The sequence below is a fragment of the Arcicella aurantiaca genome, assembly GCF_003148625.1.
GTDB classification, from domain to species: Bacteria; Bacteroidota; Bacteroidia; order Cytophagales; family Spirosomataceae; genus Arcicella; species Arcicella aurantiaca.
The window spans coordinates 9,873-67,543 of the sequence record NZ_QGGO01000011.1 but is presented as its reverse complement, the minus strand read 5'-3'; the positions used below and the strand labels follow the sequence as shown (position 1 = coordinate 67,543).

The 57,671-nt window shown below is 33.7% G+C and carries 54 protein-coding genes, 3 tRNA genes and 1 pseudogene (1 of these 58 only partly in view); 35 read left to right on the top strand and 23 right to left on the bottom strand.

What is annotated here, in order from left to right; genetic code table 11:
• Both LV89_RS11820 and LV89_RS25955 read left to right on the top strand, forming a co-directional pair.
• Positions 1 to 821, top strand: the 3' portion of a protein-coding gene (locus tag LV89_RS11820; protein ID WP_109743105.1) for a YitT family protein. Its footprint begins 157 nt before the window's first position; only the last 821 of its 978 coding nucleotides appear in the window; its start codon lies off the left edge, out of view; the stop codon is at positions 819 to 821.
• Positions 822 to 978: 157 nt separating this feature from the next.
• Positions 979 to 1,095, top strand: a pseudogene (locus LV89_RS25955) (pentapeptide repeat-containing protein); the annotation flags it as partial.
• A 24-nt stretch (positions 1,096 to 1,119) separates the two neighbouring features.
• On the opposite strand, the gene tamL reads toward LV89_RS25955, so the two are convergent.
• The gene (gene tamL, locus LV89_RS11810) at positions 1,120 to 3,615 is read right to left on the bottom strand and encodes a translocation and assembly module lipoprotein TamL (protein WP_109743104.1); all 2,496 of its coding nucleotides are present in this window, start codon (positions 3,613 to 3,615) and stop codon (positions 1,120 to 1,122) included.
• A gap of 17 nt (positions 3,616 to 3,632) precedes the next feature.
• Here tamL and LV89_RS11805 point away from each other — a divergent pair, with 17 nt between their 5' ends.
• Positions 3,633 to 4,370 carry a TrmH family RNA methyltransferase gene (locus LV89_RS11805; protein ID WP_109743103.1) on the top strand — a complete coding sequence of 246 codons (738 nt, stop codon included), beginning with the start codon at positions 3,633 to 3,635 and terminating at the stop codon, positions 4,368 to 4,370.
• 123 nt (positions 4,371 to 4,493) lie between these two features.
• On the opposite strand, the gene LV89_RS11800 is transcribed toward LV89_RS11805, so the two are convergent.
• The 7 genes from LV89_RS11800 to LV89_RS11770 form a co-directional block, all read right to left on the bottom strand.
• The gene (locus tag LV89_RS11800) at positions 4,494 to 5,300 is read right to left on the bottom strand and encodes a DUF4595 domain-containing protein (protein WP_109743102.1); all 807 of its coding nucleotides are present in this window, start codon (positions 5,298 to 5,300) and stop codon (positions 4,494 to 4,496) included.
• A gap of 29 nt (positions 5,301 to 5,329) precedes the next feature.
• Entirely contained in the window at positions 5,330 to 5,662 is a 333-nt protein-coding gene (locus LV89_RS11795) for a hypothetical protein (protein ID WP_109743101.1), read from the bottom strand.
• A 58-nt stretch (positions 5,663 to 5,720) separates the two neighbouring features.
• Positions 5,721 to 6,272 carry a hypothetical protein gene (locus LV89_RS11790; RefSeq protein ID WP_146199150.1) on the bottom strand — a complete coding sequence of 184 codons (552 nt, stop codon included), beginning with the start codon at positions 6,270 to 6,272 and terminating at the stop codon, positions 5,721 to 5,723.
• 35 nt (positions 6,273 to 6,307) lie between these two features.
• Positions 6,308 to 7,591, bottom strand: coding sequence for an SGBP N-terminal domain-containing protein (locus tag LV89_RS11785; RefSeq protein ID WP_109743099.1), 1,284 nt, complete (start codon positions 7,589 to 7,591; stop codon positions 6,308 to 6,310).
• 156 nt (positions 7,592 to 7,747) lie between these two features.
• Positions 7,748 to 8,488, bottom strand: coding sequence for a queuosine precursor transporter (locus tag LV89_RS11780; RefSeq protein WP_109743098.1), 741 nt, complete (start codon positions 8,486 to 8,488; stop codon positions 7,748 to 7,750).
• Between the two features lie 104 nt (positions 8,489 to 8,592).
• Entirely contained in the window at positions 8,593 to 9,804 is a 1,212-nt protein-coding gene (locus tag LV89_RS11775) for a pyridoxal phosphate-dependent aminotransferase (RefSeq protein ID WP_109743097.1), read from the bottom strand.
• Between the two features lie 156 nt (positions 9,805 to 9,960).
• Positions 9,961 to 10,722 carry a hypothetical protein gene (locus tag LV89_RS11770; protein WP_146199149.1) on the bottom strand — a complete coding sequence of 254 codons (762 nt, stop codon included), beginning with the start codon at positions 10,720 to 10,722 and terminating at the stop codon, positions 9,961 to 9,963.
• A 296-nt stretch (positions 10,723 to 11,018) separates the two neighbouring features.
• On the opposite strand from LV89_RS11770, the gene LV89_RS11765 reads away from it, so the two are divergent.
• The 3 genes from LV89_RS11765 to LV89_RS11755 all read left to right on the top strand — a co-directional run bounded on the left by LV89_RS11765 (position 11,019) and on the right by LV89_RS11755 (position 11,350).
• Positions 11,019 to 11,105 (top strand) — tRNA-Ser (locus LV89_RS11765).
• Positions 11,106 to 11,159: 54 nt separating this feature from the next.
• Positions 11,160 to 11,233: transfer RNA gene (locus LV89_RS11760), tRNA-Pro, on the top strand.
• A 43-nt stretch (positions 11,234 to 11,276) separates the two neighbouring features.
• Positions 11,277 to 11,350 (top strand) — tRNA-Arg (locus tag LV89_RS11755).
• 190 nt (positions 11,351 to 11,540) lie between these two features.
• Here LV89_RS11755 and LV89_RS11750 read toward each other — a convergent pair.
• Positions 11,541 to 12,329, bottom strand: coding sequence for a DUF4249 domain-containing protein (locus tag LV89_RS11750; protein WP_158279574.1), 789 nt, complete (start codon positions 12,327 to 12,329; stop codon positions 11,541 to 11,543).
• A 10-nt stretch (positions 12,330 to 12,339) separates the two neighbouring features.
• Complete coding sequence (locus LV89_RS11745; protein WP_109743094.1) at positions 12,340 to 14,640, bottom strand: TonB-dependent receptor; 2,301 nt, start codon at positions 14,638 to 14,640, stop codon at positions 12,340 to 12,342.
• A 191-nt stretch (positions 14,641 to 14,831) separates the two neighbouring features.
• Between LV89_RS11745 and LV89_RS11740 the strand changes: the two genes are divergently transcribed.
• From LV89_RS11740 to LV89_RS11700, 9 genes are all read left to right on the top strand, one after another.
• Positions 14,832 to 15,782 (top strand): helix-turn-helix domain-containing protein, encoded by a 951-nt coding sequence (locus LV89_RS11740; RefSeq protein WP_109743093.1) that lies wholly within the window; start codon positions 14,832 to 14,834, stop codon positions 15,780 to 15,782.
• 381 nt (positions 15,783 to 16,163) lie between these two features.
• Complete coding sequence (locus LV89_RS11735) at positions 16,164 to 17,882, top strand: hypothetical protein (RefSeq protein WP_109743092.1); 1,719 nt, start codon at positions 16,164 to 16,166, stop codon at positions 17,880 to 17,882.
• 44 nt (positions 17,883 to 17,926) lie between these two features.
• Entirely contained in the window at positions 17,927 to 19,267 is a 1,341-nt protein-coding gene (locus tag LV89_RS11730; protein WP_146199148.1) for an O-antigen ligase family protein, read from the top strand.
• Positions 19,268 to 19,274: 7 nt separating this feature from the next.
• A complete protein-coding gene (locus tag LV89_RS11725; RefSeq protein WP_109743090.1) occupies positions 19,275 to 20,420 on the top strand; it encodes a glycosyltransferase family 4 protein in 1,146 nt (381 codons plus the stop codon).
• Positions 20,421 to 20,423: 3 nt separating this feature from the next.
• Positions 20,424 to 21,467 carry an acyltransferase family protein gene (locus LV89_RS11720; protein WP_109743089.1) on the top strand — a complete coding sequence of 348 codons (1,044 nt, stop codon included), beginning with the start codon at positions 20,424 to 20,426 and terminating at the stop codon, positions 21,465 to 21,467.
• Complete coding sequence (locus tag LV89_RS11715) at positions 21,464 to 22,609, top strand: glycosyltransferase (protein WP_109743088.1); 1,146 nt, start codon at positions 21,464 to 21,466, stop codon at positions 22,607 to 22,609. The genes LV89_RS11720 and LV89_RS11715 overlap by 4 nt, the downstream gene beginning before the upstream one ends.
• A gap of 22 nt (positions 22,610 to 22,631) precedes the next feature.
• Positions 22,632 to 23,537, top strand: a complete 906-nt coding sequence (locus LV89_RS11710) for a glycosyltransferase family 2 protein (RefSeq protein WP_109743087.1) — start codon at positions 22,632 to 22,634, stop codon at positions 23,535 to 23,537.
• The gene (locus LV89_RS11705; RefSeq protein WP_109743086.1) at positions 23,534 to 24,088 is read left to right on the top strand and encodes a WcaF family extracellular polysaccharide biosynthesis acetyltransferase; all 555 of its coding nucleotides are present in this window, start codon (positions 23,534 to 23,536) and stop codon (positions 24,086 to 24,088) included. Before LV89_RS11710 ends, LV89_RS11705 begins: the two co-directional genes overlap by 4 nt.
• Positions 24,089 to 24,205: 117 nt before the next feature.
• Positions 24,206 to 25,375, top strand: a complete 1,170-nt coding sequence (locus tag LV89_RS11700; protein ID WP_109743085.1) for a glycosyltransferase family 4 protein — start codon at positions 24,206 to 24,208, stop codon at positions 25,373 to 25,375.
• A gap of 209 nt (positions 25,376 to 25,584) precedes the next feature.
• On the opposite strand, the gene LV89_RS11695 is transcribed toward LV89_RS11700, so the two are convergent.
• The 6 genes from LV89_RS11695 to LV89_RS11670 all read right to left on the bottom strand — a co-directional run bounded on the left by LV89_RS11695 (position 25,585) and on the right by LV89_RS11670 (position 32,318).
• Entirely contained in the window at positions 25,585 to 26,745 is a 1,161-nt protein-coding gene (locus LV89_RS11695; RefSeq protein WP_109743084.1) for a PP2C family serine/threonine-protein phosphatase, read from the bottom strand.
• Positions 26,746 to 26,912: 167 nt separating this feature from the next.
• Positions 26,913 to 28,160, bottom strand: a complete 1,248-nt coding sequence (locus LV89_RS11690) for a glycosyltransferase family 4 protein (RefSeq protein ID WP_109743083.1) — start codon at positions 28,158 to 28,160, stop codon at positions 26,913 to 26,915.
• 22 nt (positions 28,161 to 28,182) lie between these two features.
• The gene (locus tag LV89_RS11685) at positions 28,183 to 29,214 is read right to left on the bottom strand and encodes a glycosyltransferase family 9 protein (RefSeq protein ID WP_109743082.1); all 1,032 of its coding nucleotides are present in this window, start codon (positions 29,212 to 29,214) and stop codon (positions 28,183 to 28,185) included.
• Positions 29,215 to 29,253: 39 nt separating this feature from the next.
• On the bottom strand, positions 29,254 to 30,231 hold the full coding sequence (locus tag LV89_RS11680; RefSeq protein ID WP_109743081.1) for a glycosyl transferase: 978 nt from the start codon (positions 30,229 to 30,231) through the stop codon (positions 29,254 to 29,256).
• Between the two features lie 36 nt (positions 30,232 to 30,267).
• Complete coding sequence (locus LV89_RS11675; protein WP_109743080.1) at positions 30,268 to 31,422, bottom strand: glycosyltransferase family 4 protein; 1,155 nt, start codon at positions 31,420 to 31,422, stop codon at positions 30,268 to 30,270.
• Positions 31,423 to 31,493: 71 nt separating this feature from the next.
• Positions 31,494 to 32,318, bottom strand: coding sequence for a glycosyltransferase family 2 protein (locus LV89_RS11670; protein ID WP_109743079.1), 825 nt, complete (start codon positions 32,316 to 32,318; stop codon positions 31,494 to 31,496).
• A 178-nt stretch (positions 32,319 to 32,496) separates the two neighbouring features.
• Here LV89_RS11670 and sucC point away from each other — a divergent pair, with 178 nt between their 5' ends.
• A complete protein-coding gene (gene sucC / locus LV89_RS11665; protein WP_109743078.1) occupies positions 32,497 to 33,693 on the top strand; it encodes an ADP-forming succinate--CoA ligase subunit beta in 1,197 nt (398 codons plus the stop codon).
• Between the two features lie 202 nt (positions 33,694 to 33,895).
• Here sucC and LV89_RS11660 read toward each other — a convergent pair whose 3' ends face one another.
• Positions 33,896 to 34,747 carry a M48 family metallopeptidase gene (locus LV89_RS11660; protein WP_109743188.1) on the bottom strand — a complete coding sequence of 284 codons (852 nt, stop codon included), beginning with the start codon at positions 34,745 to 34,747 and terminating at the stop codon, positions 33,896 to 33,898.
• Positions 34,748 to 34,967: 220 nt separating this feature from the next.
• Between LV89_RS11660 and LV89_RS11655 the strand changes: the two genes are divergently transcribed.
• From LV89_RS11655 to LV89_RS11595, 13 genes are all read left to right on the top strand, one after another.
• Positions 34,968 to 35,579: a fumarylacetoacetate hydrolase family protein gene (locus LV89_RS11655; protein ID WP_109743077.1), complete on the top strand. Its 612-nt coding sequence runs from the start codon at positions 34,968 to 34,970 to the stop codon at positions 35,577 to 35,579.
• Between the two features lie 35 nt (positions 35,580 to 35,614).
• Positions 35,615 to 36,055, top strand: coding sequence for an aspartyl protease family protein (locus LV89_RS11650; protein WP_109743076.1), 441 nt, complete (start codon positions 35,615 to 35,617; stop codon positions 36,053 to 36,055).
• Between the two features lie 10 nt (positions 36,056 to 36,065).
• Entirely contained in the window at positions 36,066 to 38,081 is a 2,016-nt protein-coding gene (locus tag LV89_RS11645; RefSeq protein ID WP_146199147.1) for a M23 family metallopeptidase, read from the top strand.
• Complete coding sequence (bcp, locus tag LV89_RS11640) at positions 38,014 to 38,463, top strand: thioredoxin-dependent thiol peroxidase (protein WP_109743074.1); 450 nt, start codon at positions 38,014 to 38,016, stop codon at positions 38,461 to 38,463. Before LV89_RS11645 ends, bcp begins: the two co-directional genes overlap by 68 nt.
• 91 nt (positions 38,464 to 38,554) lie before the next feature.
• Complete coding sequence (locus LV89_RS11635; RefSeq protein ID WP_109743073.1) at positions 38,555 to 39,412, top strand: transketolase; 858 nt, start codon at positions 38,555 to 38,557, stop codon at positions 39,410 to 39,412.
• Positions 39,413 to 39,498: 86 nt separating this feature from the next.
• Positions 39,499 to 40,458, top strand: a complete 960-nt coding sequence (locus LV89_RS11630; RefSeq protein WP_109743072.1) for a transketolase family protein — start codon at positions 39,499 to 39,501, stop codon at positions 40,456 to 40,458.
• Positions 40,459 to 40,634: 176 nt separating this feature from the next.
• Positions 40,635 to 41,195, top strand: coding sequence for an RNA polymerase sigma factor (locus LV89_RS11625; RefSeq protein WP_109743071.1), 561 nt, complete (start codon positions 40,635 to 40,637; stop codon positions 41,193 to 41,195).
• Positions 41,196 to 41,291: 96 nt separating this feature from the next.
• On the top strand, positions 41,292 to 41,729 hold the full coding sequence (locus LV89_RS11620; protein WP_109743070.1) for a hypothetical protein: 438 nt from the start codon (positions 41,292 to 41,294) through the stop codon (positions 41,727 to 41,729).
• Positions 41,730 to 41,748: 19 nt separating this feature from the next.
• Entirely contained in the window at positions 41,749 to 42,204 is a 456-nt protein-coding gene (locus tag LV89_RS11615) for a hypothetical protein (protein WP_109743069.1), read from the top strand.
• Positions 42,205 to 42,336: 132 nt separating this feature from the next.
• The gene (locus LV89_RS11610) at positions 42,337 to 42,912 is read left to right on the top strand and encodes an RNA polymerase sigma factor (protein WP_109743068.1); all 576 of its coding nucleotides are present in this window, start codon (positions 42,337 to 42,339) and stop codon (positions 42,910 to 42,912) included.
• Between the two features lies 1 nt (position 42,913).
• On the top strand, positions 42,914 to 43,201 hold the full coding sequence (locus tag LV89_RS11605; protein ID WP_109743067.1) for a hypothetical protein: 288 nt from the start codon (positions 42,914 to 42,916) through the stop codon (positions 43,199 to 43,201).
• A gap of 20 nt (positions 43,202 to 43,221) precedes the next feature.
• Entirely contained in the window at positions 43,222 to 43,683 is a 462-nt protein-coding gene (locus LV89_RS11600; protein WP_109743066.1) for a Spy/CpxP family protein refolding chaperone, read from the top strand.
• 241 nt (positions 43,684 to 43,924) lie between these two features.
• Complete coding sequence (locus LV89_RS11595) at positions 43,925 to 44,521, top strand: Crp/Fnr family transcriptional regulator (protein WP_158279572.1); 597 nt, start codon at positions 43,925 to 43,927, stop codon at positions 44,519 to 44,521.
• A gap of 301 nt (positions 44,522 to 44,822) precedes the next feature.
• On the opposite strand, the gene LV89_RS11590 is transcribed toward LV89_RS11595, so the two are convergent.
• The gene (locus LV89_RS11590) at positions 44,823 to 45,572 is read right to left on the bottom strand and encodes a DeoR/GlpR family DNA-binding transcription regulator (protein WP_109743064.1); all 750 of its coding nucleotides are present in this window, start codon (positions 45,570 to 45,572) and stop codon (positions 44,823 to 44,825) included.
• Between the two features lie 116 nt (positions 45,573 to 45,688).
• Here LV89_RS11590 and LV89_RS11585 point away from each other — a divergent pair, with 116 nt between their 5' ends.
• The 5 genes from LV89_RS11585 (at position 45,689) to LV89_RS11565 (ending at position 49,935) form a co-directional block, all read left to right on the top strand.
• Entirely contained in the window at positions 45,689 to 46,078 is a 390-nt protein-coding gene (locus LV89_RS11585) for a VOC family protein (protein ID WP_109743063.1), read from the top strand.
• A gap of 9 nt (positions 46,079 to 46,087) precedes the next feature.
• Positions 46,088 to 46,612: a 5' nucleotidase, NT5C type gene (locus LV89_RS11580; protein WP_109743062.1), complete on the top strand. Its 525-nt coding sequence runs from the start codon at positions 46,088 to 46,090 to the stop codon at positions 46,610 to 46,612.
• Between the two features lie 11 nt (positions 46,613 to 46,623).
• Positions 46,624 to 47,772, top strand: coding sequence for an MFS transporter (locus LV89_RS11575; RefSeq protein WP_158279571.1), 1,149 nt, complete (start codon positions 46,624 to 46,626; stop codon positions 47,770 to 47,772).
• 39 nt (positions 47,773 to 47,811) lie between these two features.
• Positions 47,812 to 48,471 carry a phosphoribosylanthranilate isomerase gene (locus LV89_RS11570; protein WP_109743060.1) on the top strand — a complete coding sequence of 220 codons (660 nt, stop codon included), beginning with the start codon at positions 47,812 to 47,814 and terminating at the stop codon, positions 48,469 to 48,471.
• 450 nt (positions 48,472 to 48,921) lie between these two features.
• Positions 48,922 to 49,935 carry a GntR family transcriptional regulator gene (locus LV89_RS11565; protein WP_109743059.1) on the top strand — a complete coding sequence of 338 codons (1,014 nt, stop codon included), beginning with the start codon at positions 48,922 to 48,924 and terminating at the stop codon, positions 49,933 to 49,935.
• On the opposite strand, the gene LV89_RS11560 is transcribed toward LV89_RS11565, so the two are convergent.
• From LV89_RS11560 to LV89_RS11545, 4 genes are all read right to left on the bottom strand, one after another.
• Positions 49,927 to 50,361 (bottom strand): hypothetical protein, encoded by a 435-nt coding sequence (locus LV89_RS11560; protein ID WP_109743058.1) that lies wholly within the window; start codon positions 50,359 to 50,361, stop codon positions 49,927 to 49,929. The two genes, LV89_RS11565 and LV89_RS11560, sit on opposite strands and share 9 nt — an antisense overlap.
• On the bottom strand, positions 50,358 to 54,137 hold the full coding sequence (locus tag LV89_RS11555) for a hydantoinase B/oxoprolinase family protein (RefSeq protein WP_109743057.1): 3,780 nt from the start codon (positions 54,135 to 54,137) through the stop codon (positions 50,358 to 50,360). The genes LV89_RS11560 and LV89_RS11555 overlap by 4 nt, the downstream gene beginning before the upstream one ends.
• Positions 54,138 to 54,225: 88 nt before the next feature.
• Complete coding sequence (locus LV89_RS11550) at positions 54,226 to 54,675, bottom strand: GNAT family N-acetyltransferase (RefSeq protein WP_109743056.1); 450 nt, start codon at positions 54,673 to 54,675, stop codon at positions 54,226 to 54,228.
• Positions 54,676 to 54,806: 131 nt separating this feature from the next.
• Positions 54,807 to 55,823: an RluA family pseudouridine synthase gene (locus LV89_RS11545; protein WP_109743055.1), complete on the bottom strand. Its 1,017-nt coding sequence runs from the start codon at positions 55,821 to 55,823 to the stop codon at positions 54,807 to 54,809.
• A 56-nt stretch (positions 55,824 to 55,879) separates the two neighbouring features.
• Between LV89_RS11545 and LV89_RS11540 the strand changes: the two genes are divergently transcribed.
• Positions 55,880 to 56,764 carry a 1-aminocyclopropane-1-carboxylate deaminase/D-cysteine desulfhydrase gene (locus LV89_RS11540; protein ID WP_109743054.1) on the top strand — a complete coding sequence of 295 codons (885 nt, stop codon included), beginning with the start codon at positions 55,880 to 55,882 and terminating at the stop codon, positions 56,762 to 56,764.
• Here the strand turns inward: LV89_RS11540 and LV89_RS11535 are convergent.
• Complete coding sequence (locus LV89_RS11535) at positions 56,761 to 57,627, bottom strand: bestrophin family protein (RefSeq protein ID WP_109743053.1); 867 nt, start codon at positions 57,625 to 57,627, stop codon at positions 56,761 to 56,763. The two genes, LV89_RS11540 and LV89_RS11535, sit on opposite strands and share 4 nt — an antisense overlap.
• Positions 57,628 to 57,671 lie beyond the last annotated feature (44 nt).

Below are 57,671 nucleotides of genomic sequence, written 5' to 3'. Positions count from 1 at the left end.
TCACGGCTGGTGTTTTTTCGGCTGCTTTTGGCTTCAAAGGTTTTTTATTGACCAATCATTTTATTGACGGAGGAGCAACAGGGATTTCACTCCTTATTTCAGCGATTACGTCCATTCCATTAGCTATTTTATTGGTTGTGGTAAATATCCCATTTATACTTTTGGGGTATCGAATTATGGGTAAATCTTTTGCTTTAAAAACAGCTTTGGCAATCTCAGGATTGGCTTTAGTTGTGGCAACAATTTCTTTTCCTAATATCACAAACGACAATCTTTTAGTGGCTCTTTTTGGTGGTTTTTTCTTGGGTGCGGGTATTGGTTTGTCGGTTCGAGGAGGTGCGGTTATAGATGGAACGGAGGTTTTAGCAATTTTTCTAAGTCGTAAATTTGGCACAACTATGGGCGATATTATCATTATGATTAATGTCCTGATTTTTGGAACTGCCGCCTATTTTCTATCTGTTGAAATTGCTCTTTATTCGATGGTAACTTATTTATCAGCTTCCAAAACACTTGATTTTGTTATCGAAGGAATTGAAGAATACACAGGCGTAACGATTGTATCGCCTCTGAACGAAGAAATTAGAGACATCATTATCAATAAATTAGGACATGGCGTAACTATGTACAACGGCAAAGGAGGATATGGCAAAATGGGAGAATCAAAGAATATTGAAATTATTTACACCGTAGTTACTCGTCTTGAACTCAATAAACTTAACGAAGCCATCAAAAATATCGACCCAGAAGCATTTGTAGTCATGAGCAGTATTAAAGACACCAAAGGCGGAATGATTAAAAAACGCCCGTTAGACCATTGAGGTGGGATTGGTTATTGGTGGATTGGTTATTGGTTATTGGTTAATTGGGGATTGGAAATTTGTCACTAACTCACAATTCACTAATTCACAATTCACTAATTCACTAATTCACTAATTCACAATTCACTAATTCACAATTCACTAATTCACTAATTCACAATTCACTAACTCACAATTCACTAACTCACAATTCACTAACTCACAATTCACTAATTCACAATTCACTAATTCACAATTCACTAATTCACAATTCACTAATTCACTAATTCACTAATTCACTAAATCACAATTATCAAAATCAAAACGGATAACCAATTCCGAAGTTTAGGGCTAAAGAATTAGAATAACCATCGGATAATGTATTGGCTCTAAAATTAGATTTATCTCTGAACAAAACCCAACGGTTTCCTTCTTCTTGCGAAGGGTCGATTACTTTCACTGCCCAGTCTAAACGAAGCACGAAGAACGATAAATCGACCCTCACGCCAAAGCCCGTACCAACGGCAATTTCTTTATAAAATCTGTCAAATTGGAAATCACTTCCCGTTAAACCCTCTGTATTTTGTCCTTGAAAACGCCATACATTTCCCGCATCTACAAAAAATGCCCCGTTAATATTATAATCTCCTAAGAAACGAATAATCTTAAAACGATATTCTGCACTTGTTTCTAATAAAATACTACCAGGTTGGTCTAAATTTCGGAATGAATAGGCAGAACCCGGTCCCAAAGTTCTTGGTCGCCATGCTCTGATACTACTTGGACCACCCACAAAAAAGTTTTTCTCATAAGGTAAATTTCGTCCTTCACCATAAGCATAAGCAATTCCTGTATTGATTTTGTAGGCAAAACTTGCGTTTTTACTTCCTCCAATCGACAAGTATCTGCGATAATCCGCATTGAATCTCACGAATTTAAAGAACTGTAAACTGTCTCCAAACATACTTGATATAAATCCAATTTTACCAGAAGGGAAAAAGTTAAGTGTCGTTCCTCCTGACTCCATCAACAAACGCAAATAATTACCTTTCTTTATTTGCCCATAAGGGTCATCCGTGTATGTATATGAAGCACTAATCGTTGAAACGAAAGAACGGTTAAAGCTTTGTCCTAAGTTATTTCCCTGTGCTTTCAAGGTATCTAAATAGTCTAAGAAAGCTTTCGTTTGGTTGTTAGTAAAAATTAAGTTTAAATCCACCAATGAAACCTGCCAAAACTTCTTGGGAGAAGGTCTCCAAACATACGTTCCATTAATTTTAAAATTCAATCGGCTATATTCTTGTCGGGCAGTAAATTCAGCCCCTACCCCTAATCGAGTTTGAGGTGTAAAAGAATTCAATTTCTGAGCTAAAAAATTGGGTGCTAATATTTTTGGAACGATAAGAGAGGTATTTAACCCTAATTCTAAATTTCGACTCACAACATCAGTATCGAAAAAGCCTGTTTGAGCTTCAAACCCAAAACGTAAATTAGTTTCTAATGAACTCGCACTTCCTTGAATATTTCGAACTTTGAAAATGGTATTGAAAAAAGGTCCAAAAACTAAACGAAACACACTTCCGCCCGTCTCAGCCGTAAACTGATATTTGTCTAAAGGACGGGTATAAATAGTAGCATCCAATAAGCCACGAGTCGTATCAAAATTTATTCTGGTAAATTGAAATTGGTCGAGTCCATAAAGATTTTTTTCCGTTTGTAAACGGTTATTTAACTTGTATAACTGATTGGGGCGAATATCAATTTTAGAATCTAACAACTTGGTAGAGAATCGTTTATTCACAAAAATATATTGAATATTTCTGTTGTAAATGGTATCAACTTTGGGCGTGGTTATGGTAGGAGACGAACCATCAGAAATAAAAGTTACTTTGTTGATTGGATATGCTTTGCGATAATTGGGGTTTTGTGGTGGTCTTGAAGGATTAGGAATATAGGTTATCGCTGCAATTCCTTTGGTAATAGCCGTATCAAGGTCATTTACTCGGATTGAGATAAAATCTTTAGAGAAATTATAGTATCCGTTATTTTTAAGGAGATTTTCAATGCGTACTTTTTCATCGTTATAATCCTCCAAAGTCAATCGCTCTCCTACTTTCAAACGACTTTCATGTTGATTTGCCCGTAATATTTCACGAATAGTTCTGTCTTGAACCACCAATGAATCCACTTGTTTTAATGGATAAAAAGTACCTTCATCTACCAAATAAGTAACATCAATTCCACGACGATTAAAAATGGTTGAGTCTTTTTTATAACTCACTGAATAATTAAAAAAACCGTGATTTTTGAGATATGTCTTTACTTTTTCAACATTTTTAATGGCATCAGCTTCATAAAAATACGAAGGAGCTTCTCCAAAAGTTCGCATTGCCCAATTACCCTCATTGATTTTGCGAGTCAATTTCTGAGCTTTAGTTTCTTTCTTTTTGGCAATTTTTAAATATTCTTCCGAATTAATATCAAGCCCCTTTACTCTTTGGTCGAAATCATCGTTTAACTTTGTGAGTTCCTTTTGCCAAATAATCTTCTTTTCAGCATAAGATTTGTACGAAAACGGAGGCAATTTAGCGGAAAATAATTGGTAAAAATAAAGTCCCGTAGTGATGGGAGTATAAGGAAGTCGCTTGTTGGGTTTCTGAGGCAAAAGTGCTTCTAATCGTTCTTTAGGCAGTGTTTTATTACCCTTAAAAGTCTGAGACGACAAAAGCGGTTCTGTAAAAATACTCTTCGGGGAACATCCGAAAACCAACAGCGTCAAAGCAAACAAAGATATATTTAATAAGGCTCTTTTCAATTAAAGCGAAAGTATAAATGATAACTAAAAATCAAATTAAATACATTAATTCTCTACAACAAAAGAAATTTCGTACAGAACATCAATCTTTTATTGTGGAAGGGGCAAAAAGTGTGCTTGAATTATTAAAATCAGACTTTGAGCTTGAGTTATTATTTGTCACACAAGATTTTTTCGATAACTACGAAGAAATTTTATCGAAACTCCCACTTCAAGTAGAAATTGTCAATCAACAAGAATTAGAGAAAGCAGGCTCTTACAGTTCGAATAACGCTGCCCTCGCCGTAGCTAAAACGAAAGAAAACCATGAATTATTAGTCGGAGAAAATGAATACGCCTTGATTTTAGACGATATTCGTGACCCTGGAAATTTAGGTACAATAATTAGAGTGGGAGATTGGTACGGCATTCATAAAATAATCTGCTCGCACTCAACCGTAGATTTTTATAATCCAAAAGTAATTGCTGCCACGATGGGTTCTTTCACAAGAACGAACTTATATTACACTGATTTAGAAGTATTTATCAAAAATCAAAGTACCCCAATTTACGGAACATTGCTCAACGGAAACAATATTCATCAAACCAAATTTGCAAAGTCTGGCTATATAATCATTGGTAACGAAGCCAACGGAATTTCGGAAGGCGTAGAAAAATTAGTTACCGATAAAATAACCATTCCAAGTTTTGGAGGAGCAGAATCTCTGAATGCAGGTATTGCAACGGCGGTGGTTTTGGATAATTTGAGAAGATAAAAATCGGCTATCTCATGTTAGATAGCCGATAAGAACTCACCCAATTTTCAATCCAACTATATTTTACAAATAAGCTAATTGAAGTTCAATTTCTTTGACTGTTTTGTTTTGGATATTGCCAAATCAATTACAATTCGTTAAGGAATAACGTTCTGTGTTGCTAACTTTTGCATCATCAATTGCGGTCATTTCGGCAATAAAATTTTTAGAATCCAACTTCACACCAGTAATTTTCACCGTTCCAATTGATACCAGTTTCCCTTTACTATCAGATTCAAAAGATTCGATAATTGTCCCTACACTTCCTTGATTACCAGACCACGAATAACCCGTCAGCACATCATAAGGCAAATTATATTTGCTCAACAATTGCTCAGGAGATTTAGCAATTCCTACGGGCTTGGTTATGGATTCAAAATAAATCGTTTCATCAAAACCTTTATATCCATGTTTTATCTGTATTCCATTGGTATCATAAGTAAAATATTGAATTAAGTCAGCATTAGGGTCGCCTGTTTCATAAGAGAAATAAATAATTCTACCCGCTTCATCGTATTTTATGTTATTTGTTCCGCCATTACCCACTGCATCCTTAAAACTCACTTTGGAGATTTTTCCATTTGTATAAGTGTACGTCTCCGAACCATTCGCCTTACCATCGAGCGTCCAGACAGATTTAGTCAAAAGTCCAGCATTATCATAAGTAAAAGTATAAACATACTTGCTAATCGTTCCAGAACCCGAGCCATCAAATTCACGAGCCATTGTAGCAATTTTTCCTGTTGCATCGTAGGTATAAGTATGTTTATTGCCATTTCCTCGGTCAATTACTGATACTTTACAAGTATCTTCGGGCGTAGTTACTTCATCTTTTTTGCATGAAAAAACAAGAAGTGACAGGGCTAATGTTAGTAGTTTTATTGTTTTCATTTTGAATGATTTGTTTAAATTACTACGGTTTATAAAACTTGACCCATTACAATGTAATCACACCAATACACATATTCTTCAATATCACGAGCGTGAACCTCATTCGCCATAATATTAATTCTTGTTTTAGAGTCATAATTAAGGTCAATTTCTATCGTATCTATCAAAAAAGGTACAGCGTTGCCTGCTATATTTTCATGATGTACTGTTGCTACTACGGTAGGAGTATTTGCAAATAGTTGTTCTAACTGTATATCACAAGTTCTCAGAAAATGAGCTGCACTTGGTTTAACCATTAGGTATCTTCCACTAATCATCACGGTATTACCGACTTGTATTCTTCCTGTGATTATGTTTGCCATAGTTTTATTGGTTTAAATTGTTTGAAAATTAGGTTTTATTAAAAAGTATTAATCAAATTCAATTAACTTGATTATCTCCTTTAAATACCGAAATGGGCTTTAAAAATAGAAAAGCGTCATTTCTTGCACCAAAAAGTACCGTTTCATTTTCTTTTCCAGTTGCATTGAAATGAGTATTCAAATCAGACATAAGCGGAAAATTGAAAATCATCTGAAATAAATTACCACTGATAGCAATAGGATTGGTACTGGTAGTGATTTTTCCAGTAATTAGTGGAATATCAGCACCTAATATTGGGTTTTCAAGGTCAAAAGGTGGAGACGGCATTGAAGGGTCAATTGTTTGAACAATATTAAATCCCGAACCAATCTTGAATGTCTTTTCAGTATATGCAGGGAAAAATAAATGCCCATTTGAAAATGAAGGGTGTTTTATTTCAGAGTAAACACATTCACATGAATCTACATAAAATAAAATATACTTGTCAAATCCATTTCTATCACGAATGGCTACTCGAATCTTCGCACTCATGGCAATGTATTCTTGTCCTTGCAATGGAGTTGAATTATATAGTCGTGAAGCTTCATTAAAAGTCTCTTGAAGTGTCATTTTCTTGTTGTTTAAATTGTTTAAAAAATTTGATTCTAATTGCATTTGTAAGTAAATGTTCCAGTATCTTTAAAACCGTTTGCGTAAGTGATTGTATATGAAGTAACATTACCATTTACATCAGTTTTGTAGTCGTAAGTCCTAACGTCTGTCCCAGATTTATAAGTTTTTCTTAGGTATGTTCCTTTATCCGTCAGCGAAAAGAATATTTTAAAATTTGGGAAACCTTTAAATCCTTTTGGATTAAAGACCGTTTCCGCATCTTGAGCAAGCCAAAATATAGATGGATAGTATTGTCCACGAGTCAATAATTCAAAATCATCATATTTAGCTTTTATGTTTGTGTATGTTACTTCGATATTGACTGGTACATAACCATATTTAATGGGTTGCCCATTAGCGTCATAATTCCATTCTTGTACAAATTGTCCATTTTGGGGAGCTGATTTTGTAACCAAACCCATTGCATTTATAGTATTTGTTTTGTTGTATGGGTCAGTCCAAGAAGACAATATTCCATTAGTAAATATGAAAGTATCTGGCGTCGCATTTCCTGTAACAACATCTTTATAAACTACTTTTTTAAGTTTGTCGCTGGTTTCAGACTCGTATTCGTATGTACTACTTCCAGTTGAAACTGTACCACTATTTGCGGTTTGTTTAATTTCTTGTAAGATTAAACGTCCATTTTTATAAGTATAAGAACTTACCCTTTTGAAATTATCAGAAGCACTTTTTGAGTTCATTTTTTCCCAAGCTATTTGTATGAGAAAACCGTCATTATCATAAGTATATGCTATTTTAGTATCAAGAGATTGTGTTGTGTTTTTTGATGTTCGTTTAATTAACCTTTTCTCATTATCATATTCAAAGGTTTCATTGAGTGTTCCATTATTATCGTCCACCGTAATGCCTATCAATTGACAACTCTGGGCTACCACTAGTTTCGTCACATTCACCTTCCAAACCACCATACCCCCATCCTCCGCCGTAACAGTATAACTCACCTCTTTAGAAAAATCCTGAGCCACACCCGTTGCAGGCGAAATGGTGGCTTTGTCAGAAATCGTAATGGTCGGTACTAATTTGGTTACGTCTGTTCCTGCGGGTACAGTAGCGGTTATTGCCTTTGTGGTCGCATCAATCGTGGCTTCTACCACAGGACTGAGAGCAGAAAAGCTGAATTTAGTAATGTCTTTGGCAGCACTTTTAACGGCTGGTGTTGTGGTAGTTGGCGTAGGTTCATCTTTTTTACAAGCTACCGCAAAGCACATTATTACTACATAAATTGCGATGAAGGTTTTGGTAAGATTTTTCATGAGATTAAAAATTAAAGATTCACATTAATTACTCTCACAAATTTCACAGCTTTATTTTTCCCTTCATATCCCCAATATTGGGGAGGTCTTTTTTGAGAAAAGAGCATAAAAAAAGCCCCTCGAAAGGAGCTTTTTAAAATTTTAATATCAAAGATTTTATTCTTTAGCTAAATACTTATCTATCAGATTATGAGCCAAATAAATAACGGGAGTCAGTAATATTGCCGTAAAAAACTTGTACAAATAACTGTTCAATGACGTTGATATCCACTGTTCAAACGTCCAATTTCCAAACAGCACAAAAGCAATTCCAATCACTACAAAACTATCTATTAGCTGAGATACAAGTGTTGAGCCTGTTGCTCTTAACCAAATTTTTGTTCCATTGGTTTTTTCACGAATCAAATGAAAAACGTAAGCATCCAATAATTGACTCAGTAAAAATGCTGTCAAAGAACCAATGATGATTCCTAAACCTTGTCTAAAAATCTTCCCAAAAGCATAATTGATATTAAAATTATCGTCGCCTTTATTTACCTCAATCCAGAAATCAGCAGGCGTCAATAAAGTTGCTCCGTAAATAATGATAAAACAATAGGCAATAAATCCAGCTGTCCAATAAGATACTTTTCTTACGCCTTTTTTACCAAAATATTCATTAATAATATCCGAAGTAATAAAAACAAAAGGCCAGTTTAACGCTCCTGCGGTTTGGTTTATATCCCAAACTCCCAAAAAAGTTTGTAAGTGAAGCGGGGGAATTCCTAATGTTCCTTCTACTGAAAAAATTTTCACACCAATAATTTCAGCAACGATGGCATTTGAAAGAAATATTCCGAAGAGAATAATAAAAAGTTTAGTACGTCTTGAATTGAGAAAATCTGCGTCAATAGTCATTACAGTCTTGTTTTAAGCAATTAAAAATCGAATAGCAGTCAAATAACGCTGATTAAAAATCCTTTTAATCAGCGTTACGTAGTATCCGTCATCAGCGTTCCAACCTACTTACGATGATTTTCAAAATGCAAGGCAATTTTATTCATCGCAATATCTAATTGTTCTAAATGTGGCAAAAATACAATTCTAAAGTGGTCGGGTTCTTTAAAATTAAAGCCTCGCCCTCCTACTACTAAAATTCTTTGGTCTTCCAAAAGGCTCAAAACAAAATCGCCATCATTTTTAAAGTCAAATTGTTTTAAATCAATTTTCGGAAACAAATACATGGCACCTTTCGGACGAACACATGAAATTCCGGGAATTGAAATCAACTTTTCATGTGCCAATTCCATTTGTTTATAAAGCCTTCCCGTTGGTATAACTAAGTCATTAATAGACTGATAACCACCTAAAGCCGTCTGTATTCCGTATTGCGTTATTACGTTAGAACACAAACGCATGGAAGCCATGAAAGTAAGACCCTCAATGTATGATTTTGCTTTATGTTTTGCCCCTGTCAAAATCATCCAACCTCCTCTAAAACCAGCAGCACGATAGTTTTTAGACATTCCGCCCATTGTCACAATCAGCGTCTCTTCAGACATTCCTGCCGTTGTGTGATGAACGGCTCCATCAAAAAGAATCTTATCATAAATTTCATCTGCAAAGACAATCAGTTTATGTTTTTCAGCCAAACGAACAATTCCTTCTACAATTTCTTTCTCATAAACTGCCCCAGTCGGATTGTTAGGGTTTATAAGAACGATTCCACGAGTTTTCTTTGTAATTTTTGACTCAATATCTTTCAAATCTGGATTCCAATCCGATGCCTCATCACACATATAGTGTACAGGAGTACCCCCAGCAAGCCCAACAGAAGTTGTCCAAAGAGGATAATCTGGCGAAGGAATCAATATTTCATCATGCGGATTCAAAAGAGCTGTCATCGTTAAGCCAATCAACTCACTTACACCATTACCAATAAAAACATCATCTATTTCCGTATTTTTCACTCCACGACTCTGATAATATTGCATAACGGCTTTACGGGCGGCGAACAATCCACGAGAATCTGCATAACCTTGGGCATTACGAATATTCATAATAATATCATGAATAATCTCATCTGGTGTTTCAAAACCAAATGTGGCGGGGTTACCAATATTCAAAGAAGTGATTTTGTAGCCTTCTCGTTGCAATTGCAGGGCTTTTTCGTAAACTGGACCACGTATATCATAACGTAATGAATCCAGACGGGAGCTTTTTAATATTTCCATTTGGTAACAAGTTGTAGTTTCTCAGAATGCAATTGAGAAACTGAATTTTAAAAGGACTGCAAAGTTGATAAAAAATTAAATGAAATTTAGGTAAAAAATAAAAAAAGGCTAAAGAACAAGAAGTCTTTAACCTTTAAGCTTAAATTATGAATCAATTTAGCGTCTTTGTTCAAACCATTGTTCAAAAAGAAAATTCAGTGGTGCTTTGCCCCCTTGGTAGCTTAATTGCACAAATTTGGCTCGTGCGTTTGCTTCTAAAAATACTCCACCACGAATAGACATTCCAGGAGCAATAGTTGTTGCTCTAAAATTTTCTTGCGACCAAACCCTTCCATCATGCTCAAGTTGATTCATTTTTGAATAAAAATTTTCATGGTCAACTATCCGTTTAACTTGAGCAACTTGTACAACAGTTTCGGCAACATTTGCCGTTTTCCAAGCACTTTCAGAATATTTTCCAGATGAGGCAATTAAAGCCGCAATTCCCCCAACAAACAAAATGGTATTGACAACTCTCGCTCTTTTAATTTTAGATTCCTGAAAATCCATTTCTTGTTTAATCAAATTCATCTGTTCTTGCGGTTCAACTCCTACATACGAATATGCGTACTTTCCATCTAAAGAATGAAGTACATTTTTATTGGCATCAAGTGGCGTAAATAAAAAATTTTTAGGTGAAACAGACAAAGGCAAATCTGTATTGTTAAAAACTTCAACATCAAAAATCATGTATTTTTGATAACGTCCGTCGTAAGAAGCCACAACTTTCACACCCTCATGTTCATTTTTAACAATCTCTTTACCACCATCAACCATAAATTCTTGCTCAACTGGTTTCAAACGCATCACATTTGTGGATGTGCAAGAAGACAAAAAGAGAAAAATTGGAATAACGAAACAAATTAAAATGGATTTCATCATCGATTTTTTTAAAAAATTGAAACAATATTTATTTCCAGACAGTCGAAAATCACCTTCCCCCTATTCAAAATTACCCTATTTTTAAAATTAATACATTTTTTTGCAAAAAAATATCAAAATTTAACTTTACAATAACTTCCTGTTTTTCAAAGCCGTACAAGAAGCAGTACAAAAAAGTTTTAAAAAAAGTCATTTTTTTTTCTCTTTAGACTTGCATCTTAAAAGAAAAACGCCGTACCTTTGCATCACCTAAACACAACGACAGTATCGCAAGAGAAACTAAAATGTGTTAAGGAGAGTTGCCTGAGAGGCCGAAAGGAACAGTTTGCTAAACTGTCGTACTGGTAACGGTACCGAGGGTTCGAATCCCTCACTCTCCGCATAGTTCATAGAAGTAAGCTTCATATATTGAGTTATGTCAAAGGTAAATTTTTCGGGGTGTAGCGTAGCCCGGTATCGCGCTTGGTTTGGGACCAAGAGGTCGTAGGTTCGAATCCTGCCACCCCGACAAAATAGTTATCAAGCTTTTGATAACTATTTTATTTTGTAACGGTTCCGTAGCTCAGCTGGATAGAGCAACAGATTTCTAATCTGTGGGTCACAGGTTCGAATCCTGTCGGGATCACATTATAACAGCGAGTTATAACTTAAAACCTTCAATACGGTGAGTATTGAAGGTTTTTTGAGTTTAAGGGATGTTTCAGTAAGTTTCACACGTGTTTCAGTAGAATTATGGAAGTAATTGAACATAAAATACAAAGAAGAGGCTTTCTTATATTTTAAGAAAGTCTCTTCAACATTTTATGTTTGATTAATTATTTAATAGTTGTACTTCTTTCTTGAATAGTATGTGCTGAAAATATACCTAATGCTCCATTTGATATATTATTGGGAGGATTGCTTGGGGTTGTACCTCCACCTGGACCAGAATCAGTAATTTGAACTAAGGTTTTATAATACAGTCCTACATTATCATCAACACTTTGCATTTGTAATTTAACGACATCACCTGTTTTTATTTTCAAGTCAGCCATATTTTGTAAAGGTTGTGTATTGACTGAGCCATTTTTAACAAGGTCATCCAGTACAAAATGTGATTTTACCAGTTTATCATTCAAGGATAATACAAATCTGTATTGATTTCCTTTTGCGATTGGGTCGGTAAATACTGGCACAAAATCGTATGAAATTTCTCCCCCAAATGTACTTGAAAGCACTTTGATTGAGTCGAACTTTACCAACGCTGGCATGGTGCTTTGAGCAGTATAAGTTTCGCCTCCAATTTTTGCTACAAGGGTATAGGTAAGCCCAACCTTACCTCGTATTTTGGTTGTTTGATAGTTTCCATTACCAATGGCTGATAACATTTCGGTATTGCCTTGATTGTCTCTTATGGTTACTACGGCATTATCAATGGTAGCATTTTCTCCTTGATAATTTAAGAGTGATGACTTGGTAATTTTCACAAAATAGGGACCCACTTCATTGGTGATATTTCCTACAATTACGATTTTCGACTGATTTTCCTTCAAATCTATTTCAATAATTTTCTCACAACTTGTAAAGAAAAGAAGAGCAATTAAACTATATAATATGGTTTTCATTTTTTTATGATTAAAATTTGAAATTATAAGTAACACTTGGTAACCAACGGAAAAGAGAAAGTTGCACTGCTTCAATTTTGCCTGGATTATCGACATTTTCTTTAAAATCTATACTGTAAGGGTTACTTTGTCCATAGGCATTATACAAACCAAAACTCCATGAACTTTGAAATCTGCCTTTCTTTTGCTTTTCATAAGTAGCACTTAGGTCAAGGCGATGTGTAGAGGGCATTCTGTTATCATTTCTGGTTCCGTATTGTAGGGTCGGAATGCCATTGAGGTCATATTTGCCTGTGGGAAATGTAACGGCGTTTCCTGTATTATAAATAAACGTAGCTCCAAAACTCCATTTGGGAGATAAATTATAAATAGCCACTACCGATAAATCATGGGTTCTGTCTTGTTTGGCGTTGTACCATTGGTCATTATTTATTCCATTGATTTGACGCTCGGTTTTTGAAAGTGTATAACCTATCCAACCCGTAAGTTTGCCTGTTTTCTTTTTTAGTAAAACTTCCAAACCATAAGCTCGCCCTTCGCCAAAAAGCAATTGACTTTCTATGTCAGGAGCTGTATTAATATCTGTACCATCTTTATAATCAATCTGGTTTTGTAACAATTTGTAATAGCCTTCTACATTCAATTCATATTTATTCTCGACAAAGTTTTTACTTAATCCCAAACTTATTTGGTCTGCTATTTCTGGTTTAATGTTATAACTATTGCCAATCCAACGGTCAGTAGGGTTTCCACTCGTAGAATTACTCAATAAATGTAGGCTTTGTGTATTACGAGCATATCCCAATTTTATGCTGGAAGTTTGGTTGATTCGATAATTTGCAGAAATGCGAGGTTCAAGATTCAAATAACTTTCGCCTATTTCACCTTCTGCCAAAAGAATTGACTTAGAAAGAACATTGTTTTCATAAACGTTATAGGTATCTCCGCCGAGTATCGAGTACATCGAAAGTCTTAACCCATAATCTACATTTATTTTATCGTTGATTTGATAGGAATTATTGACGTAAATAGCATTTTCTAACGATTTACGGCTTTTCTGTTCACTAATTATACCTTCAGATTGAAACCTGTTGGGCGTTAAAATATGATGGATTAGACTAAAACCAAATCGGAGTGTATTCTTGGGATTAGGATAATAAGAAAAATCCTGCCCCAGATTGATGTCTTTAATATTTGAATTATTATTGATTTTTTCTCCATCTGTTAAAAAGCTGATATTGAAATCATAGTTACTATATATCAGCGAAGTATTGGAAAAAAGTTTACTGCTTAGAATACTATTCCATCGAATGGTAGCGGTTGAGTTTCCCCAATCAGAACCAAATACTTTTCCAAAGCCTAAAACGTCTTTTCCAAGATAACCCGAGAAAAATAGTTTGTTTTTATTGTTTATTTGAAGATTAGCTTTGGCATTGAGGTCATAAAAATACAATTCGGTATCTTTAAAATCAGGCGAAAGTTTGGCGAACATATCAACGTAAGTTCTTCGTCCTGAAATAATAAAAGAAGATTTCTCTTGTTGAATAGGTCCTTCCAATGTCAATCTGCTACTGATTAGCCCAATTCCACCACTTGCATGATATTCTTTGTTGTTTCCTTCTTTCATTTTTACGTCCAGAACCGATGAAAGTCGCCCCCCAAATTGAGCAGGGCTATTTCCTTTAATGATGGTTGCATCTTTGATAGCATCGCTATTAAAAGTGCTAAAAAAGCCCAAAAGATGTGAAGCATTGTAAACAGGAGCTTCATCTAAGAGAATTAAATTTTGGTCAGTAGCACCTCCACGTACTGAAAAACCATTGCTACCCTCTCCATTTGATTTTACTCCTGGCATCAATTGAATGGCTTTCACCAAATCTTTTTCTCCAAAAAGAACAGGGATTTTGGCAATTTCTTTCACATTGAGAACTTCTGTTCCCATAGTAGCTTTTGTGAGGTTTTCATCATCTTTCACCGCTCTGACGACCACTTCTTCTAAGGTATTATCATCAGACAAACTCCAATCCTTAGAAACGTTTGCTTTAAGTATCACTTGCTCAGTTACAGACGTATAGCCAACATACGATACATTGAAGGTATATGTCCCCTGAGGAATACTCAAAGAATAAAATCCATATTCATTCGTTGTCATTCCTACGTTGGAAAACTCAAGCACTCTGATAGTCGCACCAATCAGGGCTTCTCCAGATTTTTTATCTTTGAGAGTTCCGCTAATTGTAAATTTTGTTTGGGCTGTTAGTCCAAAACAAACACCTAATAAGCCTAATAAGGCAAATATCTTTTTTTGCATTTTGAAAAAATTGAATGAATAAAAAATTAGCTAAATACACACCAAGCAATATGACTGCTAACTAATTGTATGTATAAGTAGAAGTGCTATCAAATACGATGGAGTTGTTTATGATTAGACTGCAAAGATAATTTACGCTTTTACGTTAAAATAGCTACATTTGTTTAAATATTAGTCCAAAAACGTAAGATATGCACCCAGAATCAACCTTAGATGGCAGTAATCTGTTTCAGTATTTGAATAAATCATTCAAAGAAAATCCTAACAATAAACGAATAGATTTACCGTCGAGCATTGGAGAAGGTTATGTAAAAAGAGTAGAATTGTTTGGAAAAATAAACATCTTAATTGTTCAGTGTAAATTGAACATGGAAGAAAAAGGCGACAGAAAAATCACACATGGAAGACAAGAATATATTTCATTTAGCTTTAGGAATTTATTAAATTCTACCAAAAATTTCCATCCTCCTTTCTTACCCTATATACAACTTAGTTCTTCAAATACAGCGTTAAATATTTCATTGCCTGCTCAAACACCGATTAACAATATCATTGTTGGAGTAAAAATAGATTATCTCTCTGAACTGATAAAATCAGATTCCGAACACAGCATACTTGATGTTATTTTAGCCAATAATCAGCCCTTTCTCTATGAAGAAATGATTTCTGATAAAATATCCATTATTGCCAAAGAAATTTTTGATTTCGACTCAGACGAAGCGTTATCTGATTTATGCTATAAAATAAAATCGGAAGAACTTATTTACCATTTTCTTTTAATGCTATTAAAACGGAACAATGAAAATTATCCGATTAATAACGCTGATATTCATGCACTTCAAGAAGTACGCAATAAACTTTTAGACGACTTAACGATTTGTCCAAGTTTAGATAATTTAGCGGCAATGGCTAATATGAGTAAGAGTAAAGTTTCGAGGCTCTTTAAACAGATATTTGGTCAGAGTATTTATAATTATCACCAAAAAATGAGGATTTTAGAAGCCGCCAATCTCATTAAAACACAACAAATGACCGTTTCTGATGCAGGTTTTCAAGTAGGTTTTAGCAATTTAAGTCATTTTACAAGGATTTTTGAGCGATATATGGGAATGAATCCGAAGAAATATTCAAAAATTAAATAGTTCAAATTCAGATTGGGATTTAGGGTTTAGCACTCACATAAGCTTGATTATCTTAATTCAGACAAAAACTTTCGAGCAACAAAGTAACTATTGACAGCCTAACTTTGTACAACAAGCAATTCTGGTCTTAATCAATGTAAATTCATCCATATCGATAAATATTTTTCAAAGAAATCATAAAAAAAGTTGATTTAAAGTCTTAATTTTACATAAATAATACGATTTCGACACAAAAATATCTCCTAAGAAATTAGATATTTTCTGACAAACTCCATACTACTAAGTATATTATTGTATGTGAAGCATTTTATAATCCTGTACATAAAAAAGCCTTCATACGTATCGTATGAAGGCTTTTTCTAATTTTAACCTCTTTAGCCCATGTATTCAATCCGTAATCTTTCGATTATCTCTATTATTATTTTATTGATACTTTTGATAATTAGTATTTACTTCGGAATTGTATCACCGCCTCCAATTATTACTTATACCACTGATGAAAATTTTATTGGAGAATCAGGTATTTTTCTCTTTTATGGTAATACCCCAAGAGCATTAGAGTGGGCAGCAATCCCAAGTACATTTATTGCTTATTTTCTATTTCTTGTTTGGACAGGCTATACACTCTTTACACAGATTGGAACTTTTCATAGCTTATCTGATATTTTAACCATTATTGATAAAAATGCTTTTTATTATCTGAATCATAGAGAGACATTTGTTATTTGGGAACGCTACGTTCAAATCTTTTTAGTAGGTTTTATTATCTTCAAGACCATTCAATTTATTATTCACTGCCAAAATAATTCGCTCAATAATCAGACGAAGTTTATGTTGGTCTTAGTTTGTTTATGTGCTGATTTCCTTTGGTTATCCGTTCCAATTATCAGACCTGAAGCACTTTCTGCCAGCATTTTTCTTTATATCCTCATTCAGATATTATTTACTGATAAAATAACTCCCAAATCTGCATTTTATATAATTTTTCTATTTTTCGTTGTCATTACCCAACGCTTAATCTATTTGTTTTTAAGTCCTTTTGTATTTATTAGCATTTTGGTGATGCTCAAAAATGAAAAGATTTCTTTAAAAAGATTCCTAAATCTCATTTTAATTTCGGTGGTTGCTCTTTTTGCTTTAATGCCATTTATCATCACGGATACATTAGTGGTGATGAAGTCATTTTTAGGTGGCGTATTCATTAAAATTAATCATGACCCTATGGCAAGTTTTTTTAATATGTCATTCATCAATGCTTTTGTGAGTCAGCCAATGAATATTTTTTTCTCAATATTTGCCCTTATCGGTATTTGGTATTTCTATAAACAGCATCAATCTAAAACGTTGGTTTTGATATTTCTTGGGAATTTTTTCTTTTTTATGTTCTCTTCGTTAAAAGCGTCTCAACTTTATTCATCGCATACAGTTCCGATGTCAATTATGGCACTTATCCTAATTGGTTATGGTTTAGGGAATATTATAAAACTTAATACTAATTGGAAAATAACTTTGGCAGGTTTGCTGTTATTAACAAATACATCTTATTCAATTTTTAAAAATAATCGAGAAATTAAATCTCAACAAGCAAATCTTGCGGATGCGATTGCATGGATAAAGACTTTGCCCAATAATGAAAAAATAGCTTGTGAACTCGATTTTGACGGATTATTACCTAAAAACAAAAGTTGTCTCCAAAGAGAATTCTTACTTAATGCAAGTGATAATTACAGAATAAATAAATTAAATAGTTTATTGAAATTACCTGCCAATGATTCTTTAAATAAGTTTAGCTTACCAATTGTTGCACAATCATTTGCGTTTGAAGATGAAAAGTTATTTGATACCCAATATCAAATTGCTCTAAAATATTACGATTCAGCAGTAATAAACCGTTACGACGTGGATTTCTTCTTTGAATCTAACAAAAACATGAGTCATTGTTTAGTTCAACAAGAAGCTTTCAACAACTTTGCAGCAGGTAAATATCATTATTTAGTAACTAAGCAAAATTTGAGTGAGTACACGCCTATCAAAACATTCATGAAAAGTGGTGGCGATAGTTTTTGGGTGTATGAATTCAAAACTAAAAATATTCATTAATAACGATACATCTCTTTTTCTTAAATAGTTTGTAATTTTACATCATGAACTCTTTTTTCAACTTTAAGTATAGCCGACAGTTTTTAGGTATTTTCATGGTTTTCATGGGAAGTCCTTTAATTTTCTTTTTCAAAGAAATTGCGGGATTTGGTGGGGCATCTACCTTCACAATTGGTAGTTTGGTACTTGGAATGATATTAATGATTTCCCCTGACGATATATTCAAAAAGTTTTATAAGCCTAATTTGCCTCTTTTTCGTCTTGCATCGGTATTTATTGCCATTGCTCTAATCAACTTCTTTTTTGCCAATCCATTTTATGGATATTCTGCCAATCGCTACGTTTTTATACGAGATTTAGGAAATTATATGTTCATTTTTACGTTTTTCTTCTTACTTCTTGGGGTATCAAATGATATTAAAGACTATTTCTTGCCAATTGTTGTGGGGCTTACTTTTCTCGGTAGTGTTTGCTTGATTTACTCAATGGCAACCAATCCATACTTTGTCATTGGTCAAAGAGCTTCAGTTGTTTTTGGAGACGGTTCAACCACAGCAAGTGGAAACCCTCACGTATATGCCCGAAATGCTTTTGGAGGTGTTTTCGCCTCCTATTTGATGTTGAAAAACAAAAGCATGATTTGGAAAATATTTTCTTTAGCAAATTTAGTATTGTCGATAATTGTCTTGGTTTTAACACAGGCACGTTCAATATTGCTCGCATTCTTTTTTACAATTGCGATTTTTTGTTACTATAATATTTCTCGTCAATCGGTTAAAAACGTCTTTTTAGGGATTTTCAAACCTCAAAACTTCTTCCTTATTCTCCTACTTTTTGCAGGATTTTCATATTTTGTCAGTACGCAAGCAAAGTTAGTTTCTATCATCACCATGTATTACGATGCAGTGACCATAACCTTTACAAAAGCAATATTGACAGCCACAGGTATGGCTGAAGATACAAAAAGTATAGATTACTCAGCAATGGGTAGGGTTAATAGTTTTGCGGAGTTTAAAAAAGTATTTTTTGAAACTCCATGGCAATTAATATTAGGAAAAGGCTATCGTTTCCTTTACATGGACATTCCTTTGTTAGAAACTTGGATTGATTGTGGAATCATGGCTTTTATCAGCTTTTCATTGATGAATTTTGTTATTTTCATCGAAGCATTACGAGCTATCAAAGAAGGCAGAAATCCACTGACAACGTTTTTGGGATATTTTTATATGTGCTATTTCGTGGGTCTATTCACAGGTGGCGAACCTTATGGAACTCCGTATTGGTTTATTTTTTGCGTAATGATTCGCTTTTTGGGCATAAAATATATTCAAAGAAATATAAACTTTCTAAAAAAATCTGTTCCTAAAACATCACCCGTAATGTAAGCCATTTATGAAAATTTTAATTGTTCATAATCAATTATGGGCTCATTATAAGGCAATTATTTTTAATGAATTACAAAAAATAATTGAACAACACCAAAAAGATGAATTATTAGTAGTACAAATTGCGACTATTGAGAAAAGTAGAGTTGACTTAGGAAATTTAGACACTTCTATTCATCAATATCCCTATAAACTTTTACATGATGGTACACTTGAAGAAGTTAGTTTAGGGCAAAAAGTTTCGGGAATATTGCGGGAAATTCGACAATTCAAACCCGATGTTGTCAATCTAACAGGGTATTATGACTTAGCTTCGTGGGCAATTTTATTTTATTGCAAACTAAAGGGTATTAAGACCATTCTTTCAAATGAGTCAACCGCTGGCGACCATGTTCGGGATAAATTTAAAGAATCAATAAAATCGTTTATTATCAAACAATACGATGGATACTTCAATTTTGGAACGCTCTCTAAAAACTATCTGATAGAATTAGGTGCAAAAACTTCCAAAATGTTAGTCAATCGCAATTGTGTTGATAATGTAGCACTCAAACGTATCTACGATAAAAACGTAGAAGATAAATATTCAAAACAGCAGTTATTAGGAGTTGCCTCGCATAATTTCATTTTTGTAGGAAGATTAATTGACTATAAAAACTTAATTAATTTCTTAAAAGCATTTGCTGAGGCTCAAAAACAAATTACGACTGATTGGGGAGTTATTATTTTGGGAGATGGCGAACAAAAAGAAGAGTTGCAAAGGCTGGTCAGCACCAAACAAATAAAAAATATTAGCTTTCAAAAAGGCGTTTCTTGGCAACAAGTACCCGAATATTTAGCATTAAGTGACGTTTTAGTGTTACCAAGTTATTCAGAACCTTGGGGCTTGGTTGTCAATGAAGCAATGGCTTGCGGAATGCCTGTGCTGGTTTCTGAAAAATGTGGATGTGCTATTGATTTAGTGAAAAATGGCGTAAATGGCTTTACTTTTTCACCTTATAATCAAGAGGAAATAACGACCAATTTATTGAAATTCATGAGCCAATCCCAAAATTTAAAAGAAATGGGAATAGCCTCTCAACAAATTATCCAAGAATACTCTCCTGAAAACGTGGCGAAAGAAATGTACGCAGGATACTTAGCAGTTTTATAATTAATGTCTTCAAAAAAAATCATAAATTCCATTCAGTTTCTAAGAGGTTTTGCAGCTTTGGCGGTGGTTATTCACCACACAGGGGGGTATGTAAAACGTTATTATGAACCACATTTACTTTTGGGGGACTTTTTCAGTATTGGATTTGCAGGTGTCGATTTATTCTTTGTAATAAGTGGTTTTATTATACATTTTACCAGTAAAAACTACCTTAATAATCCTGCAAAATTAAAAGATTATTTAAGCAAACGCTTTGTAAGAGTTTATCCAATTTACTGGATTGTGACAACCCTCCTATTCACTTTGGGATGGCTAATAACCCATGTTTTACACAAAAATGTATTTAGCATTGGGTATCCTCATACTATTATTGCCTATTTACAAACGTATTCATTATTTCCGTTACACTTTGCGATAAATCCTGTTACTTGGACATTGAGCTACGAAATATTCTTTTACGTAGTTTTTGCTCTTCTTATTATCTCAAAAAGACTCATCATTATTCCTTTTTTGATATTACTTGTATCATTTTACAATATATTTATCCAAAAGTCAGGAAGCGAATTAACGTATTTTAATTTCATTTTTAGCGGTTATAATTTTGAATTTGTTTTAGGTTGTTTAATATTTCAGTTTTACGAAAAAGTACAACTTTCTAAAGCATTGTCGCTAATTTTGCTTACCGTTGCCATAAGTATTATTATCTATTTTGGATACGAAGTGAGCGATGTAGATTCGTTTCAAAGAGTTTTGACATTCGGATTACCCTCTGGACTGATTTTGCTTACACTTCTCAATTTAGAAAAAGATGGTGTAATATCGTTTCCTAAAATATTTTTAATGCTCGGAGACGCTTCTTATGCACTATATCTTATTCATTTTCCGATGATGCTTTTAATGAATAAAATTCCCCAAATGCTGGGCTATAAATTCACCGCAACTCAGGAAATTAATTATAGTTATCTAATCATTATTTCAATCGTTATTACCAGTTTTTTTGTGCATAAGTGGATTGAAAAACCAATTGCAAAGTTTATTTTAAAATGAAAATATTAAATATCTGTGGATATTCTTGGGATATTGGTGGCCCACCAAAAATCATTTACGACCATGCCATCGTTCAAATGTCAATGGGTGCAGAAGTAACCATTCTTACGCCCATTTCAGAAGGACAAAAAATATATGCCATTCCTGAAGGTGCTAAAGTTGTAACTTGTAAACGTCATTGGTTTGCAAAATTTTGGGCTGAATTTTCACCAGAATTATATTCATGGATTAAACAACACGGTAACGAATACGATATTATTCACATTCATGGTGTATGGCACTTTGCGGGTGTTGCTCCTTATTTAGCAGGTATTACAACCGCAAAATGTATTACTACGCATGGTTTGCTCGACCGTTGGACGATTAGTAAAGGATATTGGAAAAAGTATTTATTTGGGCTTTTATTTCAAAAAAGTATTCTAAAGAAAACTGAACTTATTCAAATAAATAATACTGACGAACAAGAAGATTTAAAGCGTTTTTTAGGTTTCCAGCATTCAAATGTGAAGATTATTCCAAATGGAATGAACTTGAGTAATTTTGCCAAACTTCCTTCAAAAGGATTGTTCAGAGAAAAATTCAATTTACCAACAGATAAAAAAATCATTCTTTTTTTAAGTCGAATTAATCTTAAAAAAGGCTTAGATTTACTTTTACCAGCTTTTAAAACAGTTGCTAATAAAAGAGAAGATTGTTTGTTAGTAATGGCAGGTCCAGATGATGGATACTTGACTGAAACGCAAAATTTTATTGCAGAAAACAATTTACAAAACCGTATCAAATTGGTCGGAATGTTGACAGGCGATGATAAATTGGCAGCATTCGCAGACGCAGATATTTTTGCATTACCATCTCATTCAGAAGGTTTTTCAATTGCAACACTTGAAGCTCTTATTTCGGGTATTCCTTCGCTGCTATCAGACCGAGTAGGTTTTGGAGAAGCAATTAAAGAAACCAATGCCGCTTACGTCGTTGAACTAAATACCGAAAGTATTGTAGCGGGATTGTATAAAATGTTAGATGATGAATTATATTGCCAAAAAATCGCTAAAAATGGCGTTTCTTTGGTAAAAGATAGATATGATATAGAACTTGTGGCAAGACAACTCTACACAGAATTTGAGAAAATTGCCAGAAAGTAAACAGCCCAATCAACAATAAATAATGCAAGATATTACAGTCATCATCTTAACTTTCAACGAAGAAAAACACATTGAACGATGTTTGAAATCTTTATTGACATTTACAGATAAAATTTTCATTGTAGATTCGGGTTCAACGGATAAAACAGTAGAACTTGCTGAGTCATTAGGGGCAAAAGTAACTCAAAATCAGTGGGTTAATTATGCTACTCAATTTAATCATGGTATAAAAAATAACCCGTACCAAACAAAATGGCTCATGCGAATGGACGCAGACGAATATGTTTTGCCAGAATTATCCGAAGAAATAAATCAAAGCCTTCATAATACACCTGCTGAAATCAGCGGAATGTATATCAAAAGAAGAGTCATGTTTTTTGATAAATGGATACGTCATGGCTCATATTATCCGATGTGGTTATTACGTATTTGGAGAAATGGTCAGGGAATTTGCGAAGAAAGTTGGATGGATGAACACATCAAACTATTTGAAGGAAAAACCATTCAAATGAAATATGATTTGGTTGACCATAACCTGAATAATCTTACTTGGTGGACACAAAAACATAATCTTTATGCAATCCGTGAAGTCATTGATTTACTGAATATCAAGTATAATTTTAGAGATTTTGAAGCCGTTGAACCCAAATTATTTGGGACACAAGAACAACGAAAAAGATATTTAAAGGTAAAATACGCTTCTGTTCCATTGTTCACAAGACCTGTTTTTTACTTTTTTTACCGATATATTTTCAGATTAGGTTTTTTAGATGGTAAACAAGGCTTGATGTGGCATTTCTTACAAGGTTTTTGGTATAGATTTTTAGTTGATGCCAAAATTTACGAAGTTTACCACCGAGTTGGCAGAGACAAACAAGCCATTAAAGATTTTTTCAAAACAGAATATGGTAAAGATTTAGAAAAATGAAAATTGAAACTGATTTATCAAAATTCAATAATAGCTGGTACAAACCAGGCAACAGAACAAAAATTTTGCTCTGGTTTTTAGTTAATACCCTCATTCTCAATAATTATTTACCAATTCCTGTTATTATAAAAGTTATTGTTTTAAGATTATTTGGGGCGAAAGTTGGGAATAATGTAATGATTAAACCCAAAGTAAACATTAAGTATCCTTGGTTTTTAGAAATCGGGAATTACGTCTGGATTGGCGAGCAAGTTTGGATAGATAATTTTGTAAAAGTTGTCATTGAAGACCATGCCTGTGTTTCACAAGGTGCGATGCTTTTAACAGGAAATCATAACTATAAAAAAAGCACATTCGACTTGATGCCCGGAGAAATTCACTTAGAAAAAGGCTCTTGGATTGGAGCAAAATCTGTGGTTTGTGGAGGTGTAAAATGTCATTCTCATTCAGTTTTAGCCGTAAATTCAGTAACATCAAAAGATTTATTGCCTTATAAAATATATCAAGGAAACCCCGCCAAAGAAATTAGAGATAGAGTAATTTCTGAATAATACTTTTGGTAATTATTAGTATTCATCGTAAATTATGATACTTTTCGATTTTAACCTCCCGCATAAAATAGTTTGAATATAAAATTGTAAATTTTCAGCAAACTACTATTCATTTCAATGAGCAACTTTTTTTTGACTTTGTACAATGACAGACTTTTTCAGATAATTGTATCTGCATTTGTCGCTTGTGCAACCTCTATTACAGCAATTCCTGTAATTATTAAAATTTCCCGATTAAAAAACTTAATGGCTGACCCAGGTGAAAGAAGCTCACACGTAACCAAAACACCAACTTTAGGAGGCGTAGCAATTTTTGCATCAACTTTAGTCAGTTATTTTTTGTGGGAAAACCCAGATGAAGGACAACTTATACATTTATCAATTTCAGCCCTTGTCATTTTATTCTTTTTAGGGGTAAAAGACGATATTTTGATATTATCACCAAAGAAAAAAATGATTGGACAGATAGGGGCATCTGCTCTAATTGTCATATTTGCTGATTTACGAATTGAAAATTTATTTGGTATTTTTGGCATCCATGAAATCCCATATTTAATCAGTTTGCCACTTACAGTTTTTATATTTATTGCTCTTATTAATGCTATCAACTTAATTGATGGAATTGATGGATTAGCGGGAGGAATAGGAATGATTTCGGGAGGAATGTTTGGTTTGTGGTTTTACTTGAATGGTCATTATGCGTTAGCTTGTTTAGCGTCTTCAGTTGCAGGTTCATTAGTAGGTTTCTTGAGATTCAATTATTCCAAGACTTCCAAGATATTTATGGGCGATACAGGTTCGTTAATTGTAGGTTTTGTACTTACGATGTTTGCCTTGAAATTCATTCAACTAAATATTGAATATAGATTTAACCCAAACGCTTCTTTTTCAGCACCAATTCTGGCGATTGTCGTATTAATTGTACCCATTTTTGACACATTAAGAGTGTTTATTGTTCGACTAAAAGATAAAAAATCACCTTTTGTTGGCGATAGAAATCACTTACACCATATTTTAATTGATAGCGGAATGAGTCACTTTCAAGCATCTGTTATTCTGTGGACATTCACTTTAATTTCAACAATTTTGTTCTTAACAATTAGTAAAAGAACCGATAATACAACCTCTCTTTATATTCTAATTTCGCTATTTGCGGTTTATATGTGGATTTCTCATATCCTTAAAAAGAACATCGCAAATCGTAAAGAAGAAGCCTTAAAAAATGACTCAGAAGCGACTGATAATCAAACTAAAATTACTCCTGAAAAAGAATTAGCAACGCCTTAGGTATTAGGTATTAGGTATTAGGTATTAGGTATTAGGTATTAGGTATTAGGTATTAGGTATTAGGTATTAGGTATTAGGTATTAGGTATTAGTGTAAAATAAGATTTTCGGGTAAATATTACTCAAATTCATAGAAAATATTGTAATTATATTCAAGGAAAAAGCCTCTAAAATCTGATTTTAGAGGCTTTTTCTTTGAATATCTATTTACTAATTCTTACCTAATTTTTTTGCACTTTCACGGATTTTCTGTTCAATTCTCGATAAGACTTTTTCGCTATTTTTCAATTTCTCATTAGCCGCAGTATTACCACTATTTACAGTATTCTCTAAATCGGCTTTAATCGTTAACCATTTCTCTTTCTGTTGTAACAGAGCATTATAATTTTGTTCTTCTTTTGCAGGGTCAAACGATGAATTATTAGACGAAGATTTAGAAAAAGATACATTTTCAGACTTATCACTACTTTGCGAAGTAGTTGTTTTCTTTGCACTTGATTTTAAATCGCCTTTAGAAGAAATGCTATTATCAACAGAAGGCTTAGATGATTCAAAATCTGAATTCGACTGTTCTTTTACTGGAGCATTAGTAAAGTCGTCTTTTTGTTCTGGCGTAATTGTTTCAACTTTATCTGTTTCAAATTCTTTGGTGATAACTTCATTAGCCTTAGCCAACTCTATCGAATCTTTATTGATAAAATTAACAGTGTCTTCCAAAACTACATTACTTTTTCCAAAACCTAACATCTTACTAAAATCGATGTTATTGTTTCTTATTAACCAAAAAGCTCCAGCAGCTAAACCTAATAGTAGCAATGGCAAAATAATCCAAAGAGGTTTAATTTTTGAAGAAGATTTATCTGCTTTTTTTGTGTCTGTTATTGGTGTTGGAGTAATCACTTTTTGATGATTAATCACTTCCATCACCACAATATTATGCGTGTTTTCTCCTGTTAAAGCATTTGCATTTGCAATTTTTAGCAGATTCTGACAAGCAACTTCAGAGCCATTACTTTGTTGTAAAATCTCATCTATTTCATTATCTGAAAGATTTTGGCGTAAAGAATCACTACAAATCAATAGTTTATCGCCTTCATCTAAACTAAAACTGATAATTTCTAATTTAGAAGGACGAGCTAAAAATTGTAATTTCTGACCTTTTCTGCTCAAATAACAGTGAGTATCGCTAATCCAATTCATCAAAGAGGTATCCCCTAACTCCCATGAAACTTGAAGTTCGTTGTCAGGATTTGCTTCTTTGGCTATTTTGGTACCGAACTGATAAATCTGTAAAATTGAATCCCGTAATGCTCGATAAGTTGCCTCCGAATCGTTCGGATTGAGGGCATTTTCCAGTGAATTTGTATCCATTTGTAAGGAAAACTGTTTATGCCCAGATAGGCGGTGTCTGGGTGTGTTATATGTTTTGCTTTAATGATTCACAAAAAATATGCCGAATTTGTCCTGTCAAAGATTTTGTTCTATCATAAACAAATAATCAGCTCATTTTTAAGGTAATACTAATTTAAAAAACGAACTTATCCAATTTTTTTATAAATCTGATAATTCTCGTTAGCGTATTTCTGCCAAGAGAATGCACTCGCTCTCACAAGCGATTTTGCTCTGAATATTTCTCTTACATCTGAATTTTTATATAGATATTTCATAGCATGAGCAATTCCTTCTCGGTCGGTAGGTGGTAGTAAAATCCCTGCTTCACCAATCACTTCTGGTAATGAGGTTGTTTCAGATGAAATAATAGCCGTTCCGCACTGCATGGCTTCGAGTGGGGGCAAGCCAAAACCTTCACAAAATGACATATAAACAAAAGCCAATGCACCAGAATAAAGTGCAGCGAGGTCTTCATCAGGGACATATCCTGTTATGATAATTTTTTCTTTGATAGTTGGCGATACATTAATAGCTTGAAAGATTTTATCAAAATCCCAGCCTTTCGTCCCCACCAGTACCAATTCTAAATCTTCAATTTTTTCCTGAGAAATCAATTCTGCAAAACTTTTAATAACGGTATCAATATTTTTGCGAGGTTCAAGCGTTGAAATACTTAAATAATAGGATTTCGATGTAGAAATACCATATTTAGAAAGTGTTTTATTGATAATTTCTTGGTCAGTTTCAGGATAAAACAACGAAGTTGATGCTGCCAATGGTGCTACAAAAACTTGTTCTTCTGGTATTCCAGTAATTTCTAATAAATCGGCTTTGGTAGTTTCAGACACACAAACAGCAAAATTGTCTTTTTGGATAGATTTAACAATTTTATGGACTACATTATCTGTTTGATTTTCAAAATATTCTGGATATTTGATAGGAATTAAGTCGTGAACTGTAATCAGCTTAGCGATATTCTTTTTCTTCTGAACTTGCTCAGGAATGGGAAAATAAGGCGTGTGATAAACTGAAGATTCATCTAAAAATGTATCTTGAAAGACTGAATGATGCGTATTTAATTTATATAAAATACGTTTAATAATCTTTTGCGGTACAGAATTTAGCGGAAAAGGTGAAAGTAAACTATTTTCAAAATTTGCTCTAACAACTTGCTTATTGTCATTGATAAAAGTAATGCTTTGATTACGTAAATAGGTTTCAAAATACCTTAAAGTAGCGGGTAAATCAAGCGTATCTGCATAAGAAAGCGTTAATTCTTCTGAAATTTCTGGCAATAACGTTGCTAAATTTTCGACCACTCTAAATATTCCAGTACGGGCTTTGGGATAATAAAATCCTTGCCCCAACAAGGATACATCCAAAATTGCTTTCATTAATTCTTATATTTCCTTTTACTTATAAAACTGCAGATTCAACTCTTTCAGAAATGACATTCCAGACCTCATCATACTCAAGTTCAGAACAAGGTTCTCCTTCTTTAACTATAAATTTTGCATTCGTTTTGGCTTCATACTCACCCGAATATGGCATATAATGATTAAAATCGCCTAATTTTCCGAATAATAAAAAACCATAAGTTCCTACGGCATTGGCAAAATGTGCTGGTCCACTATCAATTCCTATAAAAAAATCAGCACGTTTAATTACTTCGGCTGTTTCAAGTAGTGATAATTTGCCACATAAATTTATATATCCTTGTTGAGATATGCTCAATGTACTCTTCAAGCCTATTTCGATGACAGAATAGTCAAAATTCATCAATAAATCATTAGCTAATCTCTCCCAATAATATACTTGCCAATCTTTAGGAGAATAGTTTGAATGACAGTGCATTACGATAAACTTTTGAGGTAATTTTAGTCTATCAACTGTTGTAATAACTGATTGAGGAATATAAATTTTCGGTACTTCTTTCAAAACAGGTAATCCTCCAACTTTTGCAAAAACTTCCAGAATATTACCATGATTAAAGTAATTATCGGTTAGAATATTTAGAGAAATAGCTTGTGGATTTTGTAAAGTTTTTCGGAGATAATTGTAACGACGAAGCCCCGAAAGATGACAATTATGTAATACATCAAAAGGATGTTTCTTAATCATTAGCATTGAATAAAAAATGCTAAATTCCTCTACTACAAAGTCAACATTTGGATTAAAATCTAATAATTCACGGTATGGCTTACGCACTATCCAAAACACTTTTGAGTTAGGATATTTTTTCTTTAATTCCCGAGAAATAGGTTCACAAGCAACAATATCTCCAAAATGTTCTGCTAAAAGTACACCTATAAGTTGCTTGTTGGGATGAAGTAATTTATAAAATTTTATCTTTAAAAAATCGTATAGCCAATGACACACCGACAATAGCATATCGGTGTATTTATGGTAACGATATTTCCAAATTTCAATAAATCTTGTAGGTGTCATAAATTTTAAATTATAAAAAATCAATAAATTAGTGTGTGTTTAAGCTACAAATTGAAGGATTTTCTTGAATGGGTATTTCAACACCTTCCGTACTCTTAAATATCTTTTGACTTTAGCGGGTTTTATATAATGACAAGGAATTTTAATATAATAATCATTAAAATTGTCCTTTAATTGCTTGGCGTAATATTCAAAAAGTGGGATAATATCAGGTCGATTCTCAAAATTTGAGCGGTTTTGATATTTTGAAACTTCCATCGGTTTATTTAAACCATATCCGCTGTAATGAAAAAATATTAATGGCACGTCATTAATAAAATACTTTCCATCTCGCTGCGTCACTTTTCGTTCATGCAGATTCCAATAAGCTACGTTATAACCTGCATAATTATCTACTAATGTTACTTCTTTGAAGAAAATAGGCACGAAAATCATCCAGTGTTGGTCAACAAAAAGCCCATTACAAAGGTCAATCACACAATCTTTCTTCAATCTTTCCATCCACCAATCTATCATTTGATAACTTTGTTCACTTCTACCAACGGCTACAAATCCTAAATTGTATAAACCTGTATTCAAATGGTCGATTTCTCTTGTATCAAATTTATCTGTAATTGGTGAGGTAATATGTGGCGTTAAAACAATGCTATGTTTTTCGAGATTGTCTTTCAAAGGCTTTAAATCGTCAAAAACAATAATATCAGGGTCAAAATAGATGACGTTTTTAATGTCAGGACGATTCTTGAAAAAATAATCAAAATAGAATGGCTTTACGGCTGTATTTAGTTCAGTAATGTTGTAATGCTCGCACATTTCATCCAAACAATTGATATTAATTTTATCAATTTCTAATAATTGAAAAGGCGGAATTTTATCTGCTTCTAAGGTAACTTTATCAAGCCTATCTACTAAACCAATGACAAATTCAACATCTGGATTGGTGCGTTGAAGCGATTGCCCCAAAGTTTGTGCTTGAGCTAAATAATTAATGGAGCAAATTGTAAAGGCTAAAGTCATTAAATTTAATATATTTCGTAAAATGGAATTGTTCCATTAATACTCTTTGTTTAAAATTTCTACAAATGTCTTAAAAGCATTGTCTTGATTATGCCTTTCTAAAACTTTTTTTCTTCCTATTTTACCCATTTGTTGGCGAAGTGCAGTATTATCTTTTAATTCTACAATTTTCCCAACCGTTTTATCTATGTCAAGATAATCAACAATAAAACCACAGTCTTGTTCAACAAAGTCTTTTGCTCCCCCTGCCTTATCAAAACAAATAATTGGCTTTTGTAAGGTGGCAGCTTCTAAAACGACCAAAGGATAAGGGTCTTCACGAGATGAGACAAAAAAAACGTCAAAACTTGCCATATAATCTAAAGGATTACTCACTGACGTTTGAAAGGTTACATTTTCTAAATCTAAACGATTATTATCAATTTGAAATATTTTATAATCCGTTTCGGTATTCTGTCCTCCCAACCAAAAGAAATAAATTTCTTTATGATTATTAAGTTTTTTAGCGACTTGCAAAAAGATGTCAACTCCTTTTCTTAAATCAACCGTTCCTATTCCTCCTACTAAAAACGCATCTTCTGGAATACCATATTGATTTTTAAGTTTTATCGTTTTGTCAGAATCAGCCATATAACTCAAAGCAGTCTCAGGCAATAACGAAGGAAGTACCGAAATTAAATCAGCGTCAATATGGTGATTTTCAATAAGATTCAACTTTACCGCTTCTCCACACGCAACAAAGGCATTACTTAGCTTGACAATATTCCGAAAATACTCTGGTGTAGTATATTGTTGTATTCCCATTTCAAGTTCATGAACATACGTGATAATTGGGCAATTCAACTCTTTCAATGCTGGCAAAATATCTCCGTTTGTGATGGTATTACTAATAATTAAATCAAACTTTTGTTCTTTAAGACTTTCTAAAGTTTGATTTTCAGGAGATTTCGTTGACGTGATTTTTCCAATGAACTTATTTATCAATATTCTTTTTCGAGATTGTACTTTCTGTTTCCAAAAATACACAGGAGCAACCACTTTGAAATCCTCCTCTATCAGGCCTCCATCTTTCAAAAGTATTGAAAAAGTAAAGTCTTGCTTTCTATCTTTCAAAAGTCTCAAAAATCGCAATAATAAAATTTGAGCTCCAGCTCTATTGGCATCATGACTTACAAAAAGAATATTTTTCATGTTTCAAAGTTAAGGTCAATAAAATAATGTGTGCTACCGTATAATATTTTTTTAGAGAAAGGATAAGCATTTTATGCTGTTTTCTCCAAATTTGCCACGATTGACTGGTAATGTTCTATAGTTTTTGTTAAAGTAGTCGAATATTTAAAATCAAAATACACATCCAATTCTTGAAACATTTCCATTCTATTTCTAAGAAAGAATATATTTTGTGGCGTATGAATATTAGTCATACCACCGTGATGTTTTCGGTAACAACCCATATTTTCTGGAAAATATTTGATTTTACCGTATTTGGCTACTTCAATAAAAATTCCTAAATCACCACTGGCAGATTTCCACCACCATTGAGGCAAACCATTTTTAAAGACATTTCTTATTACAGTGCTGGCAGTCCCTAAAAACCACAATTTATCTTCTAATAAATCTTCAAGCAATGAGGTATCCTTCTGATTATTAATATTAAAATCATGTGTTGGAGAATTATCTTCATAAATGACCGAAAGTTGATGGTGACAGAGTGAATAATCTGGATTAGCCTCTAAAAACGCCACCTGTTTCTGTAATTTCAAAGAATCAGTCCAAAAGTCGTCTCCTTCGCACAAAGCTATATAGTCACCCTTACAAGCTCCAAAAAGAAAAGCAACATTATTTTTACCTCCCAACTCTCTTGGAGATGCAGGCCCCAAATTTTGAGGATGTAAAAATGCTCTAATTTTATCGGGATATTTATTGGCAAATTCTTGAATAACTAATTGATTTCCATCACTTGAAGCATCATCTCCAATGACAATTTCAAAGTCAAAATTGGTCTTTTGCCTTAACGCACCTTCAAGAGTTTGAGCAATAAATTTATGATGATTGAATGTGGGGATTAGTACGCTAAGTTTAGGCATTTTTACGTTTTACAAACTACACAAAATAAATATGTAGCCTCATTATTTGAGTATTTATAGGTCAAAATTACACATTTGGTACAGGAAATATAAATATTTACCAAAGAAAAACGCTTAATTAAATAGTTTGTCAGTAATTTAGCAAACGAATTTATTTCGCATAAAAAAACTGTATCAAATGAATATTCACGAGTATCAAGCAAAAGACATTTTGAAGAGCTATGGTGTCCGCATTCAAGAAGGCATCGTGGTAGATACACCCGCATTGGCAGTTGAGGCTGCCCGTGAACTTACCGCCCGCACGGGTACTGGGTGGCACGTAATTAAAGCTCAAATTCACGCAGGTGGTCGTGGTAAAGGTGGTGGTGTCAAGTTGGCAAAAAACTTAGATGACGTTCGTCAAAAATCTGAAGAGATTTTAGGAATGCAATTAATTACACACCAAACTGGTCCAGAAGGTAAAAAAGTTAATAAAGTTTTAATTGCTGAAGACGTTTATTATCCAGGTCCTTCAGAAGTTAAAGAATATTACGTTTCTATTTTATTAGACCGTGGTAAGGCTTGCAATGTTATCATGGCATCTACTGAAGGTGGTATGGACATTGAGGAGGTTGCAGAACATTCTCCTGAGAAAATTATTAAAGAATGGATTGACCCAAGAGTTGGTTTACAACAATTCCAAGCTCGTAAAGTAGCATTTGCTTTAGGTTTATCTGGAGATGCTTTCAAAGAAATGGTGAAATTCATCAATGCTTTATATAAAGCTTATGTTGAAACAGATTCATCAATGTTTGAAATCAACCCTGTGTTGAAGACTTCAGACAACAAAATCTTAGCAGTAGATGCAAAAGTAAACTTAGATGATAACGCTCTTTACCGTCATGCAGACTTTATTCCATTGCGTGATGTTACTGAAGAAGACCCATTAGAAGTTGAAGCTTCTGCAAACGACTTGAACTATGTGAAACTTGACGGTAACGTTGGTTGTATGGTAAATGGTGCTGGTTTAGCAATGGCAACAATGGACATTATCAAACTTTCTGGTGGTGAGCCTGCTAACTTCCTTGATGTAGGAGGAGGAGCAAATGCTAAAACTGTTGAAGCTGGTTTCCGTATTATCTTGAAAGACCCTAATGTTAAGGCTATCTTGATTAACATTTTTGGTGGTATTGTTCGTTGCGACCGTGTTGCTACGGGTGTTGTTGAGGCTTACAAAGCTATCGGTGATATTCCTGTACCAATTATTGTTCGTTTACAAGGTACAAATGCGGCTGAAGGTGCAAAAATCATTGACGAATCAGGCTTAAAAGTATATTCTGCTGTATTGTTGAAAGACGCTGCTACGAAAGTAGAAGAAGTTTTGGCTGCAATGTAGTTTGAAGATTAGAGAATAGAGGTTAGAGAATAGTGGATAGATTTTAGAGAATAAACTACTAACAACTTTAAAATCTCCATTATCAACAAAAAAGGAGCGAAAAATATTTTCGCTCCTTTTTTGTTGATAATGGAGACAGAAATTCATACAAAATCCCTCCACTATTCTCTATCCACTATTCTCTAAAATCTATTCTCTAAAATTAATATCTACCATTTGCACCACTTTTCCCCGAAGCATTATAATACTTCATGGCTTCTCCCATACGGCTTTTAATATCCGCAATACGTTGTTGGTCTGAAGGGTGAGTTGATAACCATACCGGTGTTTTTGCTCCTCCAGAATTGGCAGCCATACGTCCCCAAAAGTTCACCGCTTCCATTGGATTATATCCAGCCATCGACATAAAAATAAGTCCTAAATGGTCAGCTTCCGACTCTTGGTAACGCCCGTGAGCCATCATTCCTAATTGAGCACCAAGCGGTGCAGCAACTCCATAAATAGTATTCCAAAGATTTTGTGTTGCCGCAGGTTTATCTTTCATAGCGATTCCTAAACCAATCTGACCAGCTACTAATAATCCTTGAGCGACAAGCCCTTCACTCATGCGTTCAGCACCATGTTTTGCAATGGCGTGAGAAACCTCATGCCCCATCACAACGGCAAGTCCTGTTTCAGTTTGAGTTATAGGCAAAATTCCAGTATAAACTACCATTTTACCACCAGGCATACACCACGCATTCACCTGATTGCTCTGTACTAATTCAGTTTGCCACTGATACCCCTTTAAGTATTCAGCATTACCCGTAGATTCGAAATATGATTGAGCAGCACGAGCAATTTTATCGCCAACTCTTTTTACCATTGCGGCTTGTTGAGAATTGGCAGGAACAACTTTACTGGTATCCAAAAATTGTTTATAACTTGTAAATGCCATCGCATTCATTTCATCATCCGAAACCAATAACAATTGATTTCTACCAGATAAAGGTACTTTTGTACACGCCCATAAAGTAGATAGGAGAATTACTCCATAAAAAAAAACTCTTTTCATTTTAATATTCCGTTTAAGGTATTCGATTTGTCTCAATCAAAGATATTTTGCTAATATCCACAATTGATACGTAAAAATCACAAAAAGGTTCTAAATTTCTATAATTTCGGGGTAATTTTGTTTAATAATGGCTCATTTGTATATTTTATGAAATACTTTGTGAGACATACAAAAAAATGACACAGCAAACTGTGGAGAATTACTTTACAAACGAAGAAATATGAAAATCTTGTGCATCGGGCGAAATTATGCCGAACATATTGCTGAATTAAATAATGAAAGACCTTCAGAACCCGTTATTTTCTTAAAGCCTGACACCGCAATTATTAAGGACAATGAGCCTTTTTATCATCCTGATTTTTCAAATGACATTCACCATGAAGTTGAACTTGTTTTAAAAATCAACAAGATTGGTAAAAATATAGAAGCAAAATTTGCTCACAAATATTACGATGAAATTGGTATTGGTATTGACTTTACAGCCCGTGATGTTCAATCGAAATTGAAGGAAAAAGGATTGCCTTGGGAAAAAGCTAAAGCATTCAATGGCTCTGCTCCTATTTCTGGTTTTGTTCAGAAAAGTCAATTTACCGACTTAAAAAATATCAATTTCCATTTAGAAATTAACGGAGAAACCCGCCAAAAAGGAAATACAGAAATGATGCTTTGGAATTTTGATGAAATCATTGCAGAAATCTCAAAATATTTTACCCTAAAAACAGGTGATTTAATTTTTACAGGAACACCTTCGGGCGTTGGAGCAGTAAAAATTGGGGATAAATTGACCGCATTTATTGAAGATACCGAAATGCTTTCTTTTGAAGTGAAATAATTATTTTTGATTAAAATTTCAAACAAAATAAAATCATGGGATTAGTATATGCTGAAATAGAGTTGATAAATGCCGAGGATATAGCATTGGCACGTAAATATTTTATTGGTGCAGATGAAATCAAACGTATGTTTGTTACTGCTTTGGTAGATACAGGTTCATATATGTTGTGTATAAATGAATCCATTCAAGAACAATTACAACTTCCTATTGTTGAAAAACGAAAAGGTCAATTAGCAGATGGCACAATTCAAGAATTTGATGTTGTAACTGGTGTTGAATTAAAATTTAAGAATAGAAGAACTATCTGCAATGCAATGGTTTTACCAGGCGATAGTGAAGTGCTTTTAGGAGCAATTCCATTAGAAGATATGGACGTTCTCATCCATCCACTTAGACAAGAATTAATTGTAAATCCAGACCATCCATATTTCGCTCAAATGAAATTGAAAGGTCTGAGAGAAGTTAAAATATAAATATTTCCCATTGAAAAAAATAACAATAATCATATTTCTAAGTCTAATTTACCTAAACATTCAGGCTCAGAAACCACAACTAACCTATCCGAAAGGCTATTTTTTGTTTCCTATAAATCCCAATCAGCAAAATTATTTAGCAGGCGGAATGGGAGATTTACGTTCTGACCATTTTCACTCAGGAATTGATATAAAAACACAAGGCAGAGAAGGCTTGCCTGTTTATGCCACTGGCGATGGATACATCTCAGAAGTACGTGTACAAACAAGCGGTTATGGAAATGTAATTTTCATAACTCACCCCAATGGATTTGTATCTGTTTATGGTCATTTGAAAACCTTTGCAGAACCATTGGCAAGTTATATAAGAAAAAAGCGTCTTGAAAGTCAAACCTTTGAAATAAAACTAAGCCTCAAACCAGAAGAATTTGAAGTTGCCAGAGGACAAATCATTGGACTTTCTGGCAATACAGGTGGTTCGGCTGGTCCTCATTTACACTTTGAAATTAGAGACGGTATCAATAATATTTTAAATCCTTTAAATTTTGGGTTTGCTGAGATTAAAGATAACCTTCCTCCTATTTTCCAACAATTAATCATTAAAACACTTAGCACCAATTCTCGAATTAATGGAGAATTTGGCAAGCAATTATTTTATCCAACGAAAACAGGAAACAATTACTCACTTAATAATGAGATTTTTGCTAATGGAGAATTGGGGCTTGAATTATTGGCAGTTGATAAAATGAATGGCACAAATAACTCCAATGGATTGTCATGTGTTGAGCTTTTTGTGGATGGAGAAGAACAATATTACTCGCATTTGGAGCAATTTCCAAATGATGTTTCTCACGATATAAATGTGCATAATGACTACGCTCAGGAACAAATGAAAGGACAACGATTTCAGAAATTATTTCAAGAAGATGGCAATAATAGTTTACAAATCTATAAACCTTCATTGACGAAAGGAAAAATTAAAATAACTGATGGGAAAACGCACCAAATTACTGTTAAAATCTGGGATACTTTTGAAAATAGCTCTGTTTTAAATTTTACAATTAATGGTGAAAAGAAAGAAGTTTCCACCACAATAAGTCCCAATACCCTCCCAGTTTCATTGACTCAAACCCTTGAAGATAATACACTCATCATAAAAGCTCGTAACTTAAAGACAATCAACTCGGTAGCAAGCTTCAAATTCGCTAAATCTACAATAGATTTACCAATAAATTATGTTAAAAACAATGAAGCGGTGTATCTTTGGGACTTGAAAAAAGGATTACCTGATTCGATAAAGGTTGATGGTGTTTCAAAAGCAACAAATTTTAGAAAAGTAATTGTTCCAAACATCGATGACGCTTTTGAATCAGATGCTTTAGAGATAAATTTTGAGTACAAATCTTTGTATAATACGCTTTACTTACAAACTGAACAGGCAGGCAATAAGTTGAAAATTAGTGAAGTAACAATACCTCTAAAAAGTAAACTTGATGTTATATATACTCCTGAGAATCAAGCTATTTTACCTGATAAAACTTCAGTATATCATATTTTCAGAAATGCCAAATCATTTCTGAAAACATCTTGGAGTGGAAATAAAGCTTCATTTAGTATCAAACGTTTAGGTGATTTTGTGGTATTAACCGACACAATTCCACCCAAAGCAAGCATGATGAAGAAAACACCAGATGATATTCGGATACGTATTGGAGATAATCTTTCTGGAATAAAGAATTTTAAAGCTTTTGTAAACAATGAGTATATTTTGACTGATTATGATGCAAAAAACGCCTTATTATGGGCTGTAAAATCAGATTCTACTCAAAAATTTTACGGAAAATTACGGTTAGAATTAGAAGATAATCAAGGAAATAAGAGTGCTTTTGAAGCCAATATTGATACTGTAAAAGTTAAAGCAAAACCAGTAATTAAAAAGGTAGTTAAAACGAAAAAAAATGAACTTAAAAATAGGCGACAAAGCCCCAAGCTTCGAACAGAAAGACCAAAACGGAAACATCGTTAAGTCATCAGATTTTTTAGGGAAAAAAGTAGTTTTATATTTTTACCCAAAAGATGATACTCCAGGTTGTACAGCTCAGGCGTGTAACTTAAACGAAAACCTACCTGCATTAACAGCAAAAGGATTTGAGATTATTGGAATAAGTGTTGATGGAGAAAAAGCTCATCAAAAATTCATCAAAAAATACGATTTAAAATTCACTTTGCTTTCAGATGAAGACCATCAAATGGTAGAAGCCTATGGCGTTTGGGTAGAAAAATCTATGTACGGAAGAACTTACATGGGAACGGCACGTACAACTTTCATTATTGATGAACAAGGAATTATTACTGACATCATCAGTAAAGTAGATACCAAAAATCATACGCAACAAATTATTGCTTAAAAGATAAATGCTTCGGCAAACAATATTGTTTTTTTCCATTACCCTCAAAAAAAAAGAAACATTTGAGGGACATTATTTAATCTAATTACAAATGCAAATTACTGAATTACAAGGCATTGCGTCACAAGTGAGACGTGACATTGTCAGACAAGTACACGCTTGTCAGTCTGGACACCCAGGTGGGTCATTAGGTTGTGCCGATTTGTTAGTTGGTCTATATTTCGACCAAATGAAACTTAAATCTAATCCAGATGGTACAAAAGTTTTTGATATGGATGGTATCGGTGAAGACCTTTTCTTCTTATCAAACGGACACATTTCTCCCGTATTTTACTCGGTTTTGGCTCGTTCGGGATACTTTGCTGCTTCAGAATTAGCAACATTTCGTAAATTAAATTCTCGTCTTCAAGGACACCCAACTACTCATGAACACTTAGAAGGAATTCGTATTGCTTCAGGTTCTTTAGGACAAGGAATGTCAGTAGCAATCGGTGCTGCACAAGCAAAGAAATTGAACGGCGATGATTCATTGGTATTTGTATTAATGGGTGATGGTGAGCAAAACGAAGGACAAGTTTGGGAAGCGGCAATGTATGCACCGCACCACAAAGTTGATAATTTGGTAGCTGTAATTGATTATAACGGTCAACAAATTGATGGCCCTACTGACAAAGTAATGAACAACCGTGATTTAGGTGCAAAATATGCAGCTTTCGGTTGGAACATCATGAAAATGAACGGTAACGATATGGCTGACGTAGTAAAAGTTTTAGCTGAAGCACGTGAGTTTTCTGGAAATGGACAGCCAACAATGATTTTAATGACTACCGAAATGGGTGCAGGCGTTGATTTCATGATGGGTTCTCACAAATGGCATGGTGTTGCTCCAAACGATGAGCAATTAGCAGCAGCTTTAGCTCAATTACCTGAGACTTTGGGAGATTATTAATCTTCAAAACTTAATCTTACATCATAAGCTCGTGCTTATTCTCATCAAATCTGTTTACAGAAATTTGATTTTATTTAGAATTCATAATGAAAAAATATACATTCACAGAAAAAAAAGATACTCGTTCTGGTTTCGGAGCAGGTATGCAGGCTTTAGGTCAAACTAATCCAAACGTTGTTGCTCTTTGTGCTGACTTAATCGGTTCATTGAAGTTGGACGCATTCATTAAAGAAAATCCAGAACGCTTTTTCCAAACGGGTATCGCAGAAGCAAATATGATTTGTATTGCGGCGGGTTTAACTATCGGTGGAAAAATCCCTTTTGCAACTACTTTTGCAAACTTTGGAACAGGTCGTGTTTATGACCAAATCCGTCAGTCAGTTGCTTATTCAGACAAAAATGTTAAAATTGCTTGTTCTCACGCAGGTTTAACTTTGGGTGAAGATGGTGCAACTCACCAAATCTTGGAAGACATTGGTATGATGAAAATGCTTCCTGGAATGACAGTAATCAACCCTTGCGACTATAACCAAACAAAAGCAGCAACAATTGCAGTTGCTGAACACGTTGGTCCTGTATATTTACGTTTTGGTCGTCCAGTTGTACCTATTTTTACAGCCCCAGACCAAGAATTTATCATTGGAAAAGCTTGGACGGTAAACGAAGGAAAAGATGTAAGTATCTTTGCCACAGGACACTTAGTATGGGAAGCAATCTTAGCTGGTGAAATTTTAGCAGAAAAAGGAATCGATGCTGAAATTATTAATATCCACACCATTAAACCTTTGGACGAAGAAGCTGTCTTAGCATCAGTTCGTAAAACAGGTTGTGCAGTTTCTGCGGAAGAGCATCAAATTGCAGGTGGCTTAGGTGATTCTATCGCTCAAGTTTTAATTAAAAAACATCTTGCTCCATTAGAATACGTAGGCGTTGAAGATTCTTTCGGAGAATCAGGAACTCCTGCACAATTAATGGAAAAATATGGTTTAAATGCTGCTTCAATCGTTGAAAAAGCATTAAAAGCTATCGCTCGTAAGAATTCTTAATTTCTGATTGTGAGTAAAAACTCCGCAACGAATGAAGAATTCTTGCGGAGTTTTTTTGTAGGACAGGTTTCTAACTTCGACACACAGTCCTGTCATTTCCCTGACAGCTTAGAAATCTGTTTGATTAACAACAGGACTGTCCGTCGCAGTTGAAAACCTGTTCTACTTAATTCTGAATGACCGAAAAACAATTAACCGATTCAGAAATATTAGCAAAATTTGCAGTTACAGAAACTCGTAATTTTGCCTTTAATCAACTGGTAAGAATTTACCAGCAGAAACTCTATTGGCATATTCGTAAAATGGTTATTGACCATGACGATGCTGACGATTTAACCCAAGAAACTTTCATTAAAGCATGGAAAGGCTTAGAAAACTTCAAAGGAGAATCACAATTATTTACGTGGCTTTACCGAATTGCCACCAATGAATGCCTAAACCACTTGGCAAAGAAAAAGAGACGTTTCTTTTTGCCTATTAACGACATTACAGAAGAATTATCCAATAAATTAGAAGATTCTGATATGATTTCGGGAGATGAAATTCAACTGAAATTACAAAAAGCTCTCTTGACCTTACCTGACAAACAACGACTGGTTTTCAATATGAAATATTATGATGAAATGAAATATGAAGAAATTGCTGAAATAACTGGAACATCGGTTGGAGCATTAAAAGCTTCGTATCATTTGGCAGTGAAAAAAGTGGAGGAACACTTAAAAAATTCATCTTTTTAAACATTTGTTTTAAACCTTAGAGTGTTTCGAGCATCAAAGAATTATAATAAGTACAAAATTCACAGTTAAGAACAAATCTTGATTGGAAATAGAGCAATGGAAAACAAGAAATTTGATTTAGAAAATTTACCACGACAAAATATTTTCAAAGTACCTGATAACTACTTTGAAGAACTTCCAATGCGTGTACAAGCTCAAACTTCTGGCAAAACTAAAACTGTACCTTTGGTTTCGTGGTCAAAACAAAGAACTTGGGCAAGTATTGCAGCGTGTTCTACCATTGCTATTTTAGGATATTTTACCTTAATGCCAAAGCAAGATTCTTTAGGAAATGAAGCATTATCAGGTGTTAAAAATACTGAAATTGTGAATTATTTAATCCAAGAAAATCTAAATCAAACTGACGTAGCTGAACAATTTGAGAATAATAAAAGTGTAAAATTCAAGGATTCGGACTTATTAGAAAACTTAAAAGTGAGTGATAAAGATATTTTACAAAGTATTGACATAGAAAATATTCAAGAGGAAATTTAACCACCTTACCAATAAAAAAATGAGAAAGTTAGGTATTTTAGTTATTGTGATAACATTTGCTTCAATATTAAATGTTAAAGCTCAGGATGAACAACCAAGAGGTAAAGAAAAAATTAAGGCAGCAAAAGTTGGCTTAATAACCAATCGTTTGAGTTTGACGGAAGAGCAAGCCAAAGGTTTTTGGGCGATTTATGATGAATTTGACAGAAAACGCTCTGAAATTAGAAGAAATATCCGTCAAATGACCGCAGAAAGTAGAAATATTACAACTTCTGATGATAAAATTTTAGCAGATTTAAAAGATGTTTTAAGCCTAAAACAGAAAGAAGTTGATTTGGAAAAAGAGTATTTGAACAAATTTTTGAAAGTCATTAATATCAGACAAATTTCAGAATTGTATAAAACAGAACAACTTTTTAATCAAATGCTTGTAAAAAAGCTAAATAAAGCTTCTGATAAATTTGAAAAAGAGTAAACGCTAATCCATTTTCTACAAAACCTTTCTAAGTAAATTAGGAAGGTTTTTTATTTAAAAAATATTCCCTTGTCTCGCAAGTTTTATTTCTTTTTATCATCTAAATATTCAAAACTCAGGAATCTTCACTGAATGAACGAACAAGAACTGCTAAATCAATTACAATCTGGCAATCAATCTGCCTTTAAGACTTTGGTTGAAACTCATCAAAAAAGAGTTTTCAATACTGTCTTGGCGATTATTCAGAATTTTGAAGAAGCAGAAGACATTTCGCAAGAAGTTTTTATGGAAGTGTATCAATCTGTAAAGAAATTTAGAGGAGAGTCAAAATTATCGACATGGTTATATAGAATTGCTACCACAAAAGCCTTAGAAGAAATCAGAAAGAAAAAAACGGTCAAACGTTTCGCTTTTTTTACAAAATTATTCGGCGACAATAACGAAATTTTACACCAACCAATGGATTTTGAACACCCTGGAGTTGTACTTGAACATAAGGAAAAAAGTAAAATGCTTTTCAAAGCAATTAATTTATTGCCTGATAATCAGAAAGTTGCTTTTACACTTTATAACGTTGAAGGGCTAAGTTATCAAGAAATTACAGAAGTCATGCAATTGTCGCTTTCATCGGTAGAATCACTTTTATTTAGAGCAAAAACAAATTTGCGTAAATCATTGAGCGATTTTTATAAAAATCAAAAAATCTAATATGGAAAACGTTCCCAGCATTGAAAACAAGTTAGAACAGACCCTTAATTCATTAAATGGAATTGAGTCGGCTGAACCAAAACCATATTTTTACAGTCGTTTGCACGCCCGAATGGAACGTGAATTACTTACACCAAAAACTGTTTGGGGCTGGTATTTCAAACCCATTTATGCTTTATCCGCAGTAGTTATTGTACTGATAATAAACATTTTAACTTTTAAAAATCTACAAAGAACTGAAACAAATCCACAACAACAGTACAGTTTATATGATAGTGGTGGATTTTAAAATACAATTCGTCTAAGAAAATGGAAGATGTAAAAAAAATAAAAACACTTTGGATTGCCATAATCATGCTGATAGCCATAAATCTATCAGTTTTAACATGGTTATGGTTTTCTCCGAAGGGAACGCAAGGGCAAATGAGTCCAGAGAGAATTGAAAGAACGCTCAATTTTGACAATAAGCAAAGCGAGCAATTTGAAATAATTAAGGATAAACATTTTGCAGAGGTAATTCCCATTCGAGATAGTATCAAAATTATGAAATCAGAATTACTTGAATATATCAAACAGGATAAACCAGACCCAAAAGTAATTGATGAAAAAATGAAATTATTGACTGGTAAAATCAAGGAAAATGAAGAAAAAACACTTAAACATTTTAGCGAAATCAGGGCATTGTGTAATGAAGACCAAAAGCAAGTTTTTGATAATGATGTTTTAGAAAGATTCAAAAAACAAGGTCCAAGGGAAAAGCCAAATCCATAAGAAAATTAATTATATCGCCTTTAAGGATGTATTTAGATTTGGCTGAGGGGCATTAAGTAAGTGTTGAGATTTAGGTGTTAGCATTACCATACACAAATTATCAATGGCTTATGATAATACTGAATCCTAACCACCAATTAATTACGATGAGGTTATACAATTATAGATTTTTCAAAAATCATTGAAACACTATTCAAATAATGTAATTTGCAAAGTATTCAGTTTTTATATTATAAAACACGTGAAGAAAACTAACCACACAACCCCTGAAGAGGCAGCTTCTTTTTTAGAATTTGCTAATAATTTACATCCTCTTACAAGAGGTATATCTCAATATCTTATAGAAAATACATATCCGAAAAGCGTAAAAAAAGGTAAAATTCTTCATAAAGCTGGGGAAATATGTACGACTATGTATTTTGTAAAAAAAGGAGTTTTAAGAGGGTTTGTCAATGATGAAAACAGAGAGATAACTACTTGGATTACTGCTGATGGAGAATTGGTATCTGCCATTTGTAGCTTTATTCTACAAATTCCAACCCATGAAAATATCCAAACATTAGAAGATTGTGAACTTGTAGCACTTAGCCAACCCGATTTAGAACGGCTATATTTAAAACATCCTTCTTTTAATATTACCGTTCGGAAGCTTATAGAAATTTATTATATGCACGCTGAACATCGTGCTTATATTGTCAGATTGAAAAAAGCTGAACAAAAATATCAGTTATTTCTTAAACACTACGGACATTTAGCCAATAGAGTTCCTGTAAAACATATTGCGTCATTTTTAGGAATTACACTCGAAACTTTAAGTCGTTTACGAGCCAAAAAGTAACATATTGCTCAGATTTGATAATTACTTCAAAAATAAACATTGATATTTATCAATAAATCAAGTATTAATGCTCTTCATTCATTCAATGAATACGCTACATAACAATCTAAATTTCAACAACTTAACCTTTAAAAAAGAAATATATTAATAAAAGTGTGTTGCTAAGAGTACCTCATTTCAACGCAATAATTTTATACTTTTGCATCAGATGTTTGAAATTATAACATCGGCTAACACACTAAATTTATTATTGACTAAGGCAGTATTTCCAATTTGCGAGATACTGCTTTTTATTTTTCCCTTACAAGATTATAACTCCTTTAGATTTATAATCATTAAGCTGTGCCTCCGTAATGGTATCATCAATCAACATCACATCAATCTCTTGATAACCACAAACCACATAACTTTCGGCAGTATTTAACTTATCTGCCGTTATAAGTGCCACTACTTTTTCTGAAACTTCAACCATTTTGCGTTTTACTACGCTTTCCCCCCAGTCGGGCATAGTTACCCCAATTTGGTGGTGCATACCACAAACACCCACAAGAAAAATATCCGCTCTAATTTTACTTAACAGGTCTGTAACTTCTGAACCGTAAGTATTCTGAGCATCTTTAAAAACTTTTCCACCCAACAGAAATAAATCAATGTTTTGATGTTCACACAAAATTTGAGCAATTGGAATACTGGTAGTAAAAACCGTAGCTTTTAAGTCGGGCGACATTAACCGAGCAACTTCCATATTAGTTGAACCATTATCCATCAAAATCACCTGCCCATCTTTAAAGAATTGTTGAGCTTTGCTCGCCAAAACAATTTTTTCTTCATGAGCAATATTTATCCTTTCTGATAATTTGTAAGGACTCGGAGATTTCGGAATTGCCCCACCATGTACTTTTTTCAAAAGTCCATTTTCAGCAAGTTCATTCAAATCACGACGAATGGTATCATCCGAAACATTTAAAATTTCTGATAATTGAACAGAAGATACCCGTTGGTCTGTTTCCAACATTTTTAAGATAATCTGCAAGCGTTCTTCTCTGAGCATAATTACGGTTTTTGTCGTTTTATTTCACACAAATTTAATATAAAATTTGCAATTATGCGTTTTTCTTCGGTAAATTTGTTCATTCATTTACAAAAAATGAATAAAACCGAAACAAAATGCACATCGAACATATTGCCATCTGGACAAAGCAGTTAGAAACATTGAAAGATTTTTATGTAAAATATTTTAATGCAGTCCCGAATGAAAAATACATAAATCCTAAAAAAGGGTTTTCTTCTTATTTCTTATCATTTGGTGATGGTTGTCGATTGGAAATTATGGAAAAGGCTTCTATTCCACTCAATATAAATAATCCTTATGATGAATATACAGGATTAATTCATTTTGCAATGTCAGTTGGAAGTAAAGAAAAAGTAGATGAAATGACCGAAATTTTCAGAAAAGACGGCTTTGAAATTGTTGGAGAACCACGCACTACGGGCGATGGATACTATGAAAGTGTGATTCTTGACCCTGATAAAAATAGAATAGAAATAACAAATTAAAATAAAATTATGCAAAGATTATTAATTGACATGGATGATGTAATGGCAGATACAAGCCTTAAAATCATCACTATGGTAAACGACACTTTTGGTACAGATTATACCAAAGAAATGCTAACTTCTGACCCTAAAATTAAAGAAGAATATCAAGAGAAATATCTTACTCAACGACACAGACTTTGGGATAAAGGTTTTTTTAGAGACATTCCTTTAATGCCTGATGCACAAGAAGTTATTGGTGAATTATATAAAAAATATGAGATTTTTATTGTCTCGGCAGCTACTGAATTTCCCAATTCTATGGCTGAGAAATTGGAGTGGTTGGAGGATTATTTTCCATACATTGGTTGGAGTCATACTGTATTTTGTGGACACAAATGGATGATTAAAGCTGATTACATCATTGACGACCACGAGAAAAATTTAATTAACTTTACAGGAAAAGGACTTCTTTTTGATGCTCCTCACAATCAACACATCGTTGATTTTCAAAGAGTTAATTCTTGGAAACACATTGAAACGATTTTACTATAATCCATTATCCGTTGGAAAATCTAACCACTAATCCAAATTATGGGCGAAATGCCCGAATTGCTGCCAATACCCTCTTTTTTTTATGTGGAATCAGTTTTGCTTCTTGGGCATCACGTATTCCAGATGTAAAAGAATTTTTACAACTCAGTGATGCTGCTTTAGGTTCGGTATTATTTGCCATGCCTATCGGAAGCTTAACGGCTTTACCTGTTTCTGGCATCATCATTGAAAAATTTGGTAGCAGAAATATCACTGTTTTCTCATTGGTTTTCTATGTGATTGCTCTTCCCATTCTCGGACTTGCACAAGTCCCTTATGTTTTAGCCATTGGCTTATTTATCTTCGGATTTGGAAGCGATATGCTTAATATTTCAATGAATGTACAAGCGGTTAATGTTGAGAAAATTCTGAAACGCTCAATAATGTCTTCTTTTCATGCTGTTTTTAGTACAGGTTTCATGATTGGAGCGGCTTTGGGTGGATTAATTGCCAAGCAAGGAATTTCACCTTTCGCACATTTAACGACCATTTCAATTATTGATATTTTAATGGGAATCGTAGTTTATCGTTTTTTAGTGGCACAAGACCAAAAATCGTCTGAATCTCAACCACTTTTTGCTTTGCCCGATAAAGGTTTAATGCTTTTGGGTATCATTGCATTTTGCGGAATGTTATCGGAAGGGGCAATGGCTGACTGGAGCGTACTTTATTACAAACAAGTTCTAAATAATCCACATGGTTATGCAACCGCAGGGTTTACCGCTTTTTCTATTTTAATGGTAGTTGGTAGAGTTTTTGGTGATAAAATTGTACACACAATTGGTTTACGTAAAACTCTGTTAATCAATTGTTTAATTGTATTTTTAGGTATGAGTATCGCCTTGATTTTTCAACACCCTGTTGCGGTAGTTATCGGTTTTGGCATTACAGGTTTAGGACTTTCTACGATTGTTCCACTCATTTATTCAGAAGCGGGGCATTCAAAAACAATGTCAGCAGGAGTTGCATTAGCGGCAATCACGACGGTCGGAATGGCTGGTTTCTTAATCGGACCTGTATTGATTGGCTATCTTTCAGAATTTTCTTCTCTCAGAATTGCCTTATCATCAATTATGCTTTTAGGGTTATTGGGGGCATTTTTAACAAGTAAAATCAGATAAATTAACCAAGTTTTGTTTCCAATTCTAAGTCATATTCACATGAAAACAAAAGTAAAGATTTGTTGTATTTCGAGCGAAAAAGAAGCTAAAATTGCTTTAGAATTTGGAGCAGATGTTTTAGGATTGGTTGCTAAAATGCCTTCTGGACCGGGAACAATTGATGATGATTTAATTCAGAAAATTGTACAATCTATTCCTTCTCAAACAAATACTTTTTTATTAACGCCTAAAACAAATCCGTTTGACATCATTGAGCATCAACGACTTACAGGAACAAATTGTATTCAATTAGTAGATGCTGTGAAAATTGAAGATTATCAAATTTTAAGAGAAAAGCTACCCAATATCAAGCTGATACAAGTAATTCATGTTATTGATAAAAATTCGGTAGAAGAAGCCAAACAATACGCAGAAGTAGCCGATATGATTTTGCTGGATTCTGGAAACCCCAAACTTGCCATCAAAGAATTAGGCGGAACAGGAAGAGTACATAATTGGGAACTAAGCAGAGAAATTGTAAAAAGTATTAACAAACCTGTTTTTTTAGCAGGCGGTCTAAAACCCGAAAACATCCAAGAAGCTATTCAATGCGTAAAGCCTTATGGATTAGACATTTGTAGCGGTGTACGGACAAATGGAAAGTTAGATAAAGAAAAGCTAAAACGTTTTTTTGAAGAAGTTAATAAAGCCAACTCATAAGAGTTGGTTTTATTTTTTACAGAGCTATCAGCTTTTCGACAAGGCTTCGCTTTTTCTTGAAAACAAAAAAACCGTTTGAAGTACAAACGGTTTAGTAGTTAAATTATTCAGAAGTATGATTCAGAATTTTTAAAAGTTTTTGTTTTAAGACAATTGCCTGCGGAGACACCATCGGTCTCCCGCAGACACTGTACACCATTAACCATTTTTATAAACAAAAACTAACCAAATAACCTTAAAAAAGGTATTGTTGATATTTTCAAAGCATTGAAAAGTTTAAGTATTTCTCAACAATGCTATACTATGCTACTTTATTTTAGCACAAATATATAAATATTTTTGCCTATCCAAAATTTTTTTGTAATATTTTATGATAAAATGTGTTAATCATTATCAGTTATATGAAAAAGTGTAATTTTGTTTATCAAGCATCAACCATAAAAATATTTAATGAAAAATTTTACCTCTGTTTCCAGCTCCAGTAAACCTAAATTTCAACAGCTAATTGAACATATTATAAATTCGATTGAAGATGGAAATCTTGTAAGAGGACAAAGGCTTCCTTCGATAAATGAAGTATCTGAAAGTTCAGGAATGGCTCGAATGACAGTCACAAAAGCGTATGATGAACTCAGAGAGTTGGGTTTGGTAACATCACATCATGGAAAAGGATTTTATGTAGCAAGTACAGATACACGAAATCAATTAAATGTTTTTGTACTTTTTGATGCACTAACTCCTTTCAAAGAAATACTTTATGATAGTCTTATTGAAGAATTAGGCGAAGGAATAAATGTTAATATTTTTTTTCATCATCACAACTTAAAAGTTTTTGAAAACCTTCTGATGAATAATTTGGGGAATTATAATTTTTTTGTAGTAATGCCTCATTTTAAGGAAGATGTAACACATATTCTTCAAAAATTACCCAAAGAAAAACTCTTAATTTTGGATATTGATGCTCCAACCCTTGGTGATGATTATGCCATTCTATGCCAAGATTTTGAGCAAAACATTTTTCAAGGACTTACAGAAGCAAAGACTTTAATCTCTAAATATCAAACACTTTCTTTGGTACTGAGCAGTAAAAGTTTTCAATATACGCCCGTTGGCATTATTAATGGTTTTGAACGTTTTTGTAATGAAAATAATATTAGTTACGAGATAATCTCAAATTTAGAAGAAGAAGAACACTTACAAAAAGACCATGCTTATTTAGTATTTAGAGAAAATGATTTGGTCAGATTCATTAACTGGTCGAACAAAAAGAACTGGAAATTAGGAGAAGATATTGGCTTACTTTCTTATGACGATACGCCAATCAAAGAGATTTTAGCAGAAGGAATTTCTGTAATTTCTAATGATTTCTCAATCATGGGAAAACGGGCAGCACAAATGATAATTTCAAGAGAAAAAGGAAGATTTGTCAATGCTTGCTATTTTATTCAGAGAAAATCACTCTAAAGTAATTTGTAAAATTAAACCACTCACGGTCAACCAGATAGCGGTTTCAATAATAAGATAAATACGGTGAAGTAAGTAAAAATTTTCTGGATTTATAATTTTCACTTTTTCAAAATCAATGGTAACGGTCAAATATCCATGAATTAGAAACAATAATAATTGGCTCGCAATCAAACTTAAACTAACAATTTGATAAAGTAAGCCATCCGTTTTAGAAGATTCATACCGAAATGAATAAGCATAAAGGAGAAAAATTATCAAGCTAAAGATATTCAAATAAATACTCACTTGCTGTGTAATCATGCCCATTTGGGTATGAGAGCCAAGCACTCTCATACCCAAAGGCACAACAATTCCTGCATAAAAAGTAAATGCACCCCACCAAATAGATAAAATGGTTACTCTAAATTGATTACTTTCTATCATGCTTTCCCAAAACCTCCACCACCGGGAGTCCAAATTGTTAGTTTATCACCTTTTTGAGCTGCAAACTCATTAGAAATTAATGTTGTACCATCTAATTTAGTAAGAATATGCTTTCCAACCCTTCCATTTTCACCACCATTTATTCCGTAAGGTTGTTGTTCTTGATGTTGACGTAAAAGTGAAACATCAACTTCTTCTAAAAAGGTAACTTCTCTGATAATCCCATTTCCACCTTTGAAAGCTCCATTTCCACCAGAATTTTCCCGAATTTCAAAACGATTTAAGTAAACAGGATAACGTAATTCCATCACTTCAGCATCAGTAATTCGGGTATTTGTCATGTGTGTATGCACGCCCGATGTTCCTGCAAAGCCTTCGCCTGCTCCACTCCCTCCACAAATGGTTTCGTAATAGCCAAATTTAGAATTTCCGAACAAAAAATTATTCATCGTTCCTTGTGAACACGCCACAATGCCAAACGCTTTCAGTAGTGTATCGGTTAGTCTTTGACTAACTTCCACATTGCCACCCACTACGGCTGGACATTTTTCTACATTATCAGGAAAATCAGGATTTAAAATTGACTTTTCTGGAATGATAATATTCACTGCCTTCAAAATACCGTCATTCAATGGTATTTTTTCATTTAGCAAGAGTCGCAAAACATAAACCACAACAGAATTTACAATGGCAATATTGGCATTTAGATTTCCAGAATGTGTTTTTGCACTACCAGAAAAGTCGATTTTACATTCATTTTGAGCAATTTGAACTTTGACTTTTAATGGATAAATTTCTTTATTTTCAGACGAAACATCTAAATATTCTTCTGCTTCATAAGTACCAATTCCAAAATTTTGCAGACGTTCTTTCATTTTTTGGGTAGAATATGTTTTCAAACGATTCATGTAAAAATGTACGTTTGATAAACCATAATTTTTCACCAAATTTTGAAGAGCTATTTCTCCATTGCGGTTTGCAGCTAAGGCAGCATTCAAATCTGCTAAATTTTCACCAACTGAACGAGTTGGATATTTTGCGATGGTTAAAACATTTCGAATTTCTTCCCAACGAATTTCTCCATTTTTAACCAAATACATTGGCGGAATTACGACACCTTCCTCCGCTAAGTTTTGAGAGTAAGGTGGCATTGAGGCAGGACGTATTCCTCCTATTTCTGAATGATGACAACGATTAACGACATAACCAATTAACTGATTTTCATGAGAAAAAACCGAAGAAATTAACGTAACATCTGGCAAATGTGAGCCTCCATACTTAGGGTGATTCGTGATTACTACATCGCCTTTTTCTATCGGCAAATATTTTAAAACACTTCTCACACAAACGCCTAAACTTCCTAAATGCACAGGAATATGGGGAGCATTGGCGATAAGTTCAGCGTCTGCATCTAACAAAGCACACGAAAAATCCAATCGCTCTTTTACGTTGACAGACAATGACGTTCTTTGGAGTAAAACACCCATATTTTCAGCAATTGCCATAAAACGATTGGTGAATAATTCCAATTGAGTGACTTCATTCATGAACGGATTTTCACTAATTACTTGAGTTTTGGTAATATGTCCAGTTCCAAATTCATCAAGGGTAAACTCCCAATTATTTTCAATAACGGCAGTACTAAATCTATCCAAGAGCAAAGCGAAACCAGTAATTTTTGCCCCAAAAGTTAGATTTTCACGAATATAAACAGGGACGGAATCATACTTACCACCAACCCAAGCATTGATAAAATGCGAAGGCTTAGGAGTATAATAATCTAAAATTGTAGTTTCAGCATTTATATTATTACTAACTTCAGTTTTTTCGCTACCAATCACACGAATACTTTCTACTTCTATTAATCTGTTTTCAACCCAATGACCAAATATTGAAGTATATTTCTCCTTGAAATTATCAATAACACGCTCAAAATCAACCCATTCTATTTCTATACTTGAATCTTGACCTTTAAAACGTAAGTATAATAAACGGCTCTTTATTTCTATTTTATCATCATAAATACCATCGTTTTGTAGTTTTTCTTTTACTTCAATTTCTAAGTCAAGAAAGTGTTTTTCTAATTTATTCGTAAAAGATTTATCAAAATTTTGAAGCACAGAAGCCTCTGAAAAGCGTTCTACCTTTGCTTTCGAAATACCAAAAGCAGATAATATTCCTGCATCTTTGGGAAGCAAAATTGTATTGATTTTCAATAGATTAGCTATTCCACAAGCGTGTAAACCACCTGCTCCACCAAAAGCCACTAAGGCATAATCTTGGGTATCATACCCTTTTGTTATAGAAATTTTACGTACAGTTTCTGCCATTTTTTCATTTGCAATGGCTCTAAAACCTTCTAAAACCTCCTCTCTGTCTATCTGAAAATTAGCATTTTGTAGAATTTCTTGTAAACGTGCTTCCGCTTTTTCTACAAATACAGGAATCGAAAACTGAGTCGCATCTAAACGACCTAACAACAAATTGACATCGGTTATGGTTAGAGGTCCTCCTGCACCATAACAAGCTGGGCCGGGATTAGAACCTGCACTTTCTGGACCAACCGACAATTTATAACCATCATAAGTACAAATAGAACCTCCACCTGCGGCAACGGTTTCTATTGCCAACGAAGGACTAAAAATCTGGGCATTACCAATTTGTTGACTAAACTGATATTCAAAATTACCGTCAAAACGAGCGACATCGGTACTTGTACCACCCATATCAAAGGCAATAAAATGCTGTTTATTAGCTTCTTGTGCAATAACAGATGCACCAACGACTCCACCTGCTGGCCCTGAAAAAAGACTGTCTTTTGGGTAAAAAGCATTTGACTTTACCAAACTGCCTGCACTGGTCATCACTTTTAATGATTGATTGGGCAATTTATCCGTAATATTTTGGAGATAATTAGAAATTATTGGAGCTAAATACGCATTTACAACGGTGGTTTCAGCACGATTGACGAATTTAATCTGCGGACTTAATTCGGTTGAGATATTAACAAATTGAAAGTTTTTCTTTAAAACCGTTTGCAGTTGTTTCTCGTGAATATTGTTTCGATAAGCATTCTTCAAACAAATAGCGATTGATTCAACTCCCTGATTTTTAAGACTTTCAACTAAAGAATTTTCTTCTAAAACTAAGGATTGAACAATATTTCCAAGCGAATCAATTTGTTCTTCTATCTCAATGACAACATCATACAATGGCTCTGGACGAATAATATTTAAAGCAAAAATATCTGGACGAGCTTGATTACCAATTACCAATAAATCTTTAAAGCCTTTCGTAACGATAAAAGCCGTTTTAGCACCTTTCATTTCTAAAAGTGCATTTGTGCCTTTTGTTGAGCCAATTCGCATCTCGATTGGTGGAAATTGTTCATCCAAAGCAGTCTCAGTAATAAGTCTTGCTCCTAAAACTGGAGCTTCTTCATTGGCTGTTAAAGCAAAACTAAACACCTGATTTTGAAGCGATTCAGGAATTGGTTTGTCAATTTCTAAAGTAGATTCTTGAATATCAAAGTTTAGTACATGGGCTTGAAAATCATGTCCTAAAATCAAAAAGAGATAATCTTTTAGAATATCTCTTTTCAATAACCAAGATTGTTTTACTTTAAATTTATTTGCCGAAATATTTTCAATGACTTCTCCACGAATACTACTATTTGAAAGAATTTTACAACGATATTCCGTTCCAAAATTATCAGTGGCTATGCAATCCGTAAACGTTCCGCCTGTGTCTATTGAAATCTGAAAAGATTTTATCATAATTAGGTTTTGGGGCTTAGGTTTTAGGAATTAGTTATCAAAAGCGTTTTTCAACACTAACCCCTAAATCCTAAAACCTATCAACTACTTAAAAATCAAGATGAACATTTAACCATTCGCCGTCAAATCTTACTCCGAATTTCTTGTAAAAATTGATAGCAGGTTCGTTCCAATCTAACACTTGCCACATTACACCTGTGCAAGAGGTCTTTTTCGCTTGTTCGATGGTAGCTTCAAGCAATTTTTCGCCTAAACCATTACCACGCATTTTTTCCGAAACAATCAAATCTTCTAAATAAAGTCTTTTGCCTTTCCAAGTAGAATAACGATAATAATACAAGGCAAGCCCAACAACTTTCCCCTCAAATTCTGCCACGATTGAGCCAAAAATGGGATTTTCACCAAAACCGTCAATATACATTTGCTCAACAGTATTAGTCACTTGTTCTGGAGCATTTTCATAAAGAGCCAATTCTTTGATTAACTCAAACATTATAGGCACATCCTCTCTGATACCTTCACGAATTACTATCGACATTTTCTTTTGGTTTAATTTTCTAAATAATAATGCAAAATCAGGCTATATTTAAAAATCCCATAAGTCATTGATAATCAATCTCATGGCAATAGTAAATCCAAACACCTAAATCCCAACCCCTACTTAAAACCTTATTCGTTATTAACGTAACCCTCCCATTTAGCAATTACGGCTTTCATTTCTTCTGGAAGTTCCGTTTCAAAGTGCAAAAACTCTCCCGTTTTAGGATGAATAAAACCTAAAGATTTTGCATGAAGAGCTTGTCTTGGGCATAATTTAAAACAATTGGCAACAAACTGCTCATATTTGGTAAAAACCGTACCACGTAGCACTTTGTTTCCACCGTAGGTTTCATCATTAAAAAGCGTATTGCCGATTGACTTCAAATGTACCCTAATTTGATGCGTTCTTCCTGTTTCCAAATTACACTGAACCAAAGAAACATATCGAATTTTCTTTAATACTTTATAGTGTGTAACTGCCTCTTTTCCTTGCGAACCATCAGGGAAAATTGCCATAATTTTACGGTCTTTTAAACTCCTTCCGATATGCCCTTCAATCGTTCCTTCATCAGCTTTAGGTTCTCCCCAAACTAAGGCATTGTATGTCCTTTCGATAGAGTGGTCAAAAAATTGTTTTGCCAAATGAGTCATTGCTTGTTCAGTCTTGGCAATTACCAATAAACCCGAAGTGTCTTTATCAATACGATGTACCAATCCAGGGCGAATTTCTCCATTTCTATGAGTAGGTAAATTCTGAAAGTGATATACCAAAGCATTCACCAAAGTACCTTCCCAATTGCCGTGTGCTGGGTGTACAACCATTCCAGCAGGTTTATTTACCACCAAAAGTTCATCATCTTCATAGACGATATCAAGTGGAATATCCTGTGGAATAATCTCATTATCTCTTGGTGGTTCTGAGAGTTCAACCGTAATGACATCAAAGGGTTTTACCTTATAACTTGCCTTTACTACTACCCCATTTACCTTTACAGCACCTTCATCAATACCTTCTTGAATCTTCACTCTTGAAGCATTTTGTAATTTCAACATCAAATATTTGTCGATTCTAAGGATATTTTGCCCTTTATCAACTGTGATGTTATGATGAACGTATAATGCTTCGTCTTCTTCTAATTCTTGCATACATTTGTGTTTCTTAGCAATAGCTAATTTGACCCCAAATTTAAAAAATTATTGCCATGATTCAACTACCTGCTTCTCCTTTAGAATTAATAAATGACCCACTTTTAAGTAATTACCCCATAAAATTGTACATAAAACGAGATGATATTATTCACCCAGAAATTACAGGTAATAAATGGCGGAAATTAAAGTTCAATCTCATTGAAGCTCGTGCTTCGGGTTTCAATAGACTTATGACTTTTGGTGGGGCTTTTTCAAACCATATTTACGCAACTTCGGCGGCGGGTAAAGAATTTGGTTTTGAAACAACAGGCTTAATCCGTGGCGACGAATTAAGCCCTCAGTCAAATATCATGCTGACCATGTCAAAATTAAATGGCATGGATTTAATCTTTCTTCCGAGATTAAACTATGGATTTAAAGATAAAATAACTCGACAGTATAAAAATGATTTTTATGTAATTCCAGAAGGAGGTTCAAATGAATTAGCGGTGCGAGGCGTCGTGGAAATGATGGATGAAATTTATTCAGAAATCACCCCCGATTATGTATGCGTAGCCTCTGGCACTGGCGGAACGCTCGCTGGTATTGTTACTGGTTTAAGAGGACACACAGAAGCTCTTGGTTTTGCGGTGTTGAAAGACAAAGGATTACTTTGGAATGCAGTTGCTAAATTAGTCCCAGAGTCAGCAGAATTTGATATTTCGACAGATTATATCTTTGGAAATTATGGAAAAACAACACCAGAATTAATTGAATTTATTAAGGGTTTTGAAAAAAGAAACCCCACCATTCAACTCGACCAAGTTTATACAGGCAAAATGATGTTTGGTGTTTATGATTTAATACAAAAAGGTTATTTTAAAGAAAATTCAACCATTGTTGTAGTTCATACAGGAGGTTTATTAGGACGTTGTAAAGAATTAGACACCCAAAATTAAAGTATATCCTGAATATTTTTCTGAATGTTTTTGCAAATCTGATTAAGGGGTAAATCGTTAGCATCTATCCCAAAAGGATTTTCAATTTCCTCCGCTATTAATTCTAAACTGGCAAGAACATAAAATACAAATACAACAATCGGAATTGATAAATATCCTAAGGTAAAAACGTATCCAAAAGGTAAAGTCATCACATAGAAAAAGATAAATTTCTTAATAAAAACAGAGTACGAAAATGGAATTGGCGTATTTTTGATACGTTCGCAAGCTCCACAAATTTCAGTAAAAGAACTCAATTCATTGTTCAAAAACAGCAGTTGTTCGCCTGACAAAATTTTATCTTCATGCAATTGATGTACTTTTTTAAAAAGCAAAAATGCAATGTGATTGGGCTTGTGACTGCCTTCTGCTACGGTTATTTCGGAAGAGAAATTTTCGCTATTTCGTTGGTGTCCACGTAAATGTCTTTTTAGTGCAAAAGTATATTCTATGATAAGTTGTCTAAATTCTTTACGAAGAGTTCCATTTTCAACTGGCAAAATTGCACTCAATTTTATGGCAAGATTTCGAGAATTATTGGTTAAACTTCCAAATAATTTTCGTCCTTCCCACCAACGTTCATAAGCAGTATTTGTTCTAAAAACCAATAATAAAGAAATTACAAAACCCAACATTCCGTGCATAATTGTAATATTCTTCAAGTGGCTATCGTCTCCTAATTGAAAAAACTCAATTTCTAAATACGCTACAATTCCGACGTAGATAGAAATGCTAAATAACATAGGGATTAACTGCCTAAAAGTATCGGCTTTGTGCAATCTAAAAATAAAAGTGAACCATTCTTTAGGATTATAATTTATCATAAGGAGATTAGAGATTAGAGATTAGAGATTAGAGATTAGAGATT

What these genes read in the sequence shown, in the direction of transcription:
- LV89_RS11805 (WP_109743103.1), top strand. Translation starts at nt 3,633, where the DNA reads ATGATAACTAAAAATCAAATTAAATACATTAATTCTCTACAACAAAAG.
- LV89_RS11800 (WP_109743102.1), bottom strand. Translation starts at nt 5,300, where the DNA reads ATGAAAACAATAAAACTACTAACATTAGCCCTGTCACTTCTTGTTTTT.
- LV89_RS11795 (WP_109743101.1), bottom strand. Translation starts at nt 5,662, where the DNA reads ATGGCAAACATAATCACAGGAAGAATACAAGTCGGTAATACCGTGATG.
- LV89_RS11790 (WP_146199150.1), bottom strand. Translation starts at nt 6,272, where the DNA reads ATGACACTTCAAGAGACTTTTAATGAAGCTTCACGACTATATAATTCA.
- LV89_RS11785 (WP_109743099.1), bottom strand. Translation starts at nt 7,591, where the DNA reads ATGAAAAATCTTACCAAAACCTTCATCGCAATTTATGTAGTAATAATG.
- LV89_RS11780 (WP_109743098.1), bottom strand. Translation starts at nt 8,488, where the DNA reads ATGACTATTGACGCAGATTTTCTCAATTCAAGACGTACTAAACTTTTT.
- LV89_RS11775 (WP_109743097.1), bottom strand. Translation starts at nt 9,804, where the DNA reads ATGGAAATATTAAAAAGCTCCCGTCTGGATTCATTACGTTATGATATA.
- LV89_RS11770 (WP_146199149.1), bottom strand. Translation starts at nt 10,722, where the DNA reads ATGAAATCCATTTTAATTTGTTTCGTTATTCCAATTTTTCTCTTTTTG.
- LV89_RS11750 (WP_158279574.1), bottom strand. Translation starts at nt 12,329, where the DNA reads ATGAAAACCATATTATATAGTTTAATTGCTCTTCTTTTCTTTACAAGT.
- LV89_RS11745 (WP_109743094.1), bottom strand. Translation starts at nt 14,640, where the DNA reads ATGCAAAAAAAGATATTTGCCTTATTAGGCTTATTAGGTGTTTGTTTT.
- LV89_RS11740 (WP_109743093.1), top strand. Translation starts at nt 14,832, where the DNA reads ATGCACCCAGAATCAACCTTAGATGGCAGTAATCTGTTTCAGTATTTG.
- LV89_RS11735 (WP_109743092.1), top strand. Translation starts at nt 16,164, where the DNA reads ATGTATTCAATCCGTAATCTTTCGATTATCTCTATTATTATTTTATTG.
- LV89_RS11730 (WP_146199148.1), top strand. Translation starts at nt 17,927, where the DNA reads ATGAACTCTTTTTTCAACTTTAAGTATAGCCGACAGTTTTTAGGTATT.
- LV89_RS11725 (WP_109743090.1), top strand. Translation starts at nt 19,275, where the DNA reads ATGAAAATTTTAATTGTTCATAATCAATTATGGGCTCATTATAAGGCA.
- LV89_RS11720 (WP_109743089.1), top strand. Translation starts at nt 20,424, where the DNA reads ATGTCTTCAAAAAAAATCATAAATTCCATTCAGTTTCTAAGAGGTTTT.
- LV89_RS11715 (WP_109743088.1), top strand. Translation starts at nt 21,464, where the DNA reads ATGAAAATATTAAATATCTGTGGATATTCTTGGGATATTGGTGGCCCA.
- LV89_RS11710 (WP_109743087.1), top strand. Translation starts at nt 22,632, where the DNA reads ATGCAAGATATTACAGTCATCATCTTAACTTTCAACGAAGAAAAACAC.
- LV89_RS11705 (WP_109743086.1), top strand. Translation starts at nt 23,534, where the DNA reads ATGAAAATTGAAACTGATTTATCAAAATTCAATAATAGCTGGTACAAA.
- LV89_RS11700 (WP_109743085.1), top strand. Translation starts at nt 24,206, where the DNA reads ATGAGCAACTTTTTTTTGACTTTGTACAATGACAGACTTTTTCAGATA.
- LV89_RS11695 (WP_109743084.1), bottom strand. Translation starts at nt 26,745, where the DNA reads ATGGATACAAATTCACTGGAAAATGCCCTCAATCCGAACGATTCGGAG.
- LV89_RS11690 (WP_109743083.1), bottom strand. Translation starts at nt 28,160, where the DNA reads ATGAAAGCAATTTTGGATGTATCCTTGTTGGGGCAAGGATTTTATTAT.
- LV89_RS11685 (WP_109743082.1), bottom strand. Translation starts at nt 29,214, where the DNA reads ATGACACCTACAAGATTTATTGAAATTTGGAAATATCGTTACCATAAA.
- LV89_RS11680 (WP_109743081.1), bottom strand. Translation starts at nt 30,231, where the DNA reads ATGACTTTAGCCTTTACAATTTGCTCCATTAATTATTTAGCTCAAGCA.
- LV89_RS11675 (WP_109743080.1), bottom strand. Translation starts at nt 31,422, where the DNA reads ATGAAAAATATTCTTTTTGTAAGTCATGATGCCAATAGAGCTGGAGCT.
- LV89_RS11670 (WP_109743079.1), bottom strand. Translation starts at nt 32,318, where the DNA reads ATGCCTAAACTTAGCGTACTAATCCCCACATTCAATCATCATAAATTT.
- sucC (WP_109743078.1), top strand. Translation starts at nt 32,497, where the DNA reads ATGAATATTCACGAGTATCAAGCAAAAGACATTTTGAAGAGCTATGGT.
- LV89_RS11660 (WP_109743188.1), bottom strand. Translation starts at nt 34,747, where the DNA reads ATGAAAAGAGTTTTTTTTTATGGAGTAATTCTCCTATCTACTTTATGG.
- LV89_RS11655 (WP_109743077.1), top strand. Translation starts at nt 34,968, where the DNA reads ATGAAAATCTTGTGCATCGGGCGAAATTATGCCGAACATATTGCTGAA.
- LV89_RS11650 (WP_109743076.1), top strand. Translation starts at nt 35,615, where the DNA reads ATGGGATTAGTATATGCTGAAATAGAGTTGATAAATGCCGAGGATATA.
- bcp (WP_109743074.1), top strand. Translation starts at nt 38,014, where the DNA reads ATGAACTTAAAAATAGGCGACAAAGCCCCAAGCTTCGAACAGAAAGAC.
- LV89_RS11635 (WP_109743073.1), top strand. Translation starts at nt 38,555, where the DNA reads ATGCAAATTACTGAATTACAAGGCATTGCGTCACAAGTGAGACGTGAC.
- LV89_RS11630 (WP_109743072.1), top strand. Translation starts at nt 39,499, where the DNA reads ATGAAAAAATATACATTCACAGAAAAAAAAGATACTCGTTCTGGTTTC.
- LV89_RS11625 (WP_109743071.1), top strand. Translation starts at nt 40,635, where the DNA reads ATGACCGAAAAACAATTAACCGATTCAGAAATATTAGCAAAATTTGCA.
- LV89_RS11620 (WP_109743070.1), top strand. Translation starts at nt 41,292, where the DNA reads ATGGAAAACAAGAAATTTGATTTAGAAAATTTACCACGACAAAATATT.
- LV89_RS11615 (WP_109743069.1), top strand. Translation starts at nt 41,749, where the DNA reads ATGAGAAAGTTAGGTATTTTAGTTATTGTGATAACATTTGCTTCAATA.
- LV89_RS11610 (WP_109743068.1), top strand. Translation starts at nt 42,337, where the DNA reads ATGAACGAACAAGAACTGCTAAATCAATTACAATCTGGCAATCAATCT.
- LV89_RS11605 (WP_109743067.1), top strand. Translation starts at nt 42,914, where the DNA reads ATGGAAAACGTTCCCAGCATTGAAAACAAGTTAGAACAGACCCTTAAT.
- LV89_RS11600 (WP_109743066.1), top strand. Translation starts at nt 43,222, where the DNA reads ATGGAAGATGTAAAAAAAATAAAAACACTTTGGATTGCCATAATCATG.
- LV89_RS11590 (WP_109743064.1), bottom strand. Translation starts at nt 45,572, where the DNA reads ATGCTCAGAGAAGAACGCTTGCAGATTATCTTAAAAATGTTGGAAACA.
- LV89_RS11585 (WP_109743063.1), top strand. Translation starts at nt 45,689, where the DNA reads ATGCACATCGAACATATTGCCATCTGGACAAAGCAGTTAGAAACATTG.
- LV89_RS11580 (WP_109743062.1), top strand. Translation starts at nt 46,088, where the DNA reads ATGCAAAGATTATTAATTGACATGGATGATGTAATGGCAGATACAAGC.
- LV89_RS11570 (WP_109743060.1), top strand. Translation starts at nt 47,812, where the DNA reads ATGAAAACAAAAGTAAAGATTTGTTGTATTTCGAGCGAAAAAGAAGCT.
- LV89_RS11565 (WP_109743059.1), top strand. Translation starts at nt 48,922, where the DNA reads ATGAAAAATTTTACCTCTGTTTCCAGCTCCAGTAAACCTAAATTTCAA.
- LV89_RS11560 (WP_109743058.1), bottom strand. Translation starts at nt 50,361, where the DNA reads ATGATAGAAAGTAATCAATTTAGAGTAACCATTTTATCTATTTGGTGG.
- LV89_RS11555 (WP_109743057.1), bottom strand. Translation starts at nt 54,137, where the DNA reads ATGATAAAATCTTTTCAGATTTCAATAGACACAGGCGGAACGTTTACG.
- LV89_RS11550 (WP_109743056.1), bottom strand. Translation starts at nt 54,675, where the DNA reads ATGTCGATAGTAATTCGTGAAGGTATCAGAGAGGATGTGCCTATAATG.
- LV89_RS11545 (WP_109743055.1), bottom strand. Translation starts at nt 55,823, where the DNA reads ATGCAAGAATTAGAAGAAGACGAAGCATTATACGTTCATCATAACATC.
- LV89_RS11540 (WP_109743054.1), top strand. Translation starts at nt 55,880, where the DNA reads ATGATTCAACTACCTGCTTCTCCTTTAGAATTAATAAATGACCCACTT.
- LV89_RS11535 (WP_109743053.1), bottom strand. Translation starts at nt 57,627, where the DNA reads ATGATAAATTATAATCCTAAAGAATGGTTCACTTTTATTTTTAGATTG.